Raw genomic sequence first — 54,374 nt, forward strand, 5'->3', positions numbered from 1 at the left:
CTCAGGGTTGTGAGATGATCCTGGGGCCCGGAGCTGTTTAACCTGGATTTTGGTCTTTTATTCGTAGGACTGCTCATGTTTTCGAGCATATCATTTTTACGCCCGATAATGCAAGATTATCGGACATCATGGCAAAAGATAGAGCGAGGCGTTTTCTGTGCTATTTTCTGGAGCAAAGCGCCGCGATGGTTTAGGCTTCAGTCATGACATTTGCCCGACCGGAACACTCCATCGACACAGACACTCTACCCCGGATGCCCGCATGGGTCACCTCGGCACGTCCTGAAGCCTTTGAAGATGTGGCGTTTTTATCGGGCGCGGCGCTGAACCACCTGCATCTTGTGTTGGGACGCGAAGAGGTCCCCAAAGCCTTGTTGCGGGATCGGCTGGCGCTGCGAGCGGCCGAGGCATGTGTCGGGTTTTCTGGTCGTCCGGAAAGAGCCCCAGAGCTGCGCGACGCGATTCATCTTCTGCGCCATGGCGATCTACCTGGTCCCGCGGGGGGAACTTACCTTGCCTGGCGTCGCGCGGTGGAGCGGCCGGTGTCGATCAAGGCTCTGGGCCGAGCCTTGCCGATCTTGGAGTTGGGCCAGATTGCTACATGGCTCGATACGGGGAAGGGAGCGCCGGTGACCCGTGCCGCGATGGCGCTGGATGCTGTCCTGACGGAGGCACCCCGTGCCGAAGTCCCGGCGTTGATCCTCGCGGACGCCGCCCTCGCCCAGGCGCTTGGTTGGGATCATGTCGTGCCGCTGCTGGCCGCGGGTTTAAAACGCACAGACCTGCGCAAGCGGGGTGACGATTTGCGCCTAGCCTGTCATCGCGCAGTGACCGCATCCGCGGTCGAGGCCGCGCGTCTGGCTGTCGATCTCGCGCGTCGGGCTTCGCTTTTGAAAGGAGTTGCACCAAAGCTTCGGGCCAAGGGGGCAGGGGCGGCGGTGAAAATATTCCTGACGCAGGACGCCGTGGCGCCCAGTGCCCTGCCTTTGCCGGACCGCGCGGCGCGGCGGCTCTGTGACCGGCTTGTCGATCTCGGCGCGGTCCGTGAGCTAACCGGGCGCGACACATTCCGGCTCTACGGGGTGTAGCCATGAGCATGGACAGCGAAAGTGGGAACCGGTTTCGCGGTTCGGACATGCGACCGGAAAGGAAGTCGAAGGATCGACCAGAAGCTGAGCTTGATCGCGAGTTGCTCGACCTGCCACCGGAGTTGCGCTGGCGGGAATGGATGCGCCGGATCGAGGCGGTGCTGTTTGCCTCTGCCTCGCCTGTACCGCGCGAGGATCTGGCGCGCATAGTGGGGCAGGGGACTTCGGTTGATCTGCTGTTGGAAGACCTTGCCGCTGATCTGGAAGGGCGGGCGTTCGAGATTGCCATGGTCGCAGGGGGGTGGATGTTCCGGACGCGGCCTGTTTACGCGCCTGCGATCCGCGCCGCAGCGGATGTCGGAGACCAGTTGCTGGACCTGAACGAGTTCGACGTCGCGATTTTGGCGGCCATCGCCTACCACCAGCCGATCACCCGCGATGGGCTCAAAGACATCTTTGGCAAAGAGATCAGCCGGGACCTGATCGGAAGGCTGCATGCGCAGGGTCTGATTGGAACTGGGCCGCGCGCGCCGCGTCGTGGTGCCCCCTATACCTTCGTGACCACAGACGCGTTCCTCGCAGCTTTCGGGCTGGAGAGCTTGCGCGACCTGCCAGATGCTGAACAGCTGAATGATGCCGGGCTGGCCGCGCGCGCCTGAAACTCACCGGGAATTTTTACAGCGCTTGCCGCTGCTGATCGAGCCGCGCGGCCGCCTGAACGAGATCCGCCAAATGCGGGCCAGCGGTGGTAGAGCAAGGCCCAGCTTTGGGCCGAGGCAGGACGGCATCGCTGAAAGATGTGACCAGTCCGCTCCAAGCTGGCGCAGCCTGAACGACGCGTTTCCAATAGATAATCGCGGAACTTCTTCTCTTTTCGAACGGCGTCGACCGCCCTTCCGCCAATTTCTGAAACAGCTGATAGCGATCCCGATGGGGGAGGCGCACGATGGATACACTCTGTTTACCAAATTGAAAGCAAGCCGATCCAAGAAGGTCCGGCAGTGATCGTCCTTCTGCCATTCTATGCCCTGCTGCCTGCAGACGAAGCAGATCGTCGATCAGACGCTCAAGACGCCGAACCCCATTGGTGGCAGGACGGGTGCGTTTGCAGAGGGCCGCGCCGCACCGGGCGCAGATCTGATGCGGCACAAGACGCTTCTGGCTGAACGGAGCCAATCCGCCCCCGCAAGATGGGCACCTGTCCCGAAGCCGACAACCGTGGTGAAAGCAAGAAACGCGTGTCGCCAGGCTCCAGCCTCGGCGAAAATAGGGCGTTTCGTCTTCCGTCAGACAAGCGGGACAGAACTGCAGCCAGGTAACCTGCCTCCTGGGTGCGCAACTCTGCTGAGGCGATGCCCGCAGGGGCAAACGCAGCCGGGCCAAGGGGTCAGGGGCAATGGTCAGAGCCGCGATGTCTTCCACGGGTATGCCGGTATGCTCTCGCAGAAACTGCAGGATGCGATCGGGCAACGCCCGATCAAGCCGCGCCGACCAGTTCTCACCCGGCGCTCCGAGAAGCGTGCCAAAATAGTGCGGAGGTATGCCGTTCGCGTAGGCGAGGCGGTGCAGCCAACTCGACAGAAGTTCACCTGGTGCGGGCATAATGCTCACTGGCCAACGGCTTCCCGCCACACTTTCATACCGCTCTGCAGATGTGACGGATATCTCGGTCGGCCCAAACCTCATGTCATATCGTGACGCAAAGCGGAATTACGGCGCCTCGAGAGAGGCACATAGCCGAGGTCCCACAGGGTTGCGCCCGTGATCCGGCCCTCACCGCGCGAGATTGCCGCCACTGCGGCACGGGTGACGATCTCGACAACCTCGCCGATCAGCCCCTCTGACAGATCATGGATGATCTTCGCCAAGGGTTCGCGCGACAGATCGGAGGTGTCGGCGAGCGGCAGACTGGCTTCCAGGCTGTCGAGAAGCGTCGCGAATTCCTCGTCATACGGCCATCGTGGAATGGGGATCGTATCGAAACGTGAGCCCATTTCGTCGGTGTCATGCACCGCATCGTAGATCGCGATTTCGCCGACAAGGACTGGTGAGATGTCATGCACCCGTGCGATCCGCCGCAAGAACGAGAAGATAGCCTTCACATCCTGGCGCCGCCCGCGCAATGCGCTGTGGAACTCGTCGAAGATCAAAAGGCGCGGCTTCAGGCGCTCCAGAAGATGATCGACCTGATCGCCGGCGCGGGACAGGCTGCGCCAGCCCGCGGCTTGTGGCGCGCGCAATCCGGACAGGATGCTGGCATAGAAATGCGACAGGCCTGCACCTTCCCGGGTCTGGATCACCCACACCTTTTGCTGGTCGGCGGTACGCAGATGTTCGATGGCGAAGCGTTCGGCGATCATGGTCTTGCCGTTGTGGTAGGGACCGGCAAGCAGCAAACCGCGTGGGCGCAGCGATGGCGGTCGCTCGAGCAGCAGTCGCATCGCGTCATGCGCCGCGCCGGCGGCAGGATGGCTGATCCAGCGCGGCGCGCGAACATGGGCGATCCGCACTGCGTCATCGGCCTGCAAGAGCGGGATTATGGCGGGCATGAGGTGATCCGGCACCCTACCAATCCTCGACAGGGAAGACCCGCCGAGGGCGATCCGGGTCGAGCTTTTCTTGGGTCGGGACGGAAGGCGCGGCGAAGTCGGCATAAGGCTTCTTTGCCTCGGTGGCATGCCGGGCGCGGGTCATCTCCTTCAACCGGCTTTTGGGGGTTTTGGCGGCGGCAGCAGTGGCTGCGATTTCGCGTCGGATGGCTGATGCCTCCTGCACAGGGCGCCGCTGGATTTCACGCCGCTGCTGTCGATCCGCCTGGTGCTGCCAAAGCGTGATCGGCTCGGCCAGTCCGTCCCGTCGCCTGACCGGCCGCCAGGCCTGCGTATCCGGATCCTTGACGTAGACATGGCTGATGTCGCGAGGATCATAGCACAGATCGAGCGGCTCCAGCCGGTCACGACGCGCAACCAGCGGGCCAAGCCAGGGCTCGAAATAGTCGATGGCGAAGAGACTGAAGCCCTGAGGTGAAATTTTCCGCGTCTTGCGTGGCAGGAAATTCAGCAGCACATCGACAGGCGCATCGATAGGCCGGTCCTTCGGCTGGAACCGATCTTCCCACTCTTTCGCCGGAACGGTCAGCCTGCGCGCATTCTGGCTCAGGTTGTGGTCGATGATCGCGAGCGCGATGCAGCGTTCAAGATCCGCGAAGCTGAGCCGTGCCCGCGCTTCCGAGGCATAGTCGCCCCGATCCGCGATGGAACGCCCCGTCTTGCCGGGCAAGGCGCGTAGCGCGGTGTTCACTTTCCCAAGCAGGCGTTCCACGACTCCGCCCCGATGCACGGTGCCCTTGTTCCGCATGCGTATGGCGATGCCATAGTCCGCGCATCCTCTGCTGAAGGTGCTGCTCTGGAACTCCTTGGCGGAATCGACGACGATTTGCTTCGGGCGACCGTGCATCGGCCAAGCATGATCGATACCGCGTTCTGCCAGCCAGTCAATCTTGCAGCACATCGCGTGCGCCAGACAAAGCGCGACAGACAGTCGTGACGGCCGCTCGAGGGTCAGGCAGAAGCCGATGATCGCGCTCGTGGCCACATCTGCAGCGATGGTCAGATAGGGACGACCAACGAAGACACCGTGGTCATCAATCACCTCAACAAATTGGATGTCTGCCGGCGTGTGATCGATCTGGACAACGTCGAGCGCGTGGTTAGCCCGGATGTAGCCCGGTCGCGGCTTCAGCCGGTGCAGGTGTTTACCATCCGACAGGCGGCGGCGGGCAATTTCTTCCGGGGCGAACAGAATGGGGATCCGCCGGGCGACAGTGACATAGGCGGGTGGAGTGTGCCCTTCCTCTGCGCAGCGGGTGCGGATCTCTTCAACGATCGGTGCAAGGTCCGGCTGCTCCGGGCGCAACCACATCTCCCGCAGGGTCACCGCGATGATGTTCTCGACTGCGGGGTTGATCCTTGGTTGTCTTGTTCCACTCCTTCGCGGCAGAAGGGACGATACCCTGCGCTCTTCCCGATACCGCGCCAGATAGTTGTAGACTTGGCGTGTCGAGAGCCGCAGCTCGGATGCCGCGCGCATCACGGCCTCACGCACCGGCGCCGCTCCGTCAAGAATCCGGTCCAACTCGCGCGCGGTACGCGTCGCCTTGGCCCACGCTTCATCCGAGGCATGCGCTTCGCCGGACGTCATCGATATGAAACTTCCGAGACCGGCTGGGTCATGCGCCAACAGGGCGGCCACTTGCTGAAATACGTAGCCAAAATTGAAGCCTTAAGCTGAAGAATGATGTGTGCTTACCCCGTATCATCCAGAAATCACGTAATAATCATGTGCTGAAATGGTGAAGAAAATGCGACACTGGTTCCTGCCTGGGCCACTCGAAGAAGAACCGGATGATTTGCCTCCCGGACCGCGTGCGGAACCGCCCGACACCGCTGTCGTCCATGACTGGGCAAAGGCAGAGGGGCTTCACGCTGCGCGGCTGGCACGCGTGGCTGGACGCCTGGGTGCTCTGGATGACCGGCTGCTGCGCGGCCCGGAAGGCTGGCCGCATCGCCTCGCTCTTATCGAGGCGGCGGATCTTAGCTGGTTCACAGGGGACCGGGTGAGTTCTGATCGTCTGGCGCTCTGGATATCGATGCGGCTCTCGGGCGCACAGGATGACCCACATGCCCTGGCAAGAGTTGGGTGGGCTGTTCGGCGGCTTATAGGAGGTCCAGGACCGGAGGCTGACTTGGCCGCCTTCCTGGATCGCCGCGATCCAGAGAACATTGAAGACAGCGATGAGCGTTTCGAAGATCGGGCAGGCGGATGGCTGGACGTAATGGCAGCCGCAGCCGATCTCCACCCGATCACGCGAGCTTGCATGGGCTTTCATCTCTGGAGCCTGGCCGGCCTCGGACAGCACGGTGACCAAATCGAAGCCGCAGTCACGGCCGCGCGGATCGCGGCCAGCGAGGGCAAGGGAGCAGTGTTTGCACCTCTGGCCATGGGTGGGGCAGGGGGGCTGCGCGCTGGCGGCCCACCCGCTGACCGTTTGGCGCGCTGGCTTGACGGGATGGAGACCGCATGTCTGACCGCGATGCGGCACCTCGACGATATTGAAGCGTGGTCAGTTCGGGCGGAAGCCGAGATGACCTCACTTTCGGGCAAGACCCCGCGCGCCTTGCGCGCTGTGCTGACCGAATGGCCCCTTGTCTCTGCCCCGATGGGTGAGGTCCTGACCAACGCTAGCCGCGCCGCGGTCCAGCGCAACCTCACCTGGATGGAAGCGCGAGGCCTGATCCGCGAGGTGACCGGCCAGGGGCGATTCAGGTTATGGGCAGCGGCACGATCTTGAAACTTACGGTTCAATGCGTGAAAGCTTCAAGAGTTCGGGAAGTTCATGTCATCGTTTTCAGCTTCCAGAAATCGCGTCGAGCACCGGACAGTCGGGAACTTCGGCGCCAGAACACCTCAATGCCGTCGCAGCGAGGACGGCCTCGATCCGCCGGAGATCCGCAATCTTGGCCCGCACCTCTGCAAGGTGACGCTCCGTCCGCTCCTTGACCTCCGCGCAGGTCGGCGCGGCGCCATCTTCGAGCCCCATCAACCCGCGAATGTCCTCCATCGAGAACCCGAGTTCGCGGGCGCGCAGGATGAAGCGAAGGCGCGTGGCGTGCGCGGCGGAATAGATGCGGTAGCCGGCGTCGGTCCGGGGCGGGTCGGGCAGAACGCCGGTCTTCTCGTAGTAGCGGATCGTCTCGATGTTGCAGCCGGTGGCCCGGGCCAGGTCTCCGCGTGTGAAGCCGCTCTCGCGCTCGTGATCGGTCATGGGCAGGTTTCCTCTTGAGCCTGTAGTTACTACAGACCTTACACCTTCCTTCAACCACGGACGAGAGGAGGTGCGCGACATGGCGCTGACAGACGACAGAGCTGACAACTCCGAAGCGGATCGCCCGGCCCGAAAGGGCTGGCTCGCAGCGGGCGGGGTGATGGGCGCGTTCTTCGCCTCGGCCTGCTGCATCGGGCCGCTAGTCCTGCTAACCCTCGGCATCTCGGGGGCCTGGATCGGCAACCTGACGGCGCTGGAGCCTTACAAGCCGATCTTCGCCGTGATCGCGCTCGGCTTCATCGGGGCGGGTTTCCGGCAGGTGTATTTCCGCAAGCCGAACGTCTGCGAGCCCGGTTCCTACTGTGCGCGCCCATCCTCGGCTTGGATCACCAAAACCGCGCTCTGGGCGTCCCTGATCCTCGTCGTCGCCGCGCTCACCATCGACTGGTGGGCCCCGCTTCTCTACTGATCCCGAAAGGAGACCCTTATGAAGAAGATCCTTGCCCTTGCCCTGTTCGGCCTGACCGCTGTTGCGCCCGTCACCGCCATCCCGGTCGCCGCGCAGACCGTCGCCGCCGAGCAGACCGTCACCTTCGCGGTCGACAACATGACCTGCGCGCTCTGCCCCGTGACGGTGAAGCGCGCGATGGAAAGCGTCGATGGCGTGCGCGCCGTCGAGATCGACTTCGAGGCGCGCACCGCCACGGTCGTCTTCGACACCGCCGCGACCAGCGCCGAGGCCATCGCGACCGCGTCGGCCAATGCAGGCTATCCGGCGCGCGTCTCGGGCTGACGGGATGACCGAGCAGACCGACCGCAAGCTGATCGCGACAGGTGTCGTCGGCACGTCATCGCGGCGCTCTGCTGCTTCACGCCGGTGCTCGTCGTGCTTTTGGGCGCCGTGGGCCTGTCGGCCTGGCTGGGTTGGCTCGACTATGTGCTGCTGCCCGCGCTGGCGTTCTTCATTGGGCTGACCGCCTATGCCGTCTGGCGCAGGCAGCGGCGGCAAACCACGCAAACGGATGGATGATTTCATGAGAGACGATTGCTGCGCGCTCAAGAGTGAGTTCGACGTTGCCGTGATCGGTGCCGGATCGGCCGGGTTCTCGGCCGCGATAACCGCCGCCGAGGGCGGCAAGCGCGTCGCGCTGATCGGGCACGGCACCATCGGCGGCACCTGCGTGAACGTGGGCTGCGTGCCCTCCAAGACGATGATCCGGGCCGCCGAGGCCCTGCACGGTGCGCGGGCGGCGTCCCGGTTTCCGGGCCTGCACGGTGAGGCGCGGGTCGCGGGCTGGGCTGCGCTGATTGCGGCCAAGGACGATCTCGTCTCGACGCTGCGGCAGAAGAAATATGCCGACCTGCTGCCCGACTACGACGGTGTCGCTTACATTGATGAGGGTCCGGCGCGGCTCATCCCCGGCGGGGTCGAGGTCGGCGGTCGCAAGATCACGGCTCCGAGGGTCATCGTCGCCACGGGCGACCGGCCCGCCGCGCCCGACATCCCCGGGATCCAGGACGCCCCGACGCTCGACAGCACGTCGCTGCTGGAGCTGGACCAGTTGCCCGAGAGCCTGATCTTTCTCGGCGGCGGCTATATCGGCGTCGAACTCGCCCAGATGATGGCGCGGATGGGCACCGAGGTGACCATCGTCTGCCGCTCGCGCCTGTTGCCGCGCACCGAGCCGAAGGTGTCCGAAGCGCTCACCGAGGTCTTGCGCGCCGAGAGTGTCACGGTCCTCGATGGCGCAACCTATCACGCCGCGCGGCGCGACGGTGACCTTGCGGCGCTGACCGTGTCGGTGGACGGCGCGGAGCTCGACCTGACGGCCGACCGCCTCGTCCTGACCACGGGACGCACACCCAACACCGAGGGGCTGGGCCTCGCCGAAATTGGCGTCGAGACCGATGCACGCGGTGCGATCCGGGTTGGCGACGACATGCAGACCACGAAGCCCGGGATCTTTGCCGCGGGTGATGTCACGGACCGCGACCAGTTCGTCTACATGGCCGCCTATGGCGCCAAGCTCGCAGCCCGCAACGCCGTGCTGGGCGGGGCGGAGCGTTACGACAACGCCGCGATGCCCTGGGTCGTGTTCACCGATCCGCAGGTGGCGGGCGTCGGGCCGACCGAGGCGCAGGCGCGTGATGCCGGATATGACGTCAAGACCAGCGTGCTCGCGCTCGAGAATGTCCCCCGTGCGCTCGCCGCCCGCGACACGCGCGGGCTGATCAAGCTGGTCGCGGACCGGGCGAGCGACCGGCTTCTCGGCGGCGTGATCATGGCGCCGGAGGGGGCAGACAGTGTCCAGACGCTCGTGATGGCAATCAAGTTCGGCATGACGACGAGGGCTTTAGGCGAGACAATCTTCCCCTACCTCACCACGGTCGAGGGCGTGAGGCTCGCCGCGCAGACATTCGAAATGGATGTCGCGAAGCTGTCGTGCTGCGCAGGGTGAAGCAGTGCTGTACGAGCGTTCAAATCACGAAGGGCGTAGAGTACTCTGAGACGAGTCATCTGTCACCCCAACCGTCTCGTTCAGGCATGTCGCTCGAAGATCTCGGTAGAGCTGTCTTTCAGCAGCAACAGTGTCTCGAACGCATCACGCTGGTTGCCCATCTCCATGCCAGGTGAGCCGATCGGCATACCGGGAACCGACAGGCCGATGGCTTCGGGACGTTCGGCGAGCAGTCGTTCGACATCTGCAGCCGGCACATGGCCCTCAATGACATACCCATCTACGAGCGCCGTATGGCACGAGGCCAGGTTGGGCGTGATCCCGGATTGCGCCTTGAACGCATACAGGGCGTCTTGGTCGACATTGCGTGCGTCCACGACGAAGCCGGCGCGCTCCATATGCTCGATCCAGGCCGAGCAGCATCCGCAGGTTGGCGATTTGTAGACCTCGACGCGCGGTGCGAGTGACTGAGTGTGGACCACACCGGGCAGCCCGGCGGCAGCGCCGCCCGCGACAATGAATTCTCGTCTGTTCATGCGTATTTCCAGCTCCAATCCTGTTCGGTTTTGACGGCTATTCGTTAAAGATTTCACATAGAGTTCATCAAGCCGGAGTTGCGGGGTAGTCGGCCTCCTTGAGGGCGACCTGTAATGCAGTGGCATCCTTGGCGGACGCAACCGTGACGGTCTTCGATGTCAGGTCTGTATCTACCGTGGCATTCGGGTCGATCGCCTTGAGCGCCTTTTCGATGGCCGCCGTGCAATGACCGCAACTCATGTCGGGCACGTAGAACTTCATCTCGATTTATCCTTCCATTTCAGGCACCAAATGCATTCATTCGCTCGCATTGGCAAGGGTGGACGGCGGCGGTTTCCTTGCCGCGGCTCATCTCGCGCGTCAGCCAGAAACCGGACAGGAGCAACAATCCGCCACCAAGGATCATGCCCTGCGTTGGAACTTCGCTAAAGACAAGGTATCCCAGAGTCGCCGCCACGATCGGCGAGACGATAATATCGACCAGCGAATAGATGTTCGCCGAGATCTTCTTGAGCACCAGCGAAATCCCGAAATAGGCGAACCCCGTCGAGACGACGCCGAGGCAGACCGGCCACAGCATCACCGGCAGCGAAAGGCTCAGGGCGGGATAGGCATTGAACCTGCCGATCTCGCCCGGCCCGGCGAGAACCAGCGCCGGCGACAGCAGGATCGCCCCGGCCGCCATCGACCAGAAGATATCGTTGCCCGCCTCCTCGCGTCCTTCATGGCGCATGTATGTGACCATTCCGGCATAGATCGCCCCGGTGCTGAGCGCGACGAGGTTGCCAAACCACTCGCCGCCCGCCAGCGGCCTGGCCAGCACGATGCCTGTCAGCGCGAGCCCGAAGATCAGCATATAGCTTTTCTTCGCGGGCTCGCCGAGGAACAGGGCCGAGAAGATGAACACGAAGAAGGGGGCCACGCTCCAGAACACCACGGCATTGGCGATCGGCACGAGCGTCATCGCATAGTTGAAGACGCTGATCTGCGCGGCGATGAGCGCCCCGATAATGACCGTGTCCTTCACGTTGCCACGGGGAAACCGCAGAGGGCGTCCGGTCGCGTGCGGGATGGCCATTGCCAGGAACGCGGCTGCAAAGCTCAGTGCGTAGAAATTCAACGTCTGGATCGGGATCGCATCCCCGGTCAGCTTGACGAAGACGCCGATCGTGGCTTCGGAGACGGTGATCAGGACGAGTAGAAGAACGATGCGCATGTTATTTCTTCGGAGCATGTGGCGCGGTCTCTTGCCGTTGCGACCGCGCTGCCCAACACATGTCGCAGACGTCATCCCCATGCGACAACGTCCGGCGCCTGCGATAATGACCGCGTACTCCGTCGCCCGCGATCAGATCAGCGCCCGGCCAATCATAGGTGCACCAACTTTGCCGGAATGCTTCGAGCGTATCGGGGTCGTCGTCGATCTCGGCCAGCCGACGCACGAGGCTCTGTGGCGGGCAGCAGGTGAAATGTGTGAGAATGTCGTCGCCGTCGCGCCGGGTCTCCACGGCATAACCGGGCGCACCCGGAGCATTGAACGGGAAATACAGCAGCGCGCGGATCGTCCAGCGCAGTCTCCGCCCCGGGTCGCGCGTGACCAGCCGCGCGGGCAGCGAACTCAGCCGCAGCATCCGGCGGTAGACGTCCCATCCGAGGTCGGCCACCACGCGGCGCGCGGTCTCGGGCGTCACGCCGAGATGGCGCAGGCTGCGGTCGGCGGCTGTGGTCCACACGGCGAATTCGACCATCACCCTGTTGCCAAGACCAGGGAGCGCGACGAAATCCGCCCGCGCCCGCAAGCGGAGCACCTCGCTGTCCATCGCCTCAAGGAACCGCGCGATCTCGGGATCGAGCCAACGGGTTTGCGTTCCGTCCACATATGTAAGAAGGTTGTCGGCCAGCCCTTTGCGCGCGGCTCGCCTGGTGACAAGCCGGATGATCCGGCGCGCCAGTCGAAGGCGAAGCGATGGGACGGATTGGGTCGCGGGGCCGGTCAAGTCGTGGTCCTTTCGGTGGTTGGCGCACGGGTGATGTCGATCATCTCGGCACCGCTTTCATCGAGGCACCGGTCCTCAACCTGAAGAGTCACGAAGAAGAAGCCGAAGCGGTCACGCAGCATGCCGTGCGCTGCCTTGAGTACCCCCTGTGGCTCGGCGCCCTCTTGCACCCGCAGGTGACCGGAAAAGACGTGCTTCCCGCTGGTCAGGGCCCAGGCGTGAACGTGGTGCGCGTCGGCCACCCCGTCGAGGGACTCGAGTGCCTGCGTGACCTCCGGAAGGCTGACATCGGCCGGCGTACCCTCCATCAGCAGGTGCATGGAGTCGCGCAGGATACCCCAGCTTGCCCAGAGCAGCACAAAGCCGAACGCCATGCCGAGGATCGGGTCGATAAGCAGGAAGCCCGTGAACTTGATCACCAATGCGGTGACGATGATCAGGAGGCTGCCGACGAAGGTCTGGATGATATGCCACAACGCACCCTTCACGTTGAGGTCGCTCTTGCTTTGCTTCCAGATCAGCCCCAGCGATATGAACTCGGTCACCAGCCCGCCGGCAGCGGCTAGCAACATCGGGCCGGTCGGCAACGCGATCGGATCCGACAGGCGCATGGCCGCCATAACGATCACCACCAGCGCCATGCCGAGCAGGAAGCCGCCGTTGACCAGCGCGCCGATGATCTCGGCGCGATACCAGCCGAAGCTGCGATCCGGATCGGCGGGACGCCGGGCCAGACGCGCGGCGACGATGGCCACCAGGACGCCGCCAACGGCGGAGAAGGTGTGGAACGCGTCGGAGATCACTGCGATCGACCCGGTCCAGAGCCCGATGCCCATCTCGATGACGAAATAGACCCCCGTCAGCCATGCGGAGATCGCCATTCCGCGCCCACTCGACGGCATGTGCCCGTGATGTGAACTGGACATCGCGGCTTCCTTTCTTTCAGAGCTTTACGCGCCGCAGCCGCAGCGCGTTCGAAATAACGGAGACCGACGACAGGCTCATCGCCGCCGCCGCGATCATGGGCGACAGAAGCAGGCCGATCACCGGATAAAGGATTCCGGCCGCGATCGGCACGCCCGCCGCGTTGTAGGCGAAGGCGAAGAACAGGTTCTGGCGGATGTTGCGCAGCGTTGCCTTCGCGAGTTTCCGCGCCCGCACCAGCCCCACCAGATCGCCGCGCATCAGCGTGATGCCAGCGCTCTCCACCGCCACGTCGGCGCCCGTGCTCATGGCGATGCCCACGTCCGCCGCCGCCAGCGCCGGGGCGTCGTTCACACCGTCGCCGGCCATCGCCACCGACGCGCCCTTCGCGCGCAATTCCTCGACCAGCTTCTGCTTGTCCTCGGGCAGAACGCCGGCGCGCACCTCGTCGATGCCCAGTTGACGCGCGACAGCCTCGGCCGTTCGCTGGTTGTCGCCGGTGGCCATGATGATCGTCAGACCGAGCGCGTGCAGATCGCGGATCGCCCCTTCGGTGCTTTGCTTGATCGGATCGGCCACGGCGACGATCCCCGCGAGCGCCCCATCGACGGCAACGAACATCGCCGTCTTGCCATCCGTGCGGAGCGTGTCGGCCCGCGCCTCGGCTTCGCCGGTCTCGAGCCCGAGATCCCGCATCATCGCCGGATTGCCGAGCGCCACGTTGCGTCCGTCGACGGTGCCGCGCACGCCCTTGCCGGTGACCGCTTCGAAATCGGCCGCGCTGCCGGGCGACAGACCGCGATCCCGCGCGCCCGCGACGATCGCCTCGGCCAGCGGATGTTCCGAGCCACGTTCCAAAGCGGCGGCGAGGCCCAACACCTCCGCCTCGTCGCCCTGCAGCGCCACGACATCCGTCAGCGTCGGCTTGCCCTCGGTCAGCGTGCCGGTCTTGTCCACGATCACCGTGTCCACACGCGCCATCCGTTCCAGCGCCTCGGCGTCCTTGATCAGCACGCCCGCTTGTGCGCCGCGCCCCGCGGCCGTGGTGATCGAGATCGGCGTCGCGAGGCCGAGGGCACAGGGACAGGCGATGATCAGGACGGAGACGGCCGAGGCGATGGCGAATGCCAGCACCGGCTCGGGACCGAAGGCAAGCCAGGCGAAGAACGCCGCGATGGCCACCGCGACGACCGTCGGTACGAAGATGGCCGAGACCCGGTCCGCCAGCCCTTGGATCGGCGCGCGCGAGCGTCGGGCACCGGCCACCATGTCCACGATCTGCGCCAGCACCGTGTCGGCGCCAACTTGCGTCGCCCGGATCGCGAGCGAACCGTTCTTGTTGATCGTGCCGCCCGTGACACGGTCGCCTTCTGCCTTTTCGACGGGCACGGGCTCGCCGGTGATCATGCTTTCGTCAACGGACGTGTGGCCCTCGACCACTTCGCCATCGACCGGCATGCTGTCGCCGGGGCGCACCCGCAGCAAGTCGCCCTCCACGATGTTCTCGAGCGGTGCATTATATTCGCTTCCGTCGGGAAGAATTCGCCGCGCGGTCTTGGGCGCGAGGTCCATCAGCGCCCGGATCGCGTCGCCGGTGCGTTCCCGTGCGCGCAACTCCAGCACCTGGCCGACGAAGATCAGCGCGATGATGACGACGGCGGCCTCGAAATACGTGCCGACGCCTTCGCCCATCCGATACTGCTCCGGGAACAACCCCGGCGCGAAGGTGGCGACCAGCGAATACGCATAGGCCGCGCCGACCCCGAGCGAGATCAGCGTCCACATGTTCGGGGACAGGCTCCGGAAGGAGTCGACGCCGCGCCGGAAGAACGGAAGCGCTGCCCAGAGGACAATGGGCGTGGCGAGGACGAATTCGATGTAAACCGCCAGCTGGTGGCCCAGCCAGTCGCGAACCGGCAGGCCGACCAGCTCGCCCATCGTCAGGATCACGAGGGGCACGGCCGCGGTCGCGCTGATCCACATCCGGCGGGTGAAGTCGGTCAGTTCCTCGCTGGGCTCGTCCGAGGGCACCATCGGCTCCAGCGCCATGCCGCAGATCGGACAGCTTCCGGGTTCGTCGCGGATAATCTCGGGGTGCATCGGGCAGGTGTATTGCGTGCCGGGCTGGGCTTTCTGCGATGTCTTCTGCGCGTTTCCCGACGCGTAGAAATAAGGATCCACACCGAATTTCGTCTCGCAGCCTTCCGAGCAGAACCAGTAGGTCTCGCCGCCATACTCGCGCGACCGCGCGTCCTCGCGCATCTCGACCTGCATGCCGCAGACGGGATCCGTCGCGGTTTTCGCGCCGGAGGCCGGAGCGTGGTGGCGGTGGTGATGGTCGTGGTCGGACATCTGTTATCTCTTTTCAGGTTTTGATCATCATTGTCGGGTTTCCAGTGGCGGGAGAGTCAAGCCGCGATGCACCGAAGCTCACGACGGCTCCCAGCGCCACGGCGTCGGGCAGGCTGGGGCTGTTTTTCTTGTCGTCGGAGCTCATGACCCTTCGGCCGCTGCGGTATCTTTCCTGGGGCTGTCTTTTCGCGAAGCCGCTCCGCGCCGAAGCGCAAGCAGCAGGAGGGGAAGCCCCGTCACCAGCCCCAGTCCGAGCGCGATCCATTCCGCGCCGCCGAAGGTGCCCGCCATCGCCGCGCTGCCGAAATGCGCGAGCTCGAAGCTCGCGGGCAAAATGCCGGCCATCGTGGCCAGGGCGAAGCGCCAGAACTGCAACCGGCTGACCCCCGCGGCATAGCTCATCGCGTCGAAAGACACGAAGGGCAGAAGGCGGCTTGCGAAAACCGTGAGCGTCAGCGCGTTCTGCGACCCCAACAGGCCGTGATCCGCCTTGTCGCCGAGAAGTCGCTCGACCGTCCCGCGCCCCAGCCCGCGGGCGATGAGGAAGGCGACGAGCGCGCCGGTCTCGGCCCCCACGGCGACATAGACGGTGCCCGCATAGTGGCCAAAAGCGGCCCCCGAGGCCAGCGCGACAGGCGCGCTTGGAATGGGGCTGGCAACGACCGCAGCCGTCATGAGGGCGACGATCGCGAGCGGCCCCCAAGGACCCGCGCGCGCGACCCATGCCTCGACCGCGGCGCGGTCCAGGTCGAACGACCACCACCCTGCGGCCCAGCCGAGGAGGCCCAGGCCAAGGATGGCTCCGACGACAAGGACCGTGCCCTTGCCGAGAGACAGGTAGTTATTTCTCGTTGAGGCGCTCTCTTCGGGCACGTCAGGCAAGGTCCTCCGGCATCGAGGCAAGCGCTGCGTCCAGCGGAACCACGGGCAGACCGGCAGCAAGCCAGCCGGGACCCCGGCGAGATCCCAGCATTCCCTCGGAGATGTCCACGTAGCCATCGTAGCGAGCCTGCCGGAGCGCACGGAGCAGGGACGCCGAACGCCCCCCGGTCGCGCAGATCAGGCCGACGTCTCGGGATCCGGCCAGCGCCTTCGCCGCAAAGAGGCGATCCGGAAATCGGTCCTCGTGCATGCTGATCGGCCAGACCCCGGCCCCGACGCCGGTTTCCAGCCACTCCTCGCGCGACCTCACATCGACGACGCGCGCGCTGTCTGCCAGAAGGGCGTCATAGGCCTCGTCCGCCGACCAGATTGTCCGGGCCTGTGCGGTCAGGGGAGACGTGATGAGGGTGACAGGCGCTGCCGCCAGCCCAAGAATGAAGAGGCGCCGACCGTGTGCCGTTGTCATCGGTTGTCTCCTTCAGGCCGCATCCACAGCGCGCACGAGCATGTCGCGGACCTGACCGGCGACCGCGTGCAGGTCGGGGTTTTCCACGGCCGACATGGAGGCAACCGGGTCGATGGCGCTCACCTCGGTGCCGCCCTCGACGCTGCGCAGGATCACGTTGCAGGGCAGCATCGCGCCGATCCGCGGCTCCAGCCCGATGGCCTGCCAGGCCATGTTCGGATTGCAGGCGCCAAGGATCTTGTAGCCCGCCATGTCCTTGTCGATCTTCTTCTTCATCGTCGCCTTGACGTCGATCTCGGTCAGAACGCCGAAACCAGCGTCGGCCAGCGCCGCGCGCACGCGGGTCTCTGCGTCGTCAATGCCGGTATTTGCCAGCAGGCGGTCATGAGTGTATGCCATTCTGTCTGTCCTTTCGTGGTCAAGGCCCGGCCCCGCAGTCTGCGGGACCGGGCGAGGGGTGGCGGAAAGGCGGGCTCAGTTGTTGCCCATGCGGCCCTGGCCGGGTGTCCCCATCATGCCGCCGTCGCGCTGCATGCCACCATTCGGTCCGGGCATCATGCCGTCGCGCATCGTCTGCATGCGCTCCATCATGTCGGCAGGCTTGACGATTTCTGCCACCGACACCGCGCCGTCGCCATCGTCGTCGAGGAACTGGAAGCGGTCCACCATGGTTTCGCGGATGAGCGCGCTGTGGAGCGTCTCGAATTCGGCGAGCGACAGGGTTTCGTCGCCATCGGCATCGTATTCCGCCAGCAGGGCTTGCAATCCTTCGTGGGCTTCTTCGGGCGTCACCGTGCCATCGCCATCGGCGTCGAACCGCTCCAGGCCCATGCCCATCAGCGACGCGCCGCCGCCCATCATGCCCTGGCCCATGCCGCCCATGGGCCCACCGGAGCCCATCATGCCCATGCCGCCCTGCATCATTTGCCCATGCATCCGCATCATGTCATGATTTCCGGCGGCCGGACCCTGCGCTCCCGGAGCACCCTGGCCACCATGCCCGTGATTGCCTGCGGCCAAGGCTGCACCGCCCAGAGCCATAAAGATGGCGGTCGCTGCCGCGAGTTTCGCTGTGGTTTTCATGTCTGTATCCTTTCTCGTGTGAAACGCCTCACCGACATGGGAAGACATGAAGGACCGCCAAGGCCGTGTCATTCCCGATCTTGTATCCGTTCGTCGCAATGCGCGTAGCTGATACAAAGCGTTACAATCCCGGTGCTGACCGCGCGCCGCCACACTGCCAAATGAGAAGTATGAACAGTTTGCCGCATATCCTCGTCGTCGACGATCACCGCCAGATCCGGGACTCGGTCACGCGATTTCTGGAACGCAATGGCATGCGGGCGACGGCGGCCAAGGATGCCCGGGAGATGGACGAAAAGCTCGCGAAAGGTCACTTCGACCTGATGGTGCTCGACGTCATGATGCCGGGCGAGGACGGGCTTTCGATCTGCAAGCGCCTGTCGGCCGAGAAACGGCTTCCGATCATCATGCTCACGGCCCTCGGGCAGGATCAGGACCGGATCGTGGGCCTCGAGATCGGCGCGGACGACTATCTGCCGAAACCGTTCAACCCCCGCGAGCTGTTGGCACGGATCAAGGCGGTCCTGCGCCGCGCGCCCGAGGAGAGACGCGAGGCCGGGCCGCTTTCGGGGCGCATCCTGCGGTTCGGCGGACTGACGCTCGATACCGACGCGCACATGCTGACCGACCGGGACGGCAATCGCGTGCAACTGACGACGGCGGATTTCCGGCTGTTGACGGTCCTTCTGGCGCGTCCGCGCACGGTTCTGAGCCGCGAGCAGCTTCTCGACCTCACGGCCGGGCGCGCGGCGGGGCCGCTCGATCGTACGATCGACAACCAGATCAGCCGGCTGCGGCGCAAGATCGAGATGGACCCGTTGCGCCCGACGCTCATCACCACCGTGCGAAGCCAGGGCTACAGTCTGAACGCCGATGTCGAGGTGGTCGAATGACCCGGCCGCGGATAGGCAGCCTGCGCGCGCAACTCGTGCTTCTCATCCTCGGGGCCCTGGGCCTAGCGCAGGTGGTGAGCCTGTGGCTCTTCGCGGACGAGCGCAGCCTTGCCGTCCGCGCCGCCCTGGGTTTCGAGGCGGCCGGGCGCGCCGCCAATGTTGTGCGGCTGCTGGAGGAAGCGCCGCCCGATCTGTCCGTGTCCATCGTGCGTGCGGCGAATTCGCCGCTTGTGCGGTTCGATCTTGCGCCCTCACCAAGCGTGACCGCGCCCGACCATCATCACGCAGACTATATCGAAACGCGGGTCCGGACCTTGCTTGGCGACAGGTTCAGTCGCGACATCAGGGTCAACCTGAGTGAAACGGCCGTTCCCCTGCACCCGATCCCTAACCTGTCTCCGGAAATGGCCCAGATGCATCAGGAAATGATGCGCGGCCGGATGCAGGCGGTCGAGATGACCCTGTCCATCGCGCTCTCCGGCGGCCAGTGGCTGAACGTCGACACCCTGTTCGAACGCCCGCCATTGCAATGGCCGCTATCGTCCTTTCTCGCCTTCGGGCTGACGGCCTCGTTGATCCTCGTCGCGGCGTTCTGGTTCGTGATGACCCGCCTGACCGGCCCATTGCGTAATCTGTCGCGCGCCGCCGAGGACCTGGGGCGCGGCGACGCGGGTGAGCCGTTGCCTGTCGCCGGTCCCGACGAGGTGCGCGATCTCACCCGCGCGTTCAATCGCATGCAGGATCGGCTGACGCGATTTGTCGCGGACCGCACCCGCATTCTCGCCGCGGTCAGCCATGACCTGCGCTCGCCGCTCACGGCGATGCGGTTCGATGCAGAACTCGTCGAAGACGAGGAGACCCGCGAGAGCCTGGTCGCGTCCATCGACGAGATGCAGGCCATGGCCGAGGCCACGCTCGACTTCGCCGAAGGGCTGGCCGGGCGCGAAGCCTCGGACGTCGTCGATGTGTCCGCCTGGCTCGAAACCCTGGCAGACGACAAGGCCACCCCGTTCGAAATGACCGGCGGCCCGGCGATGACGGTGCGCATTCGCCCGCTCGCCCTGCGCAGGGCCGTTCGCAACCTTGTCGAGAACGCCACCCGCTACGGGGGCGGCGCCACGGTCGGCTGGCACCGCGCGGGCGACGATCTGGTGATCGAGATCACCGATGATGGCCCTGGCATACCCGAGGAAGAGCTCGACGAGGTCTTTGCGCCGTTTCATCGGCTGGAGGCGTCCCGCTCGCTCGAAACCGGGGGGCACGGGCTGGGCCTTGCCATCGCGCGGGCGATCGTGCGCGGACACGGGGGCGACGTCCGGCTGAAAAATCGTGCCGAAGGCGGGCTGAAGGCATCCATCTTCATCCCGCTGGCGGAGGACGCACCCATCAACAACAGCAAACAACGGAAGGAGACCTGAAAATGACACGCACGGCAATCTGGACAACCATCGGGCTTGCGGCGCCGACACTGGCCGCCGCGAGCCCCGGGGAAAATTGGCAAGGAGGATATGGTCACATGATGTGGGATGGCGGGTACGGCATGTTCGGCGGGCTGATGATGATCCTGTTCTGGGGTGTCGTCATCGCCCTGATTGTTTTTGCCGTGAAATGGTTCACCGACAATCAGGGCGGCGGAAATCGCGGAAAGCGCGATGCGGTGGACATCCTGCGCGAACGCTTCGCTTCGGGCGAGATCGACGAGGAAGAGTTCGACCGGCGGCGAAAGGCGCTGGAAAAGTGAGGCCGGCACTCGGCCGTTCCCGCCGCGGCGGGAATGGTCGAAACCATTGCCACGAAAAGCAGCGCCTGCCGCACCCCGAAACAGGTGAGGCACGTGCGTTCAAGGCTGGCCGGCGATGTCCCGTTCTTCCCCAACGGCATCGTCGAGCGCCGCCATGACCACGTCCGGGGTCAGCAGTTCCGGCAGGACGATGCCGTGCGGGGCGGCCGGACCATAGACCGCATTGAACGGAATACCGTAACGGTCGAAGCTTTCCAGATAGCGCGAAATCGCCGGATCGGGCCGCGTCCAGTCGGCTTGCATGGGGGTGACGCCCTCGGCCGCAAGCGCCGAGACAACCGGTTCGCGGTCCAGCACGAGCGCCTTGTTTGCCTTGCACGTCAGGCACCAATCGGCCGTGACGTCCACGAACACGACCTCGCCCCTCGAGACACGGCGGGCGATCTCGGCCCTGTCGAAGCGCACCCACTCGGTCACCTGAGACGAAAGCGCGCGGGGCGTTGATGTGTCGGCCAGATCTCCCGCCGCGAAGAGTATGATCCCCACGAGGGGCAGCGCGAGCCCGGCACGAACTGTGCACCGCAGCCTCGACAACGACAGCAGCATCACGAGACCGGCGGTCATCCCGAGGACCGCGAGCATCGTGGTCGTGCCGGCCACGCCCCGCAGCACCCAGACCAGCCAAGCCGCGGTGACGGCCAGCAAAAGGCCCAGCATCACCCGAAGCGCGATCATCCACCGCCCCGGCCTGGGGAGGTGACGGACCAGACCGGGGCGGGCCGCGACCAGCAGGTAGGGGGCGGCGAGCCCCAGCCCGAGGAAGGTGAAGACCAGCGCGATATCCACGCCGCGCCCGGCCAGCGCGAAGGCAATCGCGGTCCCGAGAAAGGGTGCGGAGCAGGGCGTGGCCAGCACCGCGGCGAAGGCACCGGTCAGGAAATCGCCAACATGCCCCCCGGCGCCGCCGGCCCGCGCAAGCCGGGTCTGCAGGCTTGGAGGCAGGCTGATCTCGAAGGCGCCCGCGAGGTTCGCCGCGAAGATGGCGAGGATGGCCACCATCAGCGCAAGGAAGACCGGGTTCTGGAATTGTAGGCCCCAGCCAACGGTGACCCCCGCCTGCCGCAGCGCGAAAAGGACTGCGGCGAGGCCCCACATGAAGGCCATGACCCCCGCGGCCGAGGCGAGGAAGCCCCATCGCACGCGCGCGCGACCGGCACCTTCCAGCTTCATGGCAGAGGACAGCTTTATCGACAGCACCGGCAGTACGCAGGGCATGACGTTCAGGATCACCCCGCCCAGGAAGGCCGTCAGGGCGATCCAGACCATGCTGGAAAGCGGCGCGGTGGTGCGGGCTTCGGTGTAGGGCGGGGGCGGCGCGGTCGCGACCCTGTCCGGCGTCACGGTCACGGCCCAGCCATCGGTGTCGGTCGCGGTGAGCGATATCGCGGCCGTTGGATCGGCGGGCGGCGATATGATGGGCAGGCGCGCCCAGAGCAGATCGCCATCCTCACCCAGCCTGATGTCAGGGGTTCCGAGAGAGGCACCTTCGCCCAGTTCCGGGAACACATCCGGCGCCTCGAAGGGCGAGGAGCGCCGCAGCGTCACGGTCAGCGCGGTTACGTCGGCATCGACATGCGCGGTGGCGGACCGAATGCCCCCGTCTTCCGCCCCAACCGGGACGCGACCCGCGTAATCGGCGATGCGCGCCGCGCTGTCCGGGTCGATCGACGTGCCTTGGGGCAGGTCCAGCGACAGGCTGAAATCCTGCGGCACGCAAACATCGGAGCAGGTCAGCAGCGTCACCGAGGCGGAGAGATGGGCAGGCTGGCCCGGCTGTTCCAGCGCGATGCGCAGCGGAAAGACGACCTCGCCGTGATAGCCGTAATTCTCGATGCCGAAGGCAGTGAACCGCTCGGGCGCGGGCCATTGAAATTCGACCTCGGCCACGTTGCGCGACCCGGTCCAGTCGATTTCGGGTGGGAAGCCCACCTCGCCGGGTGTGCGCCAATAGGTTTTCCAGCCCTCGCCAAGCGCCAGCGCCAGCCCCGCCGAAACCGTCCCCGCGCCGGGCGCGATGCCGTTTTCGGCCGTGATGAGCTGCGCGCTGACCGCCGGTGTCGCCGCTCGTTCCGATGTCGCAGCCAGAATTGCCACCGACGAGGCGACAAGAGACAAGACGCTCAATGCGATCGTCGCGGCACACTGTCTGCTCGATCTGTTCAGCATATCCTTTGCCAGCCGTCGTCGAGTTCGATAGCGATCACGCTGCGCAACACGGCGTCCGTGATTTCGCCTTGGATGACAGTGCCGCCAACCACCATGGCCGGCGTGCCGATGAAGCCGAATATCCGGGAAAGCGCCTTGCTGACCATGAGGTCTTCGGCGACATCCTGGCTTTGCATGTCATTTATCAGGCGCTCACCATCAATTCCGACGGTCTCGGACAATCGCAGAAGATAGTCGCGTGTCGGCTGAAACGGCGTCGTCCACAGAGCTTGCTGAAATGCGAGATAAGCACCCTGGCGTTTTGCTGCCAAAGCCGCTCTCGCCGCACGGTCAGAGCCTTCGCCGAGAAGCGGTAGCTCGTGCCAGGAAATCGCAACGCCGCTATCAAGCTGTTCGGCAATATCTGCCAAGCGCCGCATCTGCACGCGACAGTAGGGGCAGTAATAGTCCGAAAACGACGCGATCGGTACGGTCGACGGATCTTCTGCCACATCCGCGTAAAGCGCATTGCAAAGATCGGCTTCTACGGCCGCGATGGTTTCCGCTCTCAACCCGTCGTCTTGGGCTTCAAGGCCGACAAATGGGTCGAATGCGCCGGACGAGGAACTTCCGCCCGTTATCCTCCGGAAGCCTTCTGGATTCGCCAAAGGCTCAAACTCAGGCAGACCCGAGAAACGATCCAACAGGGAAGGAAGCGCCTGAAAGCCGACAACAACGCCCGCAGCGACGCCGAGAAAGGCAAGTGTCGAACGCCTGGATGTCATGGCAATTCCTGCGATCCGATGGCGAGGGCGTCGAATCCATAGCCGACCCGCCCATCATCGCAAGCGAGGGTGACGACACCGTCCGGGCCGGTCCGGATCGCGCGGCATCCATCCGGAAGCGTGAACGCCGCGCCGCGCGTTGACAGCGTGGCGTCGGTATTCAGGCACTGCCGCACTCCCGCTCCGCAACCGGCCAGTGCAAGAAGGCCAACCAGCGCCAGTTTCGGGCGCGCGCCGTGGATCATTACCGTGCAATCAGCGCGGGGCATGGACCGGGACAACCGCCGGGCCTTGTTCGGGGTTCTCGTCCGGGGTCTTCTCCCGGGGATTTGCGGTGTTGTCGTGGCAGGATCTGCCCATCATCCGATGCATCACGACATGCGCCCCGAGGCACAGCGCCAGAGGCGCCAAAAGCCCAAGATTGCTCGCAAGCCCGCCAAGCGTTCCGCCCGCCACAAGCAAGGCGCCGAGCGGGACGAGCATCACGGCACAACAAGCCATCATGCCAAGCTTCATTCCGGCACCACCCGATAGCAGAGTCCGTGGGTTCCAGGCCATCATGTCCTCCAAATCCATTAACGGGCCGAACGATAGGTGCCTCTGCCGGGTAAAGGTCAAGGATACATTTGGATACAATAAACACGGGGCTATCCGGTTGTAACGTGACTGAGAGCCGGTAGAAAAATCCTCAAGTATCGAGCGGTCTGAAACCACAGTGCCCTGACCGGCGCCTAGTTGGAGTGGAACAGATCAAAGGCAAGAAAAGGGCAAGGAACGTGGACAAACTCGGGCTTCTCATCGGTGGTGTCTTTGCTGCCGGGCTTGGCGTGGCGATCTGGCAATTCATGCAACCGGTCGAGCAACCGGCAGGGACCATGGTCCACCCGGACCCAACAGCAATAAGCGAGTTGGCTCAGGGCGCGCCCATCGTCGAGGTTCGGCTTCCCGAACAGTTGTCGCCCGAGGCGGCGATCGGTCAACGCGCCTTCGAAACCGCGTGCGCGGCTTGTCATGGGGCAAACGCGGCTGGTCAGAACGGTGTCGCGCCGCCGCTGATCCACCGCACATACGAACCGAGCCATCATTCCGACGAGGCCTTTCAGATGGCGGTTCGGAACGGCGTACGCGCGCATCACTGGCCCTTTGGCAACATGCCCCCGGTCGAGGGCCTGACTCGCGCCGACGTTCAGTATATCGCCCGCTACATCCGCGAGGTGCAGCGCGAGAACGGGATCAATTGATGCGGGTGCTGTCGTTTTTTTCCGCGCGCGGGGGACTGGTTGCGGTGCTCATGATGGTGCTTGCAATCCTTGCCGCGCCGACGTCAGGACTTGCCGGCACGCCGGATGCGCATTCAGAGATCGTCGCGGACGGCGATGTCGCGAATGCCGGGCACGCTGCGCATGAGGACACGCTTGACCGCTCCTGCCATCCCGACCCGTCCTGTTCCCCGGCCGCCATTTTGATGACCCGACCCTTATTCGGGGCACACGGTTTCCGGGCCGTGCGTCAGCCGCTCGCGAAAACAGCAATAGGCGGGAGAAATGCGCCCGTGGATCTTCCACCCCCGCGCGCCTGGGCCTTGTCACGACAGCATTCCCTGAAAGACACCCAGACATGAGAGACCAAGACATGATCAAGACACTTCTGACCGGCACGGCGCTCGTGGCCAGCCTCACCGCTTCCGTGGCCCTGGCCGATGCAGGGCACGGCAGCGGTATCGGAGAACCCGGCGACGCCGCACAGGTCGACCGCACCATCACCATCGAAATGGACGAGATGAAATACAGCCCCGAAAGCATCGAGGTCGCACCCGGCGAGACGATCCGCTTCGAAGTCGTGAATGTCGGGCGCGCCGTGCACGAGTTCAACATCGGCACCAGCGAAACGTGGAACGGGCATCGCGGCGAAATGCGCACCATGATGCGGGAAGGCATGATGACGATGCGCAGCATCAATCATGACCGCATGATGGAAGCCGGGATGATGCATGACGATGCCAACAGCGTCCTGCTGGAGCCGGGCGATACGGGCGAAGTCATCTGGACCTTCCCCGAAGGTGGCGAGATCGGATTCGCCTGCAACGTGCCCGGTCACCGCGAGGCCGGCATGGTTGGCGATTTCCGGATGGGCCACGACTCCTGACGCTCAAACGACAAGGGGGTGGGCGAGACTCTCGCCCGCCTCGACACTGTTGAGGAGGTATTGGCCATGCTGACACGACGCGCCTTTATCGGACAGACCGCCGCCACTCTGGGCATGGTGATGAGCGGTCGGCAGGTGCTTGCCGCCTCTCATGCGCCCGCGATCCTGACAGCGCGCGAAGCCACGGTCCAGCTTGCCCCCGACGGTTATCCGGCGACACCCATCTGGGGGTATGAGGGCCGCGCGCCCGGCCCGGCCATCCGGGTGCGCCGGGGCGAACGGGTGCAGCGGCGGCTGGTCAACAACCTGCCGGAGCCGACCTCCATCCATTGGCACGGCATCCGCATCGACAACGCGATGGACGGTGTCTCGGGCCTGACGCAAGAGGCCGTCGCGCCGGGTCAGGCTTTCGACTATGATTTCGTGGCGCCCGATGCCGGAACCTACTGGTACCACGCGCATAACCGGTCCTGGGTGCAGGTCGCCCGCGGCCTGCATGGGCCGCTGATCGTGGAAGAGGCCGAGCCGCCGCAGGTGGATCGCGAGGAGACCCTCGTACTCGACGACTGGCTGCTCGACCCCGAAACGGCGCTGATTGACGAGAGTTTCGACAATCCCATGCGCATGAGCCATGGCGGCCGGATCGGAAACCTGATCACCACGAACGGTCAATTCGATCCTGCAATCCCGGTAGAGCGGCACACGCGTCTGCGTCTGCGGCTCATCAACGTATCGAACGCGCGGATCTTTCCATTGCAGCTCGCAGGGTTGCGGGGCTGGACGGTCGCGCTCGACGGCATGCCGCTTGCCACCCCCGAGCCGCTGGAGGGCGTGCTCGTCCTCGCCCCGGCGCAGCGCGCGGACCTGATCGTCGATGTGACGGCCGAGGCGGGCGAGACAGCCCATCTCGTGCGGCTCGGCAATGACGACCGCCCGGCCTCTCAGGTGGCATTCCCCGTCTCGGCCAGCGCCGCGCGGACCCCGCGAGCGGCACCCGCGGCGTTGCCGCCCAATTCCGTCAGCGGCCTCGGGTCGCTGGCCGATGCCCGTCCTTTGCGGCTGGTGATGTCGGGCGGCGCCATGGGGCGAATGAATAGTGCCGTGCTGGGCGGAGAGCGCCTGGGCTTTCGCGACCTCGCGGCGCGGGGGCGGTTCTGGGCCTTCAACGACATGGCAGAGATGACGCAGGCCCCGCTGGCCGATCTTTCCCTTGGCGAGCGGGTGCGGCTGGAGATCGTCAACGAAACCGTCTTTCCCCACGCCATGCATCTGCACGGGATGCATTTCCGCGAAATCCGCGACGGCAGACCCGCAGGCCCGATGCGCGACACGCTCCTCGTGGCCGCACAAGAGACGCGCGAGATCGGCTTCGTCGCCGACAATCCGGGCGACTGGCTGTTTCACTGCCACATGCTCAGCCATGCGGAAAGCGGCATGATGACATGGGTGCGCTTGACATGAAGGCCTGGGTGATGATCGCCGCGCCCGTGGCGCTTGGCCTTGCGGGGGCCGGGGCGTGGTTGGCGCTGCGTGACGCGCCGCAGGCCGCCATAGACCCTGCCGTGCCGGTGATGCCGGCGACGGTGGATATCGCGCAGGGCGAAGCGCTTTATGCCCAGAACTGCGCCGCCTGTCACGGCGCCAACCTCGAAGGACAGCCGGACTGGCGAACCCCCGATGCGGATGGGCGTCTGCCCGCGCCGCCTCACGATGAAACCGGGCACACATGGCACCATCCCGACCGGATGCTGTTTGAATACACGAAACTCGGCGGACGCGAGGCCCTGGCCCGGCAAGGCGTGGAATTCGACAGCGGCATGCCCGGTTTCGACGACGTCCTGACGGATCGCGAGATCTGGAACATCCTCGCCTACATCCAATCAACCTGGCCCGAGCGCGAACGCGCCGCGCAGGCCGAACGCACGGCCGCCGATCTGGCAAACGGAGGAAATTGACATGAAGAATTACATTTCAATGATGGCGATGGCGCTTTTCCTTGCGCTGCCCTTGCAGGCAGCGGCGCAGGACATCTCGGAGGACAGGGTGCGCGAGCTGGTGCTTGAGACGATCCGCGAAAACCCCGAGATCGTCATGGAGGCCGTCGCGATCCTCGAAGCCCGGCAGGCCGAGGCACAGGCGGCGTCGCAAGCCGAGGTCCTCTCCCGCGAACGTGACACGCTGGAACGCGACCCCAATGCGCCGGTCCTGGGCAATCCGGAGGGCGATGTCACGGTGGTGGAGTTCTTCGACTACAATTGTCCCTATTGCCGTCGTGCCAAGCCCGAGATCGAGGCCCTGCTGGCCGCCGATCCGGATGTTCGCCTTGTCTATCGTGAATGGCCGATCCTCGGCGAAGGGTCGGTGTTTGCTGCCCGTGCCGCGCTGGCCGCGCGCGAACAGGGGCTTTACGAAGACTTCCATTGGGCGCTGATGGGCATGAGCGGCCGCGCCGAGGAGTCGTCCGTCCTTCGGATCGCGGAAGACATCGGCCTGGACGTCGCGCAATTGCGCCGCGACATGGAAGCGCCGGAGATCGACGCACATATCGAAACTTCGATGCGCCTGGCGCAGGTCCTCGGCATCACGGGCACACCATCCTTCGTGATCGGCGACGCCCTTGTGCCCGGTGTCGTGGATGCCGAGCAGTTGCAAACGCTCGTCACCGATGCGCGAGAACCGGAACAATGAACGCGGCCGGAAAGACGGGCCTGACGCGCCGCCATTTCATCATCACCGCAACCGCCCTATTTTCGCCGCCCATCTCGGGGCCGCTTCTGGCGGATAGCTGGCCGAGCGAGGCGCAGAAAAGCGCATGGGATGCCGAGGTCACGCCGCCCTTCTTCAACCTTGAGATATCCAATCCCTGGGGGCTCGATCCGCGATTTCTTCCGCAACGGGTCGAGGCGCGGGCAGGCCTTGTTCCGGGGAACATTCACGTCGATGCCATCGCGCGCTACCTTTATCACATCGAGGAGGGCGGGACGGCCATGCGCTATGGCGTGGCCATCGCACGCGGCAATCTCTACGAACCCGGCACCTACACGATCCGGCGCAAGGTGCGCTGGCCGCACTGGACCCCGACGCGCTCGATGATCGAACGGGATCCGGAACTGTACGCAGATGTCGAAGACGGAATGGAGCCGGGTCCTGACAATCCGCTCGGCGCGCGTGCCCTGTATCTCTACGTGGGCGATCGCGACACCTATCTGCGCATTCACGGCTCGCCCCAGCCCCGCTCTATCGGGGGCCGCGCGAGTTCGGGCTGCGTGCGGATGGTCAATGCCCATGCCATTGCGCTCTACCCGCTGGTCGAAACCGGGGTGACGGCGTATCTGCATCCGCCTGAGGACTACGTCGGCGCACACAGTTGAGTACGAAATTCGAGGCGCCCGAGAGACGCTGGCGAAGCCACTGCGCGAAAGGACCGGATTTGGGACGAAAATTCATCAATAGCTTGGCATTGTCGGCCCTTCTGGGCGGATGCACCGCTGTCGTCGGCACCGAAGACTCGGCCCCCGATCCCGTCCCCGAGCAGGTTGTGGCCCTGGCAGCCCCTTACCAGGATGTCTCGACGGCGCGCCTTCTGCCACGTGACGGGTGCTACTGGTATCTCCACCAGGGGCCGGTCGAAGCCACCCTCTTGCCGCTCAGAACCATCGACGGGCGACCGATCTGCGCTGCGCGAGAGTAGAGGGCGGCGCCGCTATCGGCCTGGGTTATTCCGTCCTCGCTCGATCTCCAGAGCCTACGACCCGGCGCCACACCGATTCGCGACAGAGGGCGGACAAGAAGTCTTCCTTTGGCAAGCCTGCGAAGATGTTTGCCTCGGTGACAACAGCATCGCAGTGATACCGGCACTATGTTCTGGTCATGAATCCTGTAAATATTAAAATAAACATAAACTTCATTATGCGACTTTATACTTAGCGTTGCGATAGTATATTATTGTATGTATGCTGAACTCCTATCACGGAGGCTCCACAGCATGCGCCATTTACTCAAAAAGCTCCTCCCCTCGGTCGCAGTCGCTTTGACCGTGACAGGTTCTTCGCTGCCAATACCTGCCCGCGCGCAGACATACCCGATCGATTGCGCGATCCTCTTGTGCCTGTCTGGCGGCTGGCCTGCTTCCGTCCCTTGCGCCCGAGCCCGCGCCGAATTTATCCGGCGGATTACACCTTGGCCGGTCGAACCACCGCTGCAAATCTGGCGCTGTCCCATGGGCGCCTCCTACGAGAACGATCGGTTACAAAACAACGCTGGCGGCATCTTTGAAGCCTTGTACCGAACGGACAGCCGTCGACCGCTTCAATCCTTGCTAGTAGATAATCTCGTTCCCACCGACCTCGCCCTGCGGCTCGTTCAGGACCGCGCGGACATCGATATCAGCGGGCCAGAGTTCAATTTCGTGCGGTCCATCCGCGTCTTCGATGTACGGTATGCACGACAGCACGAGTCCGGGCGCGATGGGGATTGTAACCGAAGCGCGACCGTGGTCCTCGGCACCTACGGGACCCAAGGCGATTTCTCATGGCAGCGATCTTCGATAACTGCCATGCCCGAGGCCCATGTGGGACTTGAACGTTGGGGCGAGCATTGCCCTGGCATTTATCACCGATCCGTCTTCGTCGATTGGCGTGACTATGACGGCAACTACGGGTTCGAGCAGGTGAACTACTGACCTGCCGCCACGTAGATTTGTCATGGAAGACGGCTTCTTTGGCTTGCACGACCGCACCGCATACGCTTCGCGGTCCACATGCTGTTTGGCGTTTAGGCAAACACCGCGGGTTCGCTCTGTTCACCCGTCGTCGCTTCTTCCGATCCTCGTCAGCGCATCGAAGTCGATTTCTTGCTTCTGTTCGTCACTTATATCCGGCCGGGTTTCCGATACCGGCTGGGGCCCTTGGACGTCCCACATCACCGCATGTGAGCCTGTACTCCAGCGATAAACCCAACCAACAACACTGCACCCATCGGTACCGATCAGATTGGCGATCGCGACGCCCTCACCCCTATCATCGTTCACTGTTTACTGACTTCCTGCACTGTGGCGCTGCGAATTGCGGCGTGGGATTGCAGAGCGTTCACTACGACCGCGCGCCGGGCTTCTTTGATGTTGGCTACCTGGTCCTCGATGAGGAAATGATCATCAGACCGGGAAAGTGGGTTCCCGTGTTCTCAACAATTCATTGGCTTCAAATCCTGTGGTCGGGCTCCGTGGCGGCTTCAACGATCGCCAGAACCTCGAACGGGTCAAAGCCGATGGCGCGCGCCAAGACGACCAGCTCGACAACGTCGACCCGGCGCTGGCCGCTCTCAAGGCGGGCAATAAGGGACTGGTGGCATCTGAGCCTGTCTGCCAGGTCTTTCTGACCAAGGCCCGCTTTGACACGGGCGTCGACCAACGCCTGACAGAGTGCCACTTGTCCCTTGCTTCTGATTGTCTTTGCCACGCGTCACATACCTTTTGTGACGTCGCTAGCGGATGAAATCTGTTATCTAAAAAGTAGATATATGAGGGTGTTATCGGCGTCTGGTTTCCATGGGCTGCAAGTCTGATGCTCCCGAGGTTGCCCATCAATCCCCTACCAATTGTAGAAATCGGCCGTAGTCCTCACTGACCTCCCTCGCTTCCTCGAACGCGCGGGCGCGTTCGCCGTCGAGGCACCGGAAGTAGCTCTGGATATCCTGAATGTAATCTTCGAAGTCCCCGCGGATGATGTCCGCATAGTCCCGCGCCGCCTGCGAATCGCTTGGCAGGAAAGGACGGACCGGGGCGAAGCAGGATTCCGCCAAAACCGGCCCAGGAACGCAGATCAGAAGGGCCATAGCTTGCAATGGGAGCAGGCATGTCAACCTTGGGTTTCTCAAACCTGTTATCTCCTTGATCGCGGACACTGGCCGTGACTAGTGTTTGCGTGACCAAACTACAGCTGAAGCACGATATTACATCTTGCGGTTGATAGTATACTATCGTAACTCTGGGCTTCAAGTGGGAATGCCTGGGGTCGCGCCATTGGAGAAAGCGTGAGCCGGGCCATGAACTGGGACATCGAAGCACCAAATGTGGTTACGGAAGCCAGGTTCCGCGAACTCGTGGAAAGCGGCTATAGCGCTGAAATCCTATGCCAGGAGTCAGCACATAAGAAAGGCCCCAGCTATTACGGGGTCTGGATCATGCGCGTTGTCTCTGATGATAGCGTGGAAAAGCTCCTCGTCACCGCCCGCACGCGGACGACCTACAACGATATCAAGATCCGCGAGTTCAAGACGATCTCCGGCGTGGTGTCTTTCTTCATTGGCCTTGGCTTTGCGCATGTCGACCTGCCGCTTGAAGCGGGGACAAGCCGGACCCACAAACTCGCGCCGTCAGACAAAGCCCCATCAGACAAGGGCGCTGGCAGCTAACCTCGTCTGTCTCTGGCTGGTCGCAGCACCTGCCTCAGCGCAAATGGTCCTGGTCATGGAGAGCGACGGCTCTCTGACCCCGTCCCGCTCCCAAAGCAGCTTTGCTCGAAACTACAATGACGGCATCGGTCAGGGTTCGGCCTCCGATGGGATCGCGATCTTCGGCGAGGTAGAGGCCGAGCAAGAGGGCGTCCAAGTCGCGGCCCTTGCCCGCCCGACTCCCCTGCCCCGCGGAGATGTCCTCTCCGGGATTCAGACCACGGCCTTGCGCTATGCCGGCCATCCCGGCCTGCGTCGCGCAGGGCTTTCCGTGACGGATTGGCTGGCTCTCTATCGGGCCAATATCGAGGTTGAGAGCGCCTACCGGCAGGATGCGTTTTCAAGTGCAGGTGCCATTGGCCTTGGTCAATTGATGCCAGCGACGGCGCGTGATCTGGGCGTCGACCCGCGTGATCCGCTGCAGAACCTCGACGGCTCCGCCCGCTACCTCGCGATGATGCTGGAGACGTTCGGCGATCCGCATCTGGCGCTGGCGGCCTACAACGCGGGGCCGGACGCCGTGCGCCAACACGGTGGCATTCCCCCTTACCGAGAAACCCAGAACCACGTGGCCCGCGTCATGGCCGTCGTGGCCCGATTGGAAGGATCAAATTCATGAAACAGATCTCAAACCTCTTTGTCGCCTCGCTGGCGCTATTCCTGCTGATTGCCGAACCCGCCCTCGCCCAGAGCATTGATCTCTCCCCGATCCAGAGCCTGTTACAGGGCATTGTCGACGCGCTGACCGGCCCACTTGGCGTTGTCATCGCGACGCTTGCCGTTCTGGGGGTCTTTCTCAGCTGGTTCTTCAACATCATAGATCTGCGCCAGGCGCTCTGGGTCCTCGTGGGCATCGCTGGTGTTGCCGCCGCCCCCACCATCGTTGCCGCGGTCTTTGCCGGTGGCTGAGCGCGCGCCTCTCTTTCTCGGCCTCGTGCGCCCGCCGAAGCTTCTGGGCCTGCCCATCATGTACGCGATGGTCTGGCTCTTCGGTTCGGTGCTCTTGTTCGTCTGGGTCCAGCACATCGGGGTGCTGGGCGTGGCCGCCCTTCTTTATCCGGTGCTGTGGAAGGCCGCAGATTGGGACCCGCGTTTCATCGACGTGATGATGACGGCCCTGCAGGAGACACCGCCCACGCGCAACAGGTCCATCCATGGCGGGGACAGCTATGCCCCGTGATGACGCCCGTGATGCTGCGCTCGATGCCCGCACAATGACGCCAGACTGGTATGCGCGCGAGACCCGCCTCGCGCATATGCTGCCCTATGTGAGCCTCGTTGACGACCAGACCGTGCGGACCCGGGTGAACGAACTCTTCCGGTGCATCCGGCTCGAGGGGATCAACAGCTACACGACCGACGATGCCTATCTCGACAAGGTGACGGCGCTCTTTGCCCGCATCGTCGCGCAGCTCGGGCCGGAATTCAGCTATTACGTCCACAAGGTCTCCAAGGCCATCAAACCTGATCTCGACCCGATCCGTGAGGACAGCTTCGCAGGCGAGGTTGACCGGCGCTGGCGCGCGAAACTCGAGACCAGCGGACTCCGCGACAAGACCCTGACGCTCACCGTCATTCACCGCCCGCCCCCGAAAAGCCTCCTGCCGTTCCTCGGCCGCAGCGCGCCGGACCGGCTGAGAGAGGAGACCCGCAAGCGCCTGCAGCGCCTCGGTGAGGCAGTGAACGTCTTTCTGTCTGGCCTCGCCGAGCTGAAGCCGCGCTTGCTGTCGGCCGCATCGGGGGAATTGGTGGGGTTTCTGGGCGCGCTGAACACAGGCACCGAGCTGCCGCTCTACCCGGCAAACACCTACGGCTTTTTGTCCTTCAACGTCGCCAATACCCGCGTGACGTTTCAGGGGGACCATTTCGAGCTCTCGGAAGGCGTCGTGGGCCATCGCTACGGCAAGAGTTTCACCATCGGGGAATACGCCGAGGCCACCTCCTGCACCATGTTCGACATGCTGAACCTGCCGGTCGACATGATCGTGACGCACTCCTTCACGCCGATCAACTCAAACGTGATGGCGGGCCGCATCAAGCGGCAAAAGCGCCAGATGCAGGCCAGCCAGGACGCAGCCCTCTCACTCCTGGAAGCCCTCGACATCGCCGCCGATGATCTCGAGGCCAAGCGCCAAAGCTTCGGCGAGCATCACATGGTCGTGACGCTCTTTTGCGACACGCTCGAAGAACTGCAAACCCTCAGCGCCGAGATCGTGAACGCCGCCGCAACCGAAGGCGTGAAGATGATTGGCGAGCGGGTCGCGGCCAAGGCGCATTACCTCAGCCAGCACCCCGGCAACCAGCCCAAGCGCGTGCGCGCCAGCGCCGTCACCAATCGCAACTTCGCGGATTTTGCGGCCTTCCACCGGACACAGCTCGGCAAACCTGCAGCACTTACCCCCTGGGGCCGGGTCGTCACCTATCTGCCCACGCCGGAGCAGAGCGCCTACCGGTTTTCCTATCACGAGCAGGGATCGCCCGACAAAGAACCGACCAGCGGCCATACCCTGATCATGGGGCGGCCCGGGTCGGGCAAATCGGTGCTGTCGGCCTTCCTGATGACCCAAGCCCGTCGCGCAGGGGCGCGGATCTTCGTCTTCGATTACCGTCTTGGTATGGAGATGGCGGTCCGCGCCAATGGCGGGCGCTACGCGTCCCTGAACGCCGGCCAGCCCACAGGCCTCAATCCGCTCTGGACCGAGACCGATGCGCGGGGCACCGCCTGGCTCTCGGACTGGCTTGCCACCCTGCTCTACCGCGCCGACAAGCCCCTGACGCCCGCACAGACCAACCGCATCCAGGAAGTCGTGCGCCAGAATGCCCAGGCCTCCAATCCGGCCCTGCGGAACTGGCGGGATTTCGCATCGCTTTTTGTGTCTACGGATGACGGCGGCGATCTGCACCAGCGCCTGCTCGAGTGGACCGAAGACGGCCGCTACGGCTGGATCTTCGGGCAGAGCCTCGAGGACACGTTCTCGCTCAAGGGCGATGTCGTGGGCTTCGATCTGACCGGCATTCTCGACAGCGAGGCCGACAAGGAACGGATGGCGGTCCTTTCCTATCTCTTCCGTCGGGTCGAGCGCGAGATCGAGGACCGCCGCCCCACCATCATCGTGATCGACGAGGCCTGGAAGGCGCTCGACAACGCATATTTTGCCGAACGGTTGTCGAACTGGCTCGTGACCGCGCGCAAGCAGAACACGGTTGCCGTGATGATGACGCAATACGCAAGCCAGCTAGAGCGCACCCGGACCGGCAAGACCATCGTCGAAGCCGTTCCGACGCAAATCCTGCTTCCGAACATCCGCGCCCATGCGGCCGACTACGCGATGCTGAACCTCTATGAGAAGGAACTCGACGTGCTTCTCAACACTGGCAGCGACAGCCGCTTGGCCCTCATCCGCGACGACCAGGGCTCGATCGTCATTGATGCCGATCTGAGCGCCCTCGGGCCCAATCTCACCATCCTCGGCGGCATGGAAAAGGGCGAAGCGCTTGTCGGCGCCGATTACCGCGACCGCCCGGACTTCTGGAGGCTTTCATGATCCGTATTCTTATCGCTTTGGCTGCGCTCGGCGCGCTGGCCTCCTGCACCCAGTACCGGGAGCCGCAGGCGAACTGCTTCACATTCCTTGCGTCCACGGCACCCGTCGCGCCTGATTGCCACTTCACGCCCCTTGGCACCCCGGAGGGCGACGTTGAAGTCTAGCCTGCCTCATATCCTCGCATTTTGCTTGCTGCCCGGTCTCGGCTTCGCCCAAGGCGTGCCGACCAATGACAGTGGGCTGACCGCGCGTGACATCGTCGAGACCGGCGATCGCGAGGCTGACTTGGCCGTTCAGTCGGACAAGCTTGCCGTGCGCGAACTCATTGCCGAGATTGAACGGGAGCAGCTGGAAACCCTGCAACGCATCCTTGATGCCCAGACCAGCTTCGGCGGTCAGGGCCTACCCGCGATGGTTTCAGGGCTGGAAAACGGAAGCGGCGATCCAGCCCGTTCCGTCGAAGCGGTCTACGGCAATGCCGACATCGACCCCAATCCCGGCGGCGCACAGATGTTTGGCGATGCGGCGGAAAACATCGAGCAGCTCATCATCCGCGTCGCCCGGGAAACCAGCGGATTAGCGGGCGTGGGCCGCGCGGGCCTCTCCCCAGTCCAATGGCGAGCCCTGCTGCAGGCTCTCATCTGGCAGGAAAGCCGCTTCACCATCGGCGCCCGCTCGCCGGTCGGCGCATTTGGCCTCACCCAGATCATGCCCGGCACCGCCAGCGATCTTGGTATCAACCCGGAATATTATGACAGCCCCTACCTGCAGGTGCATGGCGGCGCGCGGTATCTGGCGGCCCAGCTCAACACCTTTGACGGCAATATCATCAACGCCCTCGCGGCCTACAACGCCGGACCCGGTCGCGTGTTCGAATATGGGGGCGTGCCACCCTTCCGCGAGACCCAGCACTACGTTCAGGTCATCCCCGAACGCTACAATCTCTACCTGGGCCGCATCGGCGGGATCGAAGCGCTCGGTACGATCGACCCCGCGCTTCTGGCAAATGCAAACCTCTCCCTCACGGGTCATGGGGCGGCCTTTTATGGCAACAACTCACCCGCTGCGATCAGGCAGGCCGCCCTGCGCATTGCGGATATCGTCGAGCGGATTTCCGAAACGGAAGACGTGCAGGAAAGCATCGCGCTCAACACCTATGCCCGCGCCGAACTCGTGCGCCTCGTCGCTGCCCGCGTCCGGCTGCAGGCCGCCCGCACGCGCGTGCTCTCCGCCGAAGAGCTGGCCCAGGCCAGCGCCCGCATGGCCGAAGGCGTGTTCATGGATTTTACGATCAGGGAGATTGAATAATGGGACATCTGCTCTTGAGGACAGCTTTGGCCACGACACTTGGCGTTGGCTTGCAGTTCAGCGCCCTACCCCCTGCCGCAGCACAAGGTGTACCGGTCGTCGACACCCAGAACATCGCGCAAAACATCCAGCAGCTACGGCAGATGATCGAAGACGAGATCCTGCAAAACGAGCAGCTGACGCAGCTCCGCGAACAGCTTGCCACACTCACGGATCAACTCGCGGAGCTGCAAAGAACCTATGAAGCGCTCACCCGCCTCGCCGAGCTTCCAGAAATCATCCGGACGGAAATGGAAGACGAGTTGAACGGTCTGCTCGACCAAGAGTTCGGGGACATCCTCGCCACGATTGAGGCGATCAAGACTGGGGATTTCTCGGGCCTCTCGGGCTCCGGCGCAGGCGAAATCGAAACCCAGATGGATCGGGTGCTGGCCGATCTCGGATTTGACGATGACACCCTCTCGGAAATGGCCACGAGCGGCAATCCCGGGGCCAACCGCGTGGCAACACAAGCCACGACCGGCGCGCTCGTCTCGGCGGCGGCCCAGAACAGCTATGAGGATGCCGGCCAATCGCTCGAGCGGGTAGACCGCCTTGTCGGGCTCATTGACGACATGGAAGAGCTCAAGCAAAGCGTCGATCTCAACACGCGCGTGACAGCTGAATTGGCCATCGCCCTCGTGGCGATGTGGCAGCTGGAAGCGATTCAAACGGTGGGCGATGGCACCGGCGGCGTGATCGATGCCGCCACCATCGCCGAAGAGCAGCGCTTCATGGATTTCACGCTACCGGACCTCCGGGCAGACTGATCGTGGGGGCATGAATGGTGGCGACTGAACAAGAAATCATCGAGGAAGAACTGGTCTATGGTGCCTTACGCCGCGAACGGCTCTGGCAACGCCTTGGCCTGATGGGCCTTGTCTTCGGTATCATCGGCTGTCTGAGTGCCGCGGCTGTCTCGATCCTCGATGTCGACCCGCCCCCCGTCGTTGTCCCCTATGATCCCGCCACCGGCTTTGCACTCCCCGAGGCCTCGGTGGGCGCTTCCTCGGTGACCGCCAACCAAGCGATCATCGAGGCGGAGGTCTTCCGCTATGTGACCGACCGGGAGGTCTATAACCAGCTCGACAACGATCTGCGCATCCGCAGCGTTCTGCGCCGCTCGGACGGGGCCGCCGAGAGCGGGTTGCGCCAGATCTGGAACAGCGCCAACGAGAATTACCCGCCGACCGTCTATGGCCCCAACGCCAGGCTCGACGTGGAAATCCTCAGCATCAACCGGATCGGATCCAACCGCGCCACCGTGCGCTTGCGTAAGCGGCTGACCTCCATCAACGGCACCCAGACCGGGCTCTTCACCGCCACGCTTCTCTTCGAGTTCCGCCCCGAAACCCGTCGCTCCATCGATGAGGTCTGGACCAATCCCTTCGGCTTCACCGTCCTCGAATATTCCATCCGCTCCGACAGATTGGAGAACTGACGTTGTTGTTTATAAGATCGCTTATTTTTGTCATTGCCCTGTTGCCCGGCGTCGCCTCTGCCGAAGCCATCCCGCGTGGCGGTCCCAACGACAGCCGGGTGCGCTTGGCCACCTACCAGGAGGGTCAGGTCTACCGTCTCAGCGTGTCGCTCACCCATGTGACCACCATCGAGTTCGGCGAGGGCGAAAGCATCCGCTCGATCATCGCGGGCGACACCGAGGGCTTCGAGATCGACGGCGTCCCGGGCGGTCAGGCATTTGCAATCAAGCCCGTTGCGCGCGGTGTCCATACCAACGTGACCGTCTACACGAACAGGCGCAGCTACTATTTCAACGTCGAGGAGGTCCGCAGCCCGACCTTCTACGTGGTGCAGTTCCGCTATCCGGACGACGCTGCGCGCCCGACCCGGGCCATCGCGGCCCAAGCGCCAAACTACAACTACGGCGCCAGCGCGCGGACCGAGTTCACGCCAACCCGCATCTGGGATGACGGGACGTTCACGTATTTCGCGTTTCCGCGGAACGCACCTGTGCCAGCGATCTTCCGCTACGCGGGCGGCCGCGAGCGCACGGTCAACACGCAAACCCCTGAAGACGGCGTGATCCGCGTCAGCGGCGTGAACCGCCAATGGGTCCTGCGACTGGGCGAAGAGGTGGTCTGCATCGAGGCGATCCCACCCGCGGAGGCCGCCTCATGAGCGATACCGGGAACACCGAGCTGGAAAAGCGCCTCGCCGCCCTGGAGAAAGGCAGTGCCCGCGCCCCCATAGCGGCGCAGCGCCGGTCGCCCCTTCTCGCGCTGATCGTGATCCTCGTCATCGGCGCGGGTGGTGCCCTGCTTTATCTCCTCTCACAGCCCGACGAAGAGGAAGCCTTGCCGACGGCCACCCCGGACGTCTTCCAAAACGAGGGGGACGGCTTTGGCGCCATCGAGACCTTGCCCCCGCCCGAGCCCGAGGTTGTGTTCGTCGGACCAGACCCCGTTGAGCCCAATGCCGAGCTTCTGGCGCAGATCACCGCCCTGCAGGCCCAGATCGAGGAGTTGCGCAACGCCCCTGAACCAGTCGTCGAGGAAGACACCGCCGCCGCAGAGGCGATCGACGCGCTGACCGCTCAGATTGCGGCGCTGCAAGCCGCCTCGGAAGCAGCACAGCAACGATTTCAGGACGAACTGACGGCGCGGGATCGAAGTCTTGAACAACTCCGCATGGATCTGGAATTGGCCCAACTCGAGGCCAGCCGACCCCAACCCGCTCCAGCGGGCCCCACGGAAGATGAGCTGCGCGCACGCGAGGAAGAAGCCCGGCGCATGGCCGAGCTGGAGCGCCGCGCCGCGGAGGAACGCGCCTTCCAGGAGCGGCGCATCGCCTCTCCCACCATCGCTTTTGGCGGTGCCTCCGGAGCGAATGAAACGGCTCTGACCGAACGCACTTTTGGCGAGGTGACGGATTTCGTGCTGAACGGGGCGCTGCCCTCTACCGTGACGCAGGCCGAGGTGATCGCCAATCCCTCAAACACCGTCATCCAGGGCACCATGATCCAGGCCGTCATGGAAACCGCCCTCGACAGCTCCCTTCCCGGCCAGACCCGTGCCGTGGTGTCCGAGGATGTTTACAGCGTCGATGGCGCACGCCTCCTGATCCCGCGCGGATCCCGTCTCATCGGGCGCTACCGCGCCGGCGTCGATATCGCGCAGCGCCGCGTTACGATCGCCTGGGACCGGATCATCCTGCCCGCGGGCCAGACCGTCCAAATCAGCTCCTTCGGGGGTGATGAACTGGGCCGCTCCGGTGTCACCGGATTCGTGGACACACGCTTCGCGGAGCGTTTCGGGTCGGCCGCCCTGATCTCGCTGATTTCCGCCGCACCAAGTGCCGCCGCATCCGAGGTCCAGGATGAGACTGCCGCCGACGTTCTCGAAGACGTGGGCGATGATCTGGCAGATGCGACGGACAGCGTCATCGGCGACTATCTCTCAATCGGCCCCGTCATCTATGTCGACCAGGGCGCCCGCGTCACGGTCATGGTCGACCGCGATCTGGAGATATTCTGAGCCCATGTCGCTGAGCTATCTCGAAACCTCGCTCGACCGGATCGACGCCGCCGCCCGCGACGATGTCATCGAGATCTGTATCAACCCCGACGGGACCTGTTGGGGCGAATTCCAGGGCGATCACTTCATGCGCGCGCTGGACCAGAGGCTGACGGGCGTTCAGGTCAGGGACCTCGGCAACCAGATCGCCTCCTCGGCCAATACCACGATGAGCAAGGACCGCCCCATCGTCTCGGTCTCGATCACCTACAAGGGTCGCCCGATCCGCGCACAGGTCATCACCCCGCCCGCCGTGCTCTCGGCCATGTCGATCAGCCTGCGGTTCTTCTCAAGCCTGCCACTCGAGGGCATTGCGCTCGATTTTCTCTATGGAGAAGAGCGCAAGCTCGAAGACCTGCGCGTCGAAAAAAAGCGCGCCTTGCGCGCCGTGGTGGCCGCGGGTTTGATCGATGATGCGCTCGCCTTCTGCGTCGAGAACAAACTCAACATGATCGTCTCGGGTGGCACCTCCACCGGCAAGACCGTAGCCGCACGCAAGATCCTCTCTCACGTACCGGCCGAGGAACGCATCGTGACCATCGAAGAAGCGGCCGAGCTTCTGCCGACCCAGCCAAATGCCGTGACGCTGATCGCAAATCGCGACGCGGAATTCCAGACCGCCGATGTGCTTCTCACTGCGACGCTGCGCATGCGCCCCGACCGGATCATCCTGGGCGAGGTGCGCGGCAAGGAGGCCATGACCTTTCTGGAAGCCATCAACACCGGCCATGGCGGGTCCATGACCACGCTCCATGCCGAAACCCCGCAATTGGCCGTGCAGCGGCTCGCGATCGCGGCGCTCAAAACCGAAATCCCGATGACCTATGCCGACATGATCCAGTACATCGAGAACTCCATTGACGTGATCATCCAGGCCGGCCGCCATGACGGCAAACGCGGCATCACCGAATTCTACCTGCCCGGAGCAACTGAGATTGGAACTTCCCCATGAAGACCTTTGAATACGATATCTTGTCCTTTCCCATGACTCGTAAGACCAGCCTCTCCGACATGCAGGCCAGCCTGAACGAGAAGGGCGCAGACGGGTGGGAGGTGGTGTCGATCAGCACTTCGGAATTCGCCAATATCGGGCACACCGTTTTCCTGAAGCGCGAAACCACACCCGGTGGAGCCACGGCATGAGGCAGGCGGGCTGTACCCTCGTACTGACTGCGCTGGTCCTGGGCCTGACGTCGGCACCCGGCTTCGCTGAGCGCAATCTCGTGCCGACCCTCGAGCGCAGTTTCGACGTCTGTCCAGACCGGCCCGCTGAACCCGTGTGGATGCAGGAGATCCCCCTGCGCCAAGCCTATCAGCGCGTATTGGTTCAAGACATCTACCGCGCCCAGAACCTCGAGCGGATTGTCGAGACCGGCAGCTGCCATTGCGAGACCCGGTTCCCGTCCTGGGACGCTGCCGAGGGCGTGTTTCGCGAGGTCCACGCGAGTGACGAACGATGGGAGATGCTGCAGGCCTCGGACGCCTACAACCGCCGCGCCAACGCCGCCCGCCCTGCCGCCAAGGCCATCTGCGAAGCCGCGGGCAATTGGTAAGGCTGATCCCCGATGAGCGTCGTCACCTATTTTGTTGAAACCTCCCAAGCCTATCTCGATACCGCTGCCGAAACCCAGTTTGGTGCGGTTGCGGCAACGGTCGGCACGCTCCTGGTTTTGGGGACAACGCTGGTGGTGATTCTCGTTGGTATCAACATGATCTATCAATATCGGGCCATGGATGGGCACACAGCCTTCTGGCTCGCGGTCAAGATCGGGCTCATCGGGATATTCGCGACCAATTGGATGCAGTTCAACGCCTTCTCGTCTGCCATTCTCTATGGGATCGACAGTATCGCGGGCGCGCTGGTAGCCTCCGTCGGCGGCGGCAGTCCGGGGCCCTCCGGCACGTTCGCGGAAGAGTTCGACCGGCTGATCGCGGAACTGGGCGACTACCTGAACGCCGCCGGATCCGAGCTGAACTGGATGGCCGGTGCCATGCTGGACATCGTCGGCGTACTCCTGCTTTCAATCCTCGGCGGGCTTGCCGCCTTCATCTTGGTGGCCTCTCGGCTGATGATCGCGCTCCTGATCGGGATCGCCCCGGTGATGATTTTCCTGACCCTCTTCGAGGTCACCAAGGATTATTTCGCGCGCTGGCTGTCGGCGCTGATCTCCTTCGCACTATACCCCATCGTCGTCGCAGGCGTGTTCGCAACGATCACAGGCGTTTCCTCCGCGCTCATCGGTGAACTAGGCGATCCCGAAGGGGCCTCAAACATCGGCGCGCTCATTCCCTTCTTCATGATGGTGCTCATGGCCAAGGGCTTCATTATCGCCACGCCCTTCATCGTCCGCGCGATCTCCGGCAACATCATGATGCCCGCCCTCTCCGGAGGTCTCGGCGGCGGCTACAGCTTTGCCCGCGCCGCCATGGGAAGCCAGCAGGCCTACAATCGCTACCTCATCGGCGGGGCCAGTGGCGCAGAATACGCAGCCCTCAGGGCGCGGCAGTTCTTTGGCGTACAGCAGATGCCTGCAAGGCAAGGCATGGGGCAGGCGGGTCAAGCAAGTGGCTCGGGGTCACCGGGGACCGGGTCTCAAATGCTGGCGCAACTAGCGAGATTAGGAAGGTTGGGGAAAAGGTAACAGCCCACGGTTTGCCATTCTTCATTATGGCGAGCCGCGCGTTCAGCGTCTTATTTGGTCATTAGCTCTTACGTTGCTATGTAATTGCAGCAGGACTCAGCTGCGGCAACCGACAACGATGTGGCTGCGAAAAGCATAAAACTTAAGCTTTGGCGACGTAACCGTCCGGCCTGACCGCTACCCGTTCCATCGCCAGGGCAGCAGGTCGTCGACCTTTGTGATCTTGTAGTCGGGGATGCGGGCCAGGGTGTCAGCGAGCCAGGCGAGTGGATCGACGGCGTTGAGCTTGGCCGTTTCGATCAGGGTGTAGGCGATGGCGGCTGCCTTGCCGCCCGCCTCTGAGCCGACGAAGAGGTAGTTCTTGCGACCCAAGGCGATGGCGCGCATTCCGCGTTCGGCCGGATTATTGTCGAGTTCCAAGTTGCCGTGGTCGAGATAGGGGCGCAGGCGTTCCATGCGGGTCAGGGCATAGCGGATGGCAGCCGCGAGCGGGGATTTGCCCGAGATCGTGGTGAGTTGCAGGGCCAGCCAAGCCTCCAGGTCGTCGAATACCGGTGCCGCATGTGCGTTGCGAAGCTCGGCCCGCACATCAGGTGGCGAACCTCGGGCCTCTCTCTCGACGGCATAGAGTTGGGCGATCCTGCCGATGGCCTCTTCGGCGATCGGGGAGCCCTGGGATCGGTGGATGTCGACGAACTTGCGCCGGACATGCGCCATGCAGGCAACCTCGCGGATCGCCCCGGAACGATAGAGGTCCTCGAAGCCAGCATAACCGTCGGCATGCATCCAGCCGCGATAGCGGGCGAGGTGATCCTTCGGGTGCAGACCCTTACGGTCACCGGAGAAGCGATACCAAGCAGCCGGTGGTGCGGTGCTGCCCCAAGGGCGTTCGTCGCGGGCATAGGTCCAGAGCCGAGCGGTCTGGGTCTTGCCGGTGCCGGGGGCCAGCATGCTGACGGGCGTGTCATCCGCGAAGATCGCCTCGGCCGATAGGACATGGCGACCGATGGCATCGGCCAGGGGCTCAAGCAGAGCCGCAGATTTGCCAACCCAATCGGCGAGGGTCGAACGATCCAGGTCGAGCCCTTCACGCTCGAAGATCTGGCTCTCGCGGTAGAGCGGCAAGTGGTCGGCGTATTTGCTGACCAGCACATGAGCGAGCAAGCCCGGCCCCGGACGGCCGCGCTCGATGGGGCGAGAGGGCAGCGGTGCCTGGACGAAGCGTTCGCAGCAGGCGCAGGTCAGGCGCGGCCGGACGATACGGTTCACAATGAAGCGGCCGGGGACATACTCCAACTCCTCGGTGACATCCTCCCCGATCCGGCGCAGACGGCCGCCGCAATCGGCGCAAGTGTCGGCGCCGGGCGTCAGTTCGACCTCCATCCGCGGGATGTGGTCCGGGATCGGGCGGCGCTTGGGACGGTCCTTCTCCTCGATGTCCGGCAGCTTCATGCGCGCCGTCATCGCAGCGGCGGCAATCTCGCTGGTCTCGAGGGCGAGTTGCAGTTGCTCCGCCGTCTCTGACGACGCTCCGAACCGGTGCGCCCGATGCCCCGCCAGCTGATGCCGGAGCTTCTCAATCAGGATCGCCTGCGCCTTTACCTCTTCCAGCAGCCGCGCGGTGAAGCTGCGCAGCTCCTCGGGGTCTTCCGGCAAGGTCAGCGTCCGATCGAGCATGCGGGAAGTTTATCCCGCTGTATTCCCTGTGGGAATCATTGATTGCGAGGTCCACAGATTATCCCGCCGCCAGAGGCCGCCACGTCCGTTCCGGCGCCCGCCAGTCGATGCCTTCCAGCAGCATCGACAGTTGTGCAGGCGTCAGCGCCACCTTCCCCTCCTTCGCCGAGGGCCAGACGAACCGACCTCGCTCGAGGCGCTTCAGGAACATGCAGGCACCCTGACCATCCCACCAGATGACCTTCACAAGGTCACCCCTTCGGCCCCGGAAGACGAAGAGATGTCCGGCAAACGGGTCCTGCTTCAGCACGGCCTCGGCCTGCGCCGCCAAGGCTGCAAAGCCCTTGCGCATGTCGGTAACGCCCGCCGCCAGCCAGACCCGCGTGTTGGCTGGAACCGGGATCACGCTGTCAGGCCCCGGATCAGCCGCGCCAGCGCCTCAGGATCATAGCTGCCGCTGATCCGCATCCGGTGACCGCCCGCCAGCTCGATCTCGATGTAGTTCTCGGCGGCAGGTGCCGCCGGGGTAGACTTGGACTCCGCGACGATCTCTACGGGCAGAAACCGCGCCTCCTCTGCTGGGGGCGCAACCGAGGCGGGGTCCGGCGCATAACGGGGATCGCGCAGCCACTTGAAGATCAGGTTCGCGTTCACCGCGTAGCGCCGGGCTACCTGGGCCACCGAAACACCCGGCGCAGCCGTCTGGAAGCAGATCAACCGCTTCTCCTCGTCCGTCCACAGCCGCTTCGTCCGACGCGCCACGACATCACCATAGTGTCCACTATCAATGGTGGACACTATCCCGCACTCTCAGAACGCGGCAGTGCGGTCAGACCGGACGGTTACTTGGCGACTGGGATACCCAAGTCAAGAGAGCGGTTTTCATGCGTATAGGCTGGGCCCACAACGTAGTCCTCGAGCTCTAACTCAGGGTTCATCATCGACGTTGTGAAAATAATCTGGAACGGTGCCTCAAAGGCTGTTGCATATTCAACGATCAGCTTTTGAAAGAGATGGCTGCGTTCCTCCTGCATCCCCTTGTCCTCGATGTTGTCAAATAAAAGGAACCTCGGATGGTAAAACGTATCATCCTTCATGGCGGCGAGAAACAAAGCAAAAATTGTCGCATTCTTGAGAAAGACATTGCTACTTTCCGCGAAATTATAAGTACCATCCACAGAGTTTGCATCATTTTTGAAGTTAACCGAAACGTCCTGCGCCGCAATAAATTCATCTTGTCTTGGAAGATCTGATCTCAGGATCGCCGCGGCGATCCTCGATACACTGGATAGCGCCACTGTCCGCCTTTTGCCTGCCGCCGTGCGCAACGCTGCCGCGCGCGCATTGTTGATGTCCAATTCCTTCTGTACAGACGCTTTCTCTGCACTCAGCGCTTCAATATCTTCAGCAACTTGCAAGTTTGACAGCAGATAGGCCTCTTCCGCATCGATGTGACCAATACGATTGGTGCGTGCTGCTAAAAACGCCTCCCGTGGCCCATTGGGACCGGAATATTTGACCTGGTACTGCGTAAGGTCGCGCTTGTGCTCGCTGCGCATTTTTCTAATTTCAGCCAGCTTTTCGCCCAGAGATCCACTTTTTTGGCTTAACAGTTGGTTCGTTTCGCGCGACTGAATTTCTAGATCAAGTCTGATCTGATTGTAACGCGCCTTTTCAATGTCTGGGTCCAGATTCTCCTTGCAGACATGACATTGACCTTCGACGTCCGGAGCCAGAATTTCTTTGCCGCAGGCCGGACAGTGGCTGAAAGCGATTGCGCCTACAACGTCAAAAGACAGCTGCGCGGCAGCCAGCTTCGCTGTTTGCTCTTCGAGAAAACCTTGAAACTGGACAATTTCCCTGAGCTCAAATTCTGCTTCGCTAATGTCGCCCTCGAGGGCGGTGATAGCATCGCGTTGTCTTGACAAACGAGTCCGAGCTGTCTTCCGATCGGACAAGAAAACGCCGACTTCTCCCGTATCGACATAACTATCAACGTCCCGAATCTCAGCGTGCAAACGTGCTTTCTCATCTGTCAGTTCTTGAAGCTTGGCATTGATTGAGGCCGGAGTTGCGAGCGCATTTTCCAGCTTAAGGGCACCCAAAAGGCTAGAGAGCTTGGCATCGATCTTTGAGAACGCTTTCTCTTTGTTGCGAATTTCCAATCCAAGTTCGTAGAGCTCGTATCCACTGATACCGCAGATCAAATCGCCAACAGCCTCACGAATGCTTTGGGTATCGAATGACTCGTATCTGAATATTCGCATTGCTGGGGTGCGTTGATCAGAATAACAGAGCCGCAAGAGCTGATGCATCGTAATGTTGGACGCGCCATCACTCTGGGCCTCGGGGATTCCGAGCGACCGGAACATAACCTGGGAAAAGCTTTCCTTGCTTCCAGAGCGCCGGAGCGGGAAGGTCTCCCATCTGTCCAAAGCACTTTTTGAGGCATCTTCGAAGCCCCCAAAAAAGACTGCAACCGGCTGTTGGGCAGACGAGGTGGCCCGTTTCAGAACCAGTTTGCCCTTTGGCGTCTCAATCTCAGCTTGAACCTCGTCACATCGACTGGCCACGTCCTTCCAATCATCAAACTCTCCGCCCAGAACGAAGAAGATGAAGTCGGCGATCGTAGATTTACCAGAACCATTCTCACCGCGGATAATATTGACGCCGACATGGAATTTCTGGTCGTAGGCAGCGTGGCCCCGTCGCATGATGCGGAGTCGGTTGATCTGGAGATAACGATCGGCCATGTCAGACACTCCTGCGCAATCCGCAGCTCGAACGCAGGCTGCCCATACCGTTGTCATGGCTAGCTGAATAATGATTAACGAGAAAGCGAGCCAAAGCGATCTCTTGCGCACTATCGATGCGGTTCGTGATGTCTCCAAATAGAGACGATCCAAGTGTGCTTAGCTCGGCAGATTTGTCTGCAAAGCTCTCAATGTTCAGAAGGCCTTTGCCAGCAAGGGCGCGCAGAGCTGATGTTTGCGCGCTCTCCATCTGATGAAAGAGAAGAGGTGAGGCGGGGTAGGACAAAAAGACCTTATCTGGTTTTGGAATTGCCAGATCGCGGAACGCACTTCTGACATCAGCCGTCATGGTGACTCGGTGGAGCAAGGGCGCGTTGGCAAAAAAGAAGTCCAGAATATAGAGCCGCTCAAGATGAACCGGTCGCCGCCATTCCAACAGCAATCCACCCACACGTCGGATACAATCATAGACATCAAATTGAGAGTACCAAAGCCGCGCACTCATACCGGTTTATCCCACCGAATATGGCATTGTTCAGTCAAAAAATACAAACCGGACAGGACCGCAGAGGCCGGAAACTTCGTCTCGCCAAAACACTTGGCAGTCAGGGGATCGAGAACGTTGTCCTGAAGGGCTGTTCGCACCACATCTTCGGTCGCACCTTTGCAGATATGGGGATGGAAAACGTGAGTCACAAACCGTGTCTCGATTTCAGCCAACAGCGCATCGTGGTCTTCTTTCGCGGCAGTATACAATCCCGTCTTTGCGTAGCCACGCGCGAACTTGTTCTGGGCATCATTGGCATAGTCGTATTCCGCCTCTCGGTCAGCATCAATCAGCTTCTGCAGTAGATCACGACGGTCTCGGTCAGATTTTGAGCCATAGTCAACAAAGGCCATCGTGCCTTTTGCTGGCGTCACGTTGCTTTGGGTCCTTTCGATATGACGTTTGATTCCACGATACACGACATCGTCGCGATCTTTGGGCTTGCAAATCGAAATGTGATCTCGATCGACGGCCACAGGATTGGCACCGGGGATCCCGGGGTCGGCGGACTCTCTTGAGACGACGAGGACCGCTTTGTAGGTGGTGTGTTTCTCGTAGTAGACCTTTGTCACGTGATCGCCGTTCGCGGCGCAGAACTTGCGATAAGCCTTGTTGAGATCCTCCAGCATACCGGTCTCATTGCCCAAGAGTTTGATGTGCTTTGAGGCACCTGGTACAGCATCCACGATATTGGCAATGGACGCACCAATGTGCGGTGTTGATAGGAAAATCACGAGTTTGGTTGCAATTGATACGGATACCCAATCCGCGTCGTCAGCGTCCACGGACGCTCGCAGGATCATCTTGGCAAGAATTCCCCCAAGACTGTGAGTAACGAACACCAGTGGGCGTTTCCCTAGCCCTTGACCGGCAAATTGTTCGAGAACGTTGTCAGCACGCTCGAACATATCCATCTCTTTCTTGGCCCACTTTTCGAAAACAGCCGCGCCATAGCCTAAGCAATAGGCGTTGCATGGGCCGATATCCTCAGTGAGCCATTTAGGCCAAAAACCGTTGTCCCCGCCACAGTCCCATGTCGAATGGGCATCACCGGACAATCCGTGGACAAACACGATGTCGATGATCGCATCAGTAGCACTATGGATTTGTTTGAATACCGTTTCGCCCAATCGTTACTGCCTCGTCGCTTCTTTTTGAGGGCAGCCGGTACCCCAAATTGATTTTATTGGAATATGCCGCATCGCGGATATGTGGTCCACACCTTTAAGCTGACTGGCGGCACCGCGACCAACGATCCCAAAATCAAGACACCACTCCGCACAATTGGTACGGTAAATTTTCGCGCAGCACTTTTATTGGTATGCCGGCCATTCACGTGCCAATGCGATGAGCAAAAACACCGGCGCATAAGAGAGATACTTTTCTTGCAAAGAACTGGAATGTAGCCGCGACGGATATGAAGGACTGCTTTTCATCATTTGATACGATCACCCTATATCTAGAGCGAAGGTCACCATCTCGACTGCCCAAAAGACATGCCATCCTTGCCACCCTATCGAGCAACCAACTTTTCGCCATCCTCCTCTCGCAGCATCGCTTCCATGTCGTCTAAGCCATCGACAGCAGAGCGCATCTGCGCCTCATCAACAACGCTTTCAGCCTCGGCATACGCGATCTGGCTTTCGAAATCCATCTCCATCTGGCGCTGTTCCTGGGCGATCACAGCTTGAACGATGGGCGCGGTCTTCTTTGGAATGCCGTCGTTTTGTCCTGAGAATGGACCGCTGCTCGCAGCTTGGCGTGCGGTCGCCACAACGGCGTCACGTCCACCTGGTCCACTCGCAGGCGGCGTCATCGGCATGGCGCGCACACTCAGCGGCAGCGTGCCCTGCGATCCCCCTCCCCCCGGCTTCGGAAACGGCAACTCGCCTGATTGCGCCGCGTGGATCGCCTTGAAGAGCCGGTCGTCAAAATACTGGATCCGTTTGGCTCGGACCGGCATTTGCGCGTCGATCACCATGACGATCTCATCGAGCGGTAGGCGGCGCGCTTCATCTTCAGGCAACAACGAGCTCTCTTCAGTCCGAGTGGACTGGCTACGGCCCTCGAAGGGGTTCTTGCCGATGGACTGGGATCGCGTGATGACGGTCTTCGTGGTCTTACCGACCGCCTTGCTCAGCTCCTCGACAGTCTTTTCATCGGAGGGCGTCAGATAGAGCTTCACACCGGCATTGCCTTGCAGGGCGCGGCGGGTGTTCTCGCCGTAGATTTCATCGAGGGCGGGGATGGTTTGGGTGACCACGGCCAAATGCCCGCGATAGGTGCGCAGGGTCTCGATGCTCTCGACCACGATGGGCATCTTGCCGAGACGGTTGAACTCGTCGAGCATGATCATCACCGGCCAGGGTTCATCCGGCCCGGGATCCTTTTCCTGCATGGCCGAGAGCAGGTCGGAGAAAAACAGCCGGATCAGCGGCGCGAGCGGCTTCACCATCAGCGGCTGGACCACGAGATAGACCGAAAAGGGTTTCTTGCGGATCGTCCGGAAATCGAAGTCCGACACCGCCGTTGCCTCGTCTATGGCCGGGTTCTGCCATTGGTCGAGCCCCGAGGTCATCAGGAGCGAGACGTAGGAGGTCAGCGTGTCGTTGTTGGTGGACGCGAGCCGCGTAAAGATCAGCTTGGCCGCCCTGTTGTCGACTTCATGGCCCCGCGCGAAATACTCCTTCTGCTTGTTCCCTCCGGAGGCCGCGATGCGGTAAATCTCGCCCAAGGTGGGGCGCTTGCGCTGGAAGGCCAGCAGGCCTGCCGCCACGAAGAGATCGATCCCGCCCTTAAGGAGGCCCTGCACCCGGTCGTTGTCGCTCTGCAGGAAGAGCGTCGCGAGGAGCTGCAATTCCATCTGCTGGCGGGCGGGGTCTTTCAGCTCAAAGATGCGCAAGAGCGGGTTGTAGCGATGCGTGCGCTTGCCCTCCCAATCGGTGGGGGCAAAGCGATAGACCTTGTCGCCTTGGGTTGCGCGGTGCCGGGCCGTGGCCTCGAAACATTCGCCCTTCACATCGAGCGTCACGGCAGAGCCTTGCCAGGTCAGCAGGTTCGGAATGACAAAGCCCGTGGTCTTGCCGCGGCCCGTGGGGGCCACGATCAGCGCATGGGGGAAAACCTTCGAGCAAATGTAATTGGCGCGGGAGCCCGGCGTCCCCAGCTTGCCGAGGATGAACCCGGTCCCTGGCGCCCCGAAGAACCCATTGGCCTTCATCTCGCGCGCGGTCTGCCAATGGGTCTGGCCAAAGCGTGTCAGGGCGGACCCCGAGAGGGCGAGGCTCAGCATCAGCCCGGCGGCGGCGAAGCTGCCGATGATCAGGTGAATAAGTTGCGCGTCCTCTGGGCGGCGATCGAGGATCGCCAGATAGTTCTGCGCGATATAGGCAAAATCGATCTCGGCCCCGAAGCCGAGATCCTGGTAGGTCAGCACCGCCGAGGCGATAGTATAGCCCATGGCCCCGGTCACCAGCGTCACAAGCAGGACGCCGGTCGCGATCCGCGCTTTTCCCATGGAGGCGCTCAATGGACCTGACCCCGCTCGGTCTCGCCATCCACGTCTGTCGCGCGGTGTTTTTCATATTCGGTGTCGGCCAGATCATCGACCACCTGGCGCAAGGCCTCCGTGTTGGCCGTCGCGGCATCCGATTGCAGGTAGACCTTGGCGACATAGAGCCGGTCGAGGCGGTCCTCGAGAACCTTGTCCAGCGCATCGGCATCGCCGGATGTGAGCCGCTCGAGTTGGCGAATGTCCAGCACCCGCGCGATCTCGCCACGGAAGGCGTCCCGCTCCACCTCGGTCTCGAAGGGCGCGGACAACTCCCCCGCCCGCTCATGGTCCAGAACACGCGCAATCTCGTCTGCAAGGCGGTCGGCACGGTCAGACTGCGGCGCAGTTTCACCGCGGGCTGCGAGGAGTGCGTCGCGCGTGCCAGACCCAAGCCCGTCGCGCATCTCGGTTTCGCGGCGGACCTGATTGATGACCTCCGTGTCCCGTGTCTCGACGACGGCGGCATAGGTCGCTCCAAGCCCACGGGCGAGGTGGGACGGCATGTCCGGATAGCGCGCGCGCAAGTCATCCGCGACAGCATCTGCAACGGGCATGCGGTGGTCGCGTGCCTCCATGATCCGGTCGACCTCGCGGACAATCTCACTGGCGCGGGCCGCATCGGTGATGGTCTCCCTATAGGGCTCAGACCGGTCGATCACATCGCCCGGGCGTGCAAGCAGGTCCGGGTGTGCTGCGAGATACGCGCGCTGCTCGGTCTCGATCCGGCGCTCCGCCCGCGAGACAACCTCCCAGTCCCGGTCCTCGATCTGCTGCGCTGTCTGGCCGTCTGCGCGCATCTCCTGACGGATTGTCCCTTCCATCGCCCGGACCGCGCCCTCATGATAATGGAACCGCTCGCTGACCGGTTCCGCTTCCACGACACCATCCCGGCGCAGCACGTTCTCCCGTTCCAACAGAGTGCCAAGTTCGACATGCACGTCATTCAGGATGTCGCGCGCCTGTTCAAGATCAGCGCGGCGCTCAAGATTCAGATCGCGAGCCTCGGCCACCTTGGAGAGATCATTGGCGATCCATTGATGCTCGAGCGCTGCATTTGAGGCGCCCGTCTCGATCCGGGCCACCACTTCCGTTGTGCTGATCCCGGTGCCCCGTAGTGCCGCGTCAATGCGCGATCTCAGGTCGGGCTCGGCCAGTCGCTCGCGCTGGCTGGCGTCGATATTGGCTTCGGAATAGATCCCGCCCTCCGAGGGGGTCTCTGACAGCGTGGATGATCGCAGCCCCAAGGGCTGCATGTGCTGGACGTGCGCCTGGATGGCGGTGAGGCTTTTCTCCAGCGCGGGCCGCTCGGCATCGGGCTTCTCGGCGATCATGCCCTGCACTCGCGCGAGCTTTTCCGCATAGAGGCTTCTCAGATCCTCGAAGCTTTGATCCTCGGCCATATACACATCTCCTGTTCGGTCCATCTGTCCGCCATGCGCCAGCACCTCGCCCGCGCGGAAGAGTGCTGCGGCAATATCCTCGCGGGCCTCCCGGGAGGCCTCCGCAGCAAGCGAATGGTAAACGGTTCTGGTGTTGGCGATCTCCGCCAGCGTCCGGGTCAGGTCCTGCCCCACGCGTTCGCGCTCGCGGGGCGCGCGACCCTCTTCTTTCGCGGCGTAGACCTCGCTGGTCCGGGCTGGGTAATGTACAGCCCCGCGATCCACCCGGCGCGTGGCTTCCAGCCGCACGCCGTACTTCTCCGCCTCCTCGGCCATGGCGAGGCGGAAATCGTCATAGTTGAAACGGTGGTTGCGCCCCAGAAAGAAGAACTCGCCTTCCTGCGAGCGGCGGTTCAGCACCAGATGCGCATGCGGGTGATCGCGGTCCTCATGCACCGCGATGATGTAGTCGAAATGCCCCGCGTCGGTCTGGAAGAACCGCTCGGCCACATCCGTCGCGATGTCGCGCACATCCTCCCCACGCGTGCCGATGGGGAACGACATGAGCATGTGGGTGGTCTGGCCCAGCTTGGGCTTGAAGCCCGCATCCCACCGCTTGGCAAAGCGCTCGGTGAGGTCCTTGATGTCACCCGCCTCGAGCTTCGCCTTGCCATCGAGGAACCCGCTACTGTCGACGATATGGGTAGACTTGGTGGTGAGGTAATCGAGCTGGTTTGCGAGCTGCGATTTGGTATGCGTACCCCCGCCCCGGATCGCCTTGAAGACCGCTGGCCGATGCCCCGCAGCCGCGCGCATGAGCTGGGTCTGCTTGGCGACATGTAGCCCCTGCATTGAGCCCCGAACGCGGCTCCAGCCATCCCGGAAGACCTCGCCCGTGACGGCATGGACGGCATCATTCAGCCGCATGCGCAAACTCCCTCAGCGCGGCCGTGGCCTGCAGCTGCATCACGTCACGACGGCGGCGCAGAAGCAGATCGATCTCGTCAGCAGAATCCAGGATGAACCGCGCCAGCCCGCGCATCTGCGCAAGGCGCAATTCGGTAAACTCCGGGCCAGCCCCCTGCCCCTGCCGGTTGGCCTGCGCCATCTGCTTGGCGATCTGCGCGACCCCATTGCCGACCTCGTGCAGCGAGGCGCGATAGCGCGCCATCTCTGCTGCCATCTGCGCGTCCGGAACGAACACCCCGCCTGCCGTCTGAATGAGCCGCCGCAGCCCCTCGGCCCGGCTCTCGATCCCGGCTTCGGCCAACACCTCGTCGAGCGCCGCAAGCTCCGCAGCCGTAACCTTCACACTGACCGCTAAGACCGGGATCGCGGCATCCGTCTGGCGCTCGGCATCAGCTTTGAGCGTGTACTGAATCGCCCGCACCGACACGCCAAACCGTTCCGCCAGCACTGAAGTGGAAATGCCTTCCGCAGCTTCGCGAACGATCTCCATGCGGTCCGCATCTGTGAGACGTTTTGAGCGCGACATGCGAAGAAAGACCCCCTATTTCCTGCCACCTTCCACCAAGGCTGCCCCTACCTTACGATAATATACCTAGCT

64 protein-coding genes and 1 pseudogene are annotated in these 54,374 nt (G+C 63.1%); 34 read left to right on the forward strand and 31 right to left on the reverse strand.

Annotated elements, in window-relative coordinates; translation table 11 throughout:
- Positions 1–203 precede the first annotated feature (203 nt).
- The gene (locus tag HEP69_RS14975; RefSeq protein ID WP_290559356.1) at positions 204–1,088 is read left to right on the forward strand and encodes a DUF1403 family protein; all 885 of its coding nucleotides are present in this window, start codon (positions 204–206) and stop codon (positions 1,086–1,088) included.
- 47 nt (positions 1,089–1,135) lie between these two features.
- Complete coding sequence (locus HEP69_RS14980) at positions 1,136–1,747, forward strand: SMC-Scp complex subunit ScpB (protein ID WP_037240140.1); 612 nt, start codon at positions 1,136–1,138, stop codon at positions 1,745–1,747.
- A gap of 16 nt (positions 1,748–1,763) precedes the next feature.
- Here HEP69_RS14980 and HEP69_RS23765 read toward each other — a convergent pair whose 3' ends face one another.
- From HEP69_RS23765 to HEP69_RS14990, 3 genes are read right to left on the reverse strand one after another with little or no spacing between them, the layout of a single operon-like run.
- Complete coding sequence (locus HEP69_RS23765) at positions 1,764–2,774, reverse strand: TniQ family protein (RefSeq protein WP_138177097.1); 1,011 nt, start codon at positions 2,772–2,774, stop codon at positions 1,764–1,766.
- Complete coding sequence (locus HEP69_RS14985; protein WP_051922089.1) at positions 2,771–3,637, reverse strand: TniB family NTP-binding protein; 867 nt, start codon at positions 3,635–3,637, stop codon at positions 2,771–2,773. Before HEP69_RS14985 ends, HEP69_RS23765 begins: the two co-directional genes overlap by 4 nt.
- 16 nt (positions 3,638–3,653) lie before the next feature.
- Positions 3,654–5,288, reverse strand: coding sequence for a Mu transposase C-terminal domain-containing protein (locus HEP69_RS14990; protein WP_068293252.1), 1,635 nt, complete (start codon positions 5,286–5,288; stop codon positions 3,654–3,656).
- Positions 5,289–5,448: 160 nt separating this feature from the next.
- Here HEP69_RS14990 and HEP69_RS14995 point away from each other — a divergent pair, with 160 nt between their 5' ends.
- Positions 5,449–6,438 carry a hypothetical protein gene (locus HEP69_RS14995; protein WP_290559357.1) on the forward strand — a complete coding sequence of 330 codons (990 nt, stop codon included), beginning with the start codon at positions 5,449–5,451 and terminating at the stop codon, positions 6,436–6,438.
- A gap of 57 nt (positions 6,439–6,495) precedes the next feature.
- Here the strand turns inward: HEP69_RS14995 and HEP69_RS15000 are convergent, their stop codons facing one another.
- Positions 6,496–6,912 carry a helix-turn-helix domain-containing protein gene (locus tag HEP69_RS15000; RefSeq protein WP_136340141.1) on the reverse strand — a complete coding sequence of 139 codons (417 nt, stop codon included), beginning with the start codon at positions 6,910–6,912 and terminating at the stop codon, positions 6,496–6,498.
- A 79-nt stretch (positions 6,913–6,991) separates the two neighbouring features.
- On the opposite strand from HEP69_RS15000, the gene HEP69_RS15005 reads away from it, so the two are divergent.
- From HEP69_RS15005 to merA, 4 genes and pseudogenes are all read left to right on the forward strand, one after another.
- On the forward strand, positions 6,992–7,381 hold the full coding sequence (locus tag HEP69_RS15005; protein WP_136340142.1) for a mercuric transporter MerT family protein: 390 nt from the start codon (positions 6,992–6,994) through the stop codon (positions 7,379–7,381).
- Positions 7,382–7,399: 18 nt separating this feature from the next.
- Positions 7,400–7,705 (forward strand): cation transporter, encoded by a 306-nt coding sequence (locus HEP69_RS15010; protein WP_136340143.1) that lies wholly within the window; start codon positions 7,400–7,402, stop codon positions 7,703–7,705.
- A gap of 4 nt (positions 7,706–7,709) precedes the next feature.
- A pseudogene (merF, locus tag HEP69_RS15015) lies at positions 7,710–7,942 on the forward strand (mercury resistance system transport protein MerF).
- Between the two features lie 4 nt (positions 7,943–7,946).
- Positions 7,947–9,371 (forward strand): mercury(II) reductase, encoded by a 1,425-nt coding sequence (gene merA / locus HEP69_RS15020; RefSeq protein WP_290559358.1) that lies wholly within the window; start codon positions 7,947–7,949, stop codon positions 9,369–9,371.
- 80 nt (positions 9,372–9,451) lie between these two features.
- On the opposite strand, the gene HEP69_RS15025 is transcribed toward merA, so the two are convergent.
- The 11 genes from HEP69_RS15025 to HEP69_RS15075 all read right to left on the reverse strand — a co-directional run bounded on the left by HEP69_RS15025 (position 9,452) and on the right by HEP69_RS15075 (position 17,612).
- A complete protein-coding gene (locus tag HEP69_RS15025) occupies positions 9,452–9,907 on the reverse strand; it encodes a DUF411 domain-containing protein (RefSeq protein ID WP_136340146.1) in 456 nt (151 codons plus the stop codon).
- 67 nt (positions 9,908–9,974) lie between these two features.
- The gene (locus HEP69_RS15030) at positions 9,975–10,169 is read right to left on the reverse strand and encodes a heavy-metal-associated domain-containing protein (protein ID WP_136340147.1); all 195 of its coding nucleotides are present in this window, start codon (positions 10,167–10,169) and stop codon (positions 9,975–9,977) included.
- A gap of 19 nt (positions 10,170–10,188) precedes the next feature.
- Positions 10,189–11,124 (reverse strand): DMT family transporter, encoded by a 936-nt coding sequence (locus HEP69_RS15035; protein WP_290559359.1) that lies wholly within the window; start codon positions 11,122–11,124, stop codon positions 10,189–10,191.
- 1 nt (position 11,125) lies between these two features.
- Positions 11,126–11,905, reverse strand: a complete 780-nt coding sequence (locus tag HEP69_RS15040) for a hypothetical protein (RefSeq protein ID WP_136340149.1) — start codon at positions 11,903–11,905, stop codon at positions 11,126–11,128.
- Positions 11,902–12,786, reverse strand: a complete 885-nt coding sequence (locus tag HEP69_RS15045) for a cation diffusion facilitator family transporter (protein WP_234163379.1) — start codon at positions 12,784–12,786, stop codon at positions 11,902–11,904. Before HEP69_RS15045 ends, HEP69_RS15040 begins: the two co-directional genes overlap by 4 nt.
- A gap of 61 nt (positions 12,787–12,847) precedes the next feature.
- A complete protein-coding gene (locus tag HEP69_RS15050) occupies positions 12,848–15,181 on the reverse strand; it encodes a heavy metal translocating P-type ATPase (RefSeq protein WP_290559360.1) in 2,334 nt (777 codons plus the stop codon).
- 13 nt (positions 15,182–15,194) lie between these two features.
- On the reverse strand, positions 15,195–15,326 hold the full coding sequence (locus HEP69_RS15055) for a hypothetical protein (protein WP_275671525.1): 132 nt from the start codon (positions 15,324–15,326) through the stop codon (positions 15,195–15,197).
- Positions 15,323–15,970: a TVP38/TMEM64 family protein gene (locus tag HEP69_RS15060; protein ID WP_290559407.1), complete on the reverse strand. Its 648-nt coding sequence runs from the start codon at positions 15,968–15,970 to the stop codon at positions 15,323–15,325. Before HEP69_RS15060 ends, HEP69_RS15055 begins: the two co-directional genes overlap by 4 nt.
- An 85-nt stretch (positions 15,971–16,055) precedes the next feature.
- A complete protein-coding gene (locus HEP69_RS15065; RefSeq protein ID WP_136340152.1) occupies positions 16,056–16,529 on the reverse strand; it encodes a rhodanese-like domain-containing protein in 474 nt (157 codons plus the stop codon).
- 12 nt (positions 16,530–16,541) lie between these two features.
- Complete coding sequence (locus tag HEP69_RS15070) at positions 16,542–16,928, reverse strand: DUF302 domain-containing protein (protein WP_136340153.1); 387 nt, start codon at positions 16,926–16,928, stop codon at positions 16,542–16,544.
- Between the two features lie 75 nt (positions 16,929–17,003).
- On the reverse strand, positions 17,004–17,612 hold the full coding sequence (locus HEP69_RS15075) for a calcium-binding protein (RefSeq protein ID WP_290559361.1): 609 nt from the start codon (positions 17,610–17,612) through the stop codon (positions 17,004–17,006).
- Positions 17,613–17,782: 170 nt separating this feature from the next.
- Between HEP69_RS15075 and HEP69_RS15080 the strand changes: the two genes are divergently transcribed.
- Genes HEP69_RS15080 through HEP69_RS15090 form a run of 3 tightly spaced genes read left to right on the forward strand, consistent with a single transcriptional unit; the run spans position 17,783 to position 20,246 of the window.
- Positions 17,783–18,505 (forward strand): response regulator, encoded by a 723-nt coding sequence (locus tag HEP69_RS15080; RefSeq protein WP_136340155.1) that lies wholly within the window; start codon positions 17,783–17,785, stop codon positions 18,503–18,505.
- Positions 18,502–19,923 carry an ATP-binding protein gene (locus tag HEP69_RS15085; RefSeq protein ID WP_290559362.1) on the forward strand — a complete coding sequence of 474 codons (1,422 nt, stop codon included), beginning with the start codon at positions 18,502–18,504 and terminating at the stop codon, positions 19,921–19,923. Before HEP69_RS15080 ends, HEP69_RS15085 begins: the two co-directional genes overlap by 4 nt.
- 2 nt (positions 19,924–19,925) lie before the next feature.
- Positions 19,926–20,246: an SHOCT domain-containing protein gene (locus HEP69_RS15090; RefSeq protein WP_290559363.1), complete on the forward strand. Its 321-nt coding sequence runs from the start codon at positions 19,926–19,928 to the stop codon at positions 20,244–20,246.
- A gap of 99 nt (positions 20,247–20,345) precedes the next feature.
- Here HEP69_RS15090 and HEP69_RS15095 read toward each other — a convergent pair whose 3' ends face one another.
- From HEP69_RS15095 to HEP69_RS15110, 4 genes are read right to left on the reverse strand one after another with little or no spacing between them, the layout of a single operon-like run.
- Positions 20,346–22,472, reverse strand: a complete 2,127-nt coding sequence (locus HEP69_RS15095; RefSeq protein ID WP_290559364.1) for a protein-disulfide reductase DsbD domain-containing protein — start codon at positions 22,470–22,472, stop codon at positions 20,346–20,348.
- Positions 22,466–23,236, reverse strand: coding sequence for a DsbA family protein (locus HEP69_RS15100; protein ID WP_136340158.1), 771 nt, complete (start codon positions 23,234–23,236; stop codon positions 22,466–22,468). The genes HEP69_RS15095 and HEP69_RS15100 overlap by 7 nt, the downstream gene beginning before the upstream one ends.
- Positions 23,233–23,505, reverse strand: coding sequence for a hypothetical protein (locus tag HEP69_RS15105; RefSeq protein WP_290559365.1), 273 nt, complete (start codon positions 23,503–23,505; stop codon positions 23,233–23,235). The genes HEP69_RS15100 and HEP69_RS15105 overlap by 4 nt, the downstream gene beginning before the upstream one ends.
- Positions 23,492–23,752 (reverse strand): DUF2933 domain-containing protein, encoded by a 261-nt coding sequence (locus tag HEP69_RS15110; RefSeq protein ID WP_290559366.1) that lies wholly within the window; start codon positions 23,750–23,752, stop codon positions 23,492–23,494. The genes HEP69_RS15105 and HEP69_RS15110 overlap by 14 nt, the downstream gene beginning before the upstream one ends.
- A gap of 260 nt (positions 23,753–24,012) precedes the next feature.
- On the opposite strand from HEP69_RS15110, the gene HEP69_RS15115 reads away from it, so the two are divergent.
- The 9 genes from HEP69_RS15115 to HEP69_RS15155 all read left to right on the forward strand — a co-directional run bounded on the left by HEP69_RS15115 (position 24,013) and on the right by HEP69_RS15155 (position 30,062).
- Positions 24,013–24,477 carry a c-type cytochrome gene (locus HEP69_RS15115; protein WP_290559367.1) on the forward strand — a complete coding sequence of 155 codons (465 nt, stop codon included), beginning with the start codon at positions 24,013–24,015 and terminating at the stop codon, positions 24,475–24,477.
- The gene (locus tag HEP69_RS15120) at positions 24,477–24,857 is read left to right on the forward strand and encodes a hypothetical protein (RefSeq protein WP_290559368.1); all 381 of its coding nucleotides are present in this window, start codon (positions 24,477–24,479) and stop codon (positions 24,855–24,857) included. The genes HEP69_RS15115 and HEP69_RS15120 overlap by 1 nt, the downstream gene beginning before the upstream one ends.
- Positions 24,854–25,381 (forward strand): plastocyanin/azurin family copper-binding protein, encoded by a 528-nt coding sequence (locus HEP69_RS15125; RefSeq protein WP_234216761.1) that lies wholly within the window; start codon positions 24,854–24,856, stop codon positions 25,379–25,381. The genes HEP69_RS15120 and HEP69_RS15125 overlap by 4 nt, the downstream gene beginning before the upstream one ends.
- A gap of 114 nt (positions 25,382–25,495) precedes the next feature.
- Positions 25,496–26,842, forward strand: coding sequence for a multicopper oxidase family protein (locus HEP69_RS15130; protein ID WP_290559408.1), 1,347 nt, complete (start codon positions 25,496–25,498; stop codon positions 26,840–26,842).
- A gap of 110 nt (positions 26,843–26,952) precedes the next feature.
- Positions 26,953–27,336: a cytochrome c gene (locus HEP69_RS15135; protein WP_290559409.1), complete on the forward strand. Its 384-nt coding sequence runs from the start codon at positions 26,953–26,955 to the stop codon at positions 27,334–27,336.
- A 1-nt stretch (position 27,337) separates the two neighbouring features.
- Positions 27,338–28,069, forward strand: coding sequence for a DsbA family protein (locus HEP69_RS15140; protein ID WP_136340165.1), 732 nt, complete (start codon positions 27,338–27,340; stop codon positions 28,067–28,069).
- The gene (locus HEP69_RS15145; protein ID WP_136340166.1) at positions 28,066–28,752 is read left to right on the forward strand and encodes a L,D-transpeptidase; all 687 of its coding nucleotides are present in this window, start codon (positions 28,066–28,068) and stop codon (positions 28,750–28,752) included. The genes HEP69_RS15140 and HEP69_RS15145 overlap by 4 nt, the downstream gene beginning before the upstream one ends.
- 101 nt (positions 28,753–28,853) lie before the next feature.
- Positions 28,854–29,072, forward strand: a complete 219-nt coding sequence (locus HEP69_RS15150) for a hypothetical protein (protein WP_254450081.1) — start codon at positions 28,854–28,856, stop codon at positions 29,070–29,072.
- A gap of 294 nt (positions 29,073–29,366) precedes the next feature.
- Complete coding sequence (locus HEP69_RS15155) at positions 29,367–30,062, forward strand: hypothetical protein (RefSeq protein ID WP_290559369.1); 696 nt, start codon at positions 29,367–29,369, stop codon at positions 30,060–30,062.
- 120 nt (positions 30,063–30,182) lie between these two features.
- On the opposite strand, the gene HEP69_RS23770 is transcribed toward HEP69_RS15155, so the two are convergent.
- The 3 genes from HEP69_RS23770 to HEP69_RS15165 form a co-directional block, all read right to left on the reverse strand.
- Positions 30,183–30,410, reverse strand: coding sequence for a hypothetical protein (locus HEP69_RS23770; RefSeq protein ID WP_092765222.1), 228 nt, complete (start codon positions 30,408–30,410; stop codon positions 30,183–30,185).
- A 169-nt stretch (positions 30,411–30,579) separates the two neighbouring features.
- A complete protein-coding gene (locus HEP69_RS15160; RefSeq protein ID WP_017470289.1) occupies positions 30,580–30,837 on the reverse strand; it encodes a helix-turn-helix transcriptional regulator in 258 nt (85 codons plus the stop codon).
- Positions 30,838–30,961: 124 nt separating this feature from the next.
- Entirely contained in the window at positions 30,962–31,213 is a 252-nt protein-coding gene (locus HEP69_RS15165) for a hypothetical protein (protein ID WP_149780677.1), read from the reverse strand.
- 210 nt (positions 31,214–31,423) lie between these two features.
- Here HEP69_RS15165 and HEP69_RS15170 point away from each other — a divergent pair, with 210 nt between their 5' ends.
- From HEP69_RS15170 to HEP69_RS15240, 15 genes are read left to right on the forward strand one after another with little or no spacing between them, the layout of a single operon-like run.
- Positions 31,424–31,792, forward strand: a complete 369-nt coding sequence (locus HEP69_RS15170) for a hypothetical protein (protein ID WP_290559370.1) — start codon at positions 31,424–31,426, stop codon at positions 31,790–31,792.
- Between the two features lie 43 nt (positions 31,793–31,835).
- Positions 31,836–32,450 (forward strand): lytic transglycosylase domain-containing protein, encoded by a 615-nt coding sequence (locus HEP69_RS15175; RefSeq protein WP_290559371.1) that lies wholly within the window; start codon positions 31,836–31,838, stop codon positions 32,448–32,450.
- Entirely contained in the window at positions 32,447–32,740 is a 294-nt protein-coding gene (locus HEP69_RS15180) for a TrbC/VirB2 family protein (RefSeq protein WP_009503803.1), read from the forward strand. Before HEP69_RS15175 ends, HEP69_RS15180 begins: the two co-directional genes overlap by 4 nt.
- On the forward strand, positions 32,733–33,011 hold the full coding sequence (locus HEP69_RS15185) for a VirB3 family type IV secretion system protein (protein ID WP_043772477.1): 279 nt from the start codon (positions 32,733–32,735) through the stop codon (positions 33,009–33,011). The genes HEP69_RS15180 and HEP69_RS15185 overlap by 8 nt, the downstream gene beginning before the upstream one ends.
- Positions 33,001–35,376 (forward strand): type IV secretion system DNA-binding domain-containing protein, encoded by a 2,376-nt coding sequence (locus HEP69_RS15190; protein ID WP_290559372.1) that lies wholly within the window; start codon positions 33,001–33,003, stop codon positions 35,374–35,376. The genes HEP69_RS15185 and HEP69_RS15190 overlap by 11 nt, the downstream gene beginning before the upstream one ends.
- Entirely contained in the window at positions 35,373–35,540 is a 168-nt protein-coding gene (locus tag HEP69_RS15195) for a hypothetical protein (protein ID WP_198512017.1), read from the forward strand. The genes HEP69_RS15190 and HEP69_RS15195 overlap by 4 nt, the downstream gene beginning before the upstream one ends.
- Positions 35,530–36,684 carry a lytic transglycosylase domain-containing protein gene (locus HEP69_RS15200; protein WP_290559373.1) on the forward strand — a complete coding sequence of 385 codons (1,155 nt, stop codon included), beginning with the start codon at positions 35,530–35,532 and terminating at the stop codon, positions 36,682–36,684. Before HEP69_RS15195 ends, HEP69_RS15200 begins: the two co-directional genes overlap by 11 nt.
- Positions 36,684–37,493: a type IV secretion system protein gene (locus HEP69_RS15205; RefSeq protein ID WP_100269144.1), complete on the forward strand. Its 810-nt coding sequence runs from the start codon at positions 36,684–36,686 to the stop codon at positions 37,491–37,493. The genes HEP69_RS15200 and HEP69_RS15205 overlap by 1 nt, the downstream gene beginning before the upstream one ends.
- 14 nt (positions 37,494–37,507) lie before the next feature.
- Complete coding sequence (locus HEP69_RS15210) at positions 37,508–38,164, forward strand: type IV secretion system protein (protein WP_036783978.1); 657 nt, start codon at positions 37,508–37,510, stop codon at positions 38,162–38,164.
- A gap of 2 nt (positions 38,165–38,166) precedes the next feature.
- Positions 38,167–38,862 (forward strand): TrbG/VirB9 family P-type conjugative transfer protein, encoded by a 696-nt coding sequence (locus HEP69_RS15215; RefSeq protein ID WP_290559374.1) that lies wholly within the window; start codon positions 38,167–38,169, stop codon positions 38,860–38,862.
- Entirely contained in the window at positions 38,859–40,217 is a 1,359-nt protein-coding gene (locus HEP69_RS15220; RefSeq protein WP_290559375.1) for a TrbI/VirB10 family protein, read from the forward strand. The genes HEP69_RS15215 and HEP69_RS15220 overlap by 4 nt, the downstream gene beginning before the upstream one ends.
- 4 nt (positions 40,218–40,221) lie before the next feature.
- A complete protein-coding gene (locus HEP69_RS15225) occupies positions 40,222–41,208 on the forward strand; it encodes an ATPase, T2SS/T4P/T4SS family (RefSeq protein WP_290559376.1) in 987 nt (328 codons plus the stop codon).
- Positions 41,205–41,399 (forward strand): DUF4177 domain-containing protein, encoded by a 195-nt coding sequence (locus HEP69_RS15230; RefSeq protein ID WP_290559377.1) that lies wholly within the window; start codon positions 41,205–41,207, stop codon positions 41,397–41,399. Before HEP69_RS15225 ends, HEP69_RS15230 begins: the two co-directional genes overlap by 4 nt.
- Positions 41,396–41,809 carry a hypothetical protein gene (locus tag HEP69_RS15235; RefSeq protein WP_290559378.1) on the forward strand — a complete coding sequence of 138 codons (414 nt, stop codon included), beginning with the start codon at positions 41,396–41,398 and terminating at the stop codon, positions 41,807–41,809. The genes HEP69_RS15230 and HEP69_RS15235 overlap by 4 nt, the downstream gene beginning before the upstream one ends.
- A gap of 12 nt (positions 41,810–41,821) precedes the next feature.
- Positions 41,822–42,898 carry a type IV secretion system protein gene (locus HEP69_RS15240; protein WP_290559379.1) on the forward strand — a complete coding sequence of 359 codons (1,077 nt, stop codon included), beginning with the start codon at positions 41,822–41,824 and terminating at the stop codon, positions 42,896–42,898.
- Between the two features lie 177 nt (positions 42,899–43,075).
- Here HEP69_RS15240 and HEP69_RS15245 read toward each other — a convergent pair whose 3' ends face one another.
- The 9 genes from HEP69_RS15245 to HEP69_RS15285 form a co-directional block, all read right to left on the reverse strand.
- A complete protein-coding gene (locus HEP69_RS15245; protein WP_290559380.1) occupies positions 43,076–44,575 on the reverse strand; it encodes an IS66 family transposase in 1,500 nt (499 codons plus the stop codon).
- A 58-nt stretch (positions 44,576–44,633) separates the two neighbouring features.
- Positions 44,634–44,981 (reverse strand): IS66 family insertion sequence element accessory protein TnpB, encoded by a 348-nt coding sequence (gene tnpB / locus HEP69_RS15250; protein WP_290559381.1) that lies wholly within the window; start codon positions 44,979–44,981, stop codon positions 44,634–44,636.
- Positions 44,978–45,373 carry a transposase gene (locus HEP69_RS15255; protein WP_290559382.1) on the reverse strand — a complete coding sequence of 132 codons (396 nt, stop codon included), beginning with the start codon at positions 45,371–45,373 and terminating at the stop codon, positions 44,978–44,980. The genes tnpB and HEP69_RS15255 overlap by 4 nt, the downstream gene beginning before the upstream one ends.
- Positions 45,374–45,417: 44 nt before the next feature.
- The gene (locus HEP69_RS15260; RefSeq protein WP_290559383.1) at positions 45,418–47,328 is read right to left on the reverse strand and encodes an AAA family ATPase; all 1,911 of its coding nucleotides are present in this window, start codon (positions 47,326–47,328) and stop codon (positions 45,418–45,420) included.
- 1 nt (position 47,329) lies between these two features.
- On the reverse strand, positions 47,330–47,833 hold the full coding sequence (locus tag HEP69_RS15265; protein ID WP_290559384.1) for an ABC-three component system middle component 5: 504 nt from the start codon (positions 47,831–47,833) through the stop codon (positions 47,330–47,332).
- Positions 47,830–49,005 carry an ABC-three component system protein gene (locus HEP69_RS15270; protein ID WP_290559385.1) on the reverse strand — a complete coding sequence of 392 codons (1,176 nt, stop codon included), beginning with the start codon at positions 49,003–49,005 and terminating at the stop codon, positions 47,830–47,832. The genes HEP69_RS15265 and HEP69_RS15270 overlap by 4 nt, the downstream gene beginning before the upstream one ends.
- A 383-nt stretch (positions 49,006–49,388) precedes the next feature.
- Positions 49,389–51,392 carry a type IV secretory system conjugative DNA transfer family protein gene (locus HEP69_RS15275; RefSeq protein ID WP_290559386.1) on the reverse strand — a complete coding sequence of 668 codons (2,004 nt, stop codon included), beginning with the start codon at positions 51,390–51,392 and terminating at the stop codon, positions 49,389–49,391.
- A gap of 8 nt (positions 51,393–51,400) precedes the next feature.
- Positions 51,401–53,734, reverse strand: a complete 2,334-nt coding sequence (locus HEP69_RS15280; RefSeq protein WP_290559387.1) for a relaxase/mobilization nuclease domain-containing protein — start codon at positions 53,732–53,734, stop codon at positions 51,401–51,403.
- Positions 53,721–54,302 (reverse strand): helix-turn-helix domain-containing protein, encoded by a 582-nt coding sequence (locus HEP69_RS15285; protein WP_290559388.1) that lies wholly within the window; start codon positions 54,300–54,302, stop codon positions 53,721–53,723. The genes HEP69_RS15280 and HEP69_RS15285 overlap by 14 nt, the downstream gene beginning before the upstream one ends.
- Between the last annotated feature and the right edge of the window lie 72 nt (positions 54,303–54,374).

The organism is Aestuariivita sp., assembly GCF_021404545.1.
In the GTDB taxonomy this organism is placed as follows: domain Bacteria; phylum Pseudomonadota; class Alphaproteobacteria; order Rhodobacterales; family Rhodobacteraceae; genus Aestuariivita.

Excerpts from the sequence above, each read along its gene's own strand:
- HEP69_RS14975 (WP_290559356.1), top strand. The coding sequence starts at position 204 with ATGACATTTGCCCGACCGGAACACTCCATCGACACAGACACTCTACCC.
- HEP69_RS14980 (WP_037240140.1), top strand. The coding sequence starts at position 1,136 with ATGCGACCGGAAAGGAAGTCGAAGGATCGACCAGAAGCTGAGCTTGAT.
- HEP69_RS23765 (WP_138177097.1), bottom strand. The coding sequence starts at position 2,774 with ATGAGGTTTGGGCCGACCGAGATATCCGTCACATCTGCAGAGCGGTAT.
- HEP69_RS14985 (WP_051922089.1), bottom strand. The coding sequence starts at position 3,637 with ATGCCCGCCATAATCCCGCTCTTGCAGGCCGATGACGCAGTGCGGATC.
- HEP69_RS14990 (WP_068293252.1), bottom strand. The coding sequence starts at position 5,288 with ATGACGTCCGGCGAAGCGCATGCCTCGGATGAAGCGTGGGCCAAGGCG.
- HEP69_RS14995 (WP_290559357.1), top strand. The coding sequence starts at position 5,449 with ATGCGACACTGGTTCCTGCCTGGGCCACTCGAAGAAGAACCGGATGAT.
- HEP69_RS15000 (WP_136340141.1), bottom strand. The coding sequence starts at position 6,912 with ATGACCGATCACGAGCGCGAGAGCGGCTTCACACGCGGAGACCTGGCC.
- HEP69_RS15005 (WP_136340142.1), top strand. The coding sequence starts at position 6,992 with ATGGCGCTGACAGACGACAGAGCTGACAACTCCGAAGCGGATCGCCCG.
- HEP69_RS15010 (WP_136340143.1), top strand. The coding sequence starts at position 7,400 with ATGAAGAAGATCCTTGCCCTTGCCCTGTTCGGCCTGACCGCTGTTGCG.
- merA (WP_290559358.1), top strand. The coding sequence starts at position 7,947 with ATGAGAGACGATTGCTGCGCGCTCAAGAGTGAGTTCGACGTTGCCGTG.
- HEP69_RS15025 (WP_136340146.1), bottom strand. The coding sequence starts at position 9,907 with ATGAACAGACGAGAATTCATTGTCGCGGGCGGCGCTGCCGCCGGGCTG.
- HEP69_RS15030 (WP_136340147.1), bottom strand. The coding sequence starts at position 10,169 with ATGAAGTTCTACGTGCCCGACATGAGTTGCGGTCATTGCACGGCGGCC.
- HEP69_RS15035 (WP_290559359.1), bottom strand. The coding sequence starts at position 11,124 with ATGCGCATCGTTCTTCTACTCGTCCTGATCACCGTCTCCGAAGCCACG.
- HEP69_RS15045 (WP_234163379.1), bottom strand. The coding sequence starts at position 12,786 with ATGGCGATCTCCGCATGGCTGACGGGGGTCTATTTCGTCATCGAGATG.
- HEP69_RS15050 (WP_290559360.1), bottom strand. The coding sequence starts at position 15,181 with ATGTCCGACCACGACCATCACCACCGCCACCACGCTCCGGCCTCCGGC.
- HEP69_RS15055 (WP_275671525.1), bottom strand. The coding sequence starts at position 15,326 with ATGAGCTCCGACGACAAGAAAAACAGCCCCAGCCTGCCCGACGCCGTG.
- HEP69_RS15065 (WP_136340152.1), bottom strand. The coding sequence starts at position 16,529 with ATGACAACGGCACACGGTCGGCGCCTCTTCATTCTTGGGCTGGCGGCA.
- HEP69_RS15070 (WP_136340153.1), bottom strand. The coding sequence starts at position 16,928 with ATGGCATACACTCATGACCGCCTGCTGGCAAATACCGGCATTGACGAC.
- HEP69_RS15075 (WP_290559361.1), bottom strand. The coding sequence starts at position 17,612 with ATGAAAACCACAGCGAAACTCGCGGCAGCGACCGCCATCTTTATGGCT.
- HEP69_RS15080 (WP_136340155.1), top strand. The coding sequence starts at position 17,783 with ATGAACAGTTTGCCGCATATCCTCGTCGTCGACGATCACCGCCAGATC.
- HEP69_RS15085 (WP_290559362.1), top strand. The coding sequence starts at position 18,502 with ATGACCCGGCCGCGGATAGGCAGCCTGCGCGCGCAACTCGTGCTTCTC.
- HEP69_RS15090 (WP_290559363.1), top strand. The coding sequence starts at position 19,926 with ATGACACGCACGGCAATCTGGACAACCATCGGGCTTGCGGCGCCGACA.
- HEP69_RS15095 (WP_290559364.1), bottom strand. The coding sequence starts at position 22,472 with ATGCTGAACAGATCGAGCAGACAGTGTGCCGCGACGATCGCATTGAGC.
- HEP69_RS15100 (WP_136340158.1), bottom strand. The coding sequence starts at position 23,236 with ATGACATCCAGGCGTTCGACACTTGCCTTTCTCGGCGTCGCTGCGGGC.
- HEP69_RS15105 (WP_290559365.1), bottom strand. The coding sequence starts at position 23,505 with ATGCCCCGCGCTGATTGCACGGTAATGATCCACGGCGCGCGCCCGAAA.
- HEP69_RS15110 (WP_290559366.1), bottom strand. The coding sequence starts at position 23,752 with ATGAAGCTTGGCATGATGGCTTGTTGTGCCGTGATGCTCGTCCCGCTC.
- HEP69_RS15120 (WP_290559368.1), top strand. The coding sequence starts at position 24,477 with ATGCGGGTGCTGTCGTTTTTTTCCGCGCGCGGGGGACTGGTTGCGGTG.
- HEP69_RS15125 (WP_234216761.1), top strand. The coding sequence starts at position 24,854 with ATGAGAGACCAAGACATGATCAAGACACTTCTGACCGGCACGGCGCTC.
- HEP69_RS15130 (WP_290559408.1), top strand. The coding sequence starts at position 25,496 with ATGGTGATGAGCGGTCGGCAGGTGCTTGCCGCCTCTCATGCGCCCGCG.
- HEP69_RS15135 (WP_290559409.1), top strand. The coding sequence starts at position 26,953 with ATGCCGGCGACGGTGGATATCGCGCAGGGCGAAGCGCTTTATGCCCAG.
- HEP69_RS15140 (WP_136340165.1), top strand. The coding sequence starts at position 27,338 with ATGAAGAATTACATTTCAATGATGGCGATGGCGCTTTTCCTTGCGCTG.
- HEP69_RS15145 (WP_136340166.1), top strand. The coding sequence starts at position 28,066 with ATGAACGCGGCCGGAAAGACGGGCCTGACGCGCCGCCATTTCATCATC.
- HEP69_RS15155 (WP_290559369.1), top strand. The coding sequence starts at position 29,367 with ATGCGCCATTTACTCAAAAAGCTCCTCCCCTCGGTCGCAGTCGCTTTG.
- HEP69_RS15165 (WP_149780677.1), bottom strand. The coding sequence starts at position 31,213 with ATGGCCCTTCTGATCTGCGTTCCTGGGCCGGTTTTGGCGGAATCCTGC.
- HEP69_RS15170 (WP_290559370.1), top strand. The coding sequence starts at position 31,424 with ATGAACTGGGACATCGAAGCACCAAATGTGGTTACGGAAGCCAGGTTC.
- HEP69_RS15175 (WP_290559371.1), top strand. The coding sequence starts at position 31,836 with ATGGTCCTGGTCATGGAGAGCGACGGCTCTCTGACCCCGTCCCGCTCC.
- HEP69_RS15180 (WP_009503803.1), top strand. The coding sequence starts at position 32,447 with ATGAAACAGATCTCAAACCTCTTTGTCGCCTCGCTGGCGCTATTCCTG.
- HEP69_RS15190 (WP_290559372.1), top strand. The coding sequence starts at position 33,001 with ATGCCCCGTGATGACGCCCGTGATGCTGCGCTCGATGCCCGCACAATG.
- HEP69_RS15195 (WP_198512017.1), top strand. The coding sequence starts at position 35,373 with ATGATCCGTATTCTTATCGCTTTGGCTGCGCTCGGCGCGCTGGCCTCC.
- HEP69_RS15205 (WP_100269144.1), top strand. The coding sequence starts at position 36,684 with ATGGGACATCTGCTCTTGAGGACAGCTTTGGCCACGACACTTGGCGTT.
- HEP69_RS15210 (WP_036783978.1), top strand. The coding sequence starts at position 37,508 with ATGGTGGCGACTGAACAAGAAATCATCGAGGAAGAACTGGTCTATGGT.
- HEP69_RS15220 (WP_290559375.1), top strand. The coding sequence starts at position 38,859 with ATGAGCGATACCGGGAACACCGAGCTGGAAAAGCGCCTCGCCGCCCTG.
- HEP69_RS15225 (WP_290559376.1), top strand. The coding sequence starts at position 40,222 with ATGTCGCTGAGCTATCTCGAAACCTCGCTCGACCGGATCGACGCCGCC.
- HEP69_RS15230 (WP_290559377.1), top strand. The coding sequence starts at position 41,205 with ATGAAGACCTTTGAATACGATATCTTGTCCTTTCCCATGACTCGTAAG.
- HEP69_RS15235 (WP_290559378.1), top strand. The coding sequence starts at position 41,396 with ATGAGGCAGGCGGGCTGTACCCTCGTACTGACTGCGCTGGTCCTGGGC.
- HEP69_RS15240 (WP_290559379.1), top strand. The coding sequence starts at position 41,822 with ATGAGCGTCGTCACCTATTTTGTTGAAACCTCCCAAGCCTATCTCGAT.
- HEP69_RS15245 (WP_290559380.1), bottom strand. The coding sequence starts at position 44,575 with ATGCTCGATCGGACGCTGACCTTGCCGGAAGACCCCGAGGAGCTGCGC.
- HEP69_RS15260 (WP_290559383.1), bottom strand. The coding sequence starts at position 47,328 with ATGGCCGATCGTTATCTCCAGATCAACCGACTCCGCATCATGCGACGG.
- HEP69_RS15265 (WP_290559384.1), bottom strand. The coding sequence starts at position 47,833 with ATGAGTGCGCGGCTTTGGTACTCTCAATTTGATGTCTATGATTGTATC.
- HEP69_RS15275 (WP_290559386.1), bottom strand. The coding sequence starts at position 51,392 with ATGGGAAAAGCGCGGATCGCGACCGGCGTCCTGCTTGTGACGCTGGTG.
- HEP69_RS15280 (WP_290559387.1), bottom strand. The coding sequence starts at position 53,734 with ATGCGGCTGAATGATGCCGTCCATGCCGTCACGGGCGAGGTCTTCCGG.
- HEP69_RS15285 (WP_290559388.1), bottom strand. The coding sequence starts at position 54,302 with ATGTCGCGCTCAAAACGTCTCACAGATGCGGACCGCATGGAGATCGTT.